Here is a 41,376-nt window from a genome sequence, read left to right as displayed (position 1 = left end):
GAAGAGTTCGTGATGGCGTTCTTCGAGGTCGACGATGTCGAACTGCGCTTCCGCGCCTCGCACTTCCCCTTCACCGAACCGTCGGCCGAGGTCGATATCCGCTGTTCCTGGGACAATGGTCAGCTGAAGATCGGGGGGGGCGACGACTGGATGGAGATTCTGGGCTCGGGCATGGTCCACCCCAAGGTGATCGCGGCCGGTGGGATTGATCCCGAGGTCTATCAGGGCTTTGCGTTCGGCATCGGTATCGACCGTCTGGCGATGCTGAAATATGGCATTCCGGATTTGCGGGCGTTCTTTGATTCCGACCTCCGTTGGCTGCGGCACTATGGGTTTGCGGCATTGGATATGCCGAATTTGCATGGTGGTTTGTCGCGGTAAGTGTATCCGCTGGGCGTATATCTTTCGCGCTACATTGACTGGTGGCATCGCCGTGTGGCGAATGCTCCTTTTCTTTGGTTGATAGGTATCCTCTTAACCACGATATGCATACAGGCTCTAACGGTGAAGTTATTGGAGTCTGCTGTCCTTTGGATTTGGCCTCTATTAGTGGTTATTGCTGTCCCGGGTTTTTGGGCAGCGATGAACACTCTTTCAGAAAGGACAGATCGAAGGAAAGAGGCGGAAGACCGACAAGCGATGGCAAAAAAGTTCATTGATCAATACGCTAAAGAGAAATCAAAATAGCTATTACTCTTTGTGCGAGCGTCTTTTCAGCGCAATTTAGCACAAGCGCTTAGGTATTGCGCGGGGCAAAGGCCGATAGCGCGGCTTTGTGATTTGATCCTTTGTAGGGTGGGGTTTCACCCCACCGTGAGGCGGTTGGTGGGGTGAAACCCCACCCTACACCAATAAGTTACGTGACAGGGCGGCGCATGTCGCTAGGCTCCGGCCTATGATCTATCGACTGCTTTTTCTTCTGCTGACCGCGACCCCGGCCCTTGCGATGGGGCCGTGGAAATCTGACTGCCACGGCGATACCGCCTGTGAGATCGGCGACCGTTCTTACCATGTAATGGAACCTGATGGTTGGGATGGCGAAACGCCTCTGCCGGTGCTGTTGCATTTTCATGGCTGGGCGCGGCAGGGCGATGTGGTGGTGAACCATGAGCGCATCGCCGGGGCGACCAGGCTGCGTGATGTGCTGTTGGTGGCTCCGAATGGGCTGGGCAAAAGTTGGAACTTCTGGACTGCTGATACCGCAGACGTGCCGTTCGCAGATCGCGTGCTTGAGGACGTCGCCAAACGCTATCCCATTGATCCTGAGCGTATCTATGTCTCGGGCTATTCTTATGGCGGCGCAATGGCGTGGCGCTATGTCTGCCAGTCGGGAAACGACATCGCCGCTCTGCTGGCGGTAGCGGGCTCGATCCGTCAGACCGAGGATTGCCCGGAAGCCCCAAGCGAGGTGCGCCATGTGCACGGGCTGGACGATACGGTGATGGATTTCCCCTTTGGGCCGGACGGCGATACGACCTATCCGGTGGCGCTGTGGAAGGCCAAGTTCAACTGCAACGGCGCGACCCCGCGCGGGGATTGGAGCGTGAAGCCCTTCCTGACGCTCAGCCGATTGGAGTGGACCGATTGCGCGCAAGGGCAGGTGACACTGGACACCCATCCCGGCGGGCACTTTATTCCCCACGGCTGGATCGGCTGGCAGCTGGACGAGCTTTTGGGTCGCACCCCTACCTATCCGTGAGCCGCAGCGCTTGCACCTTGGCGCAATCTTTGCCATTGCCTGTGCCGACTGAATGTTTGCCGAAAAAGGCCCGCTGTAATGAAATTCACTCTGTCCTGGCTGAAAGACCACCTCGATACGGATGCGTCGGTTGATGAGATCGCCGAAGCACTGACCGATCTCGGGCTTGAGGTCGAAGAGATCGTCAACCCGGCGGACCGTCTGGCGGGCTTTACGCTGGGCCATGTGAAACATGCCGAGAAGCACCCGGACGCCGATAAGCTGCGCGTTTGCACGGTTGAAACCGACGAGGGCGATCTGCAGATCATTTGCGGCGCGCCCAATGCGCGCGAAGGCATCACCGTGGTGGTTTGTAAACCGGGTATGTATATCCCCGGCCTGGATATCACCATCAGCGTCGGCAAGATCCGTGGCGTCGAGAGCTTTGGCATGATGGCATCCGAGCGCGAGCTTGAGCTATCGGATGAACACGACGGGATTATCGAGCTGCCCTCGGGTGAGGTCGGTGATCGGTTTGTCGATTGGTTGGCTGAGAACGATCCGTCAAAGGTTGATCCGATGATCGAGATCGCGATCACGCCGAACCGCCCGGATGCGCTGGGTGTTGCGGGTATTGCGCGTGATTTGGCCGCGCGCGGGTTGGGCACGCTGAAAGTACGCGATTACACTCCGGTGCCGGGTGATTTCGAAAGCCCGATCAAAGTGTCGATCGACGAGGATACGCTGGACGGCGCGCCGCATTTCACCGGGCGTCTGATCCGTGGCGTAAAGAACGGCCCGAGCCCTCAGTGGCTGCAGGATCAACTGAAAGCGATTGGTCTGCGTCCGATCTCGGCTCTGGTGGATATCACCAATTATATGACCTTCGACCACAACCGTCCGCTGCACGTGTTCGACGCGGACAAGGTGCAGGGCAATTTGCGGGTGCATCGCGCCAAGGGTGGTGAAAAGCTGGTCGCGCTTGATGAAAAAGAATACTCCCTTCAGCCTGGCATGATGGTGATTTCGGACGACAAAGGCCCGGAATCTATCGCGGGTATCATGGGCGGCGAGGAAACCGGTTGTACCGAGGAGACTGTGAACGTCTTCCTTGAAAGCGCGTTCTGGGATCATGTACAGATCGCCCTCACAGGTCGGGCGCTGAAGATAAACTCGGACGCGCGGTATCGATTCGAGCGCGGCGTCGACCCGGAATACACGCGCGAAGGGTTGGAGCATGCGACGCAGATGATCTTGGATATCTGCGGCGGTGAAGCCTCGAATGTGGTCGAGGCGGGCAAAGCGCCGAACCACGCGCGGGCCTACAAACTGGACGCGGCGCGCGTGCAGTCCTTGGTCGGGATGGAGATTCCGGAAAGCGAGCAGCGGCAGACACTGACCCGTTTGGGCTTTCGTCTGGATGGCGAGATGGCGCATGTGCCCAGCTGGCGACCCGATATCATGGGGGAGGCCGATCTGGTGGAAGAGGTTGCGCGGATCGCTTCTCTGACCAAGTTGCAGGGTATTCCGCTGCCGCGTACGACAGCAGGTATCCCCAAACCGGTCATGACACCCACGCAGCGTCGCCAGTCGATGGCGCGCCGGACCTGTGCAGCGCTGGGGTACAATGAATGTGTGTCTTATACCTTCATCGATCAGGCCTCGGCAGCCTTGTTCGGGGGCGGTGACGCAGCAACCATGTTGGAAAACCCGATCTCGTCCGAGATGAGCCATATGCGCCCTGATCTGCTGCCTGGTCTGCTGCAAGCGGCGGCGCGCAATCAGGCGCGGGGTTATGCCGATCTGGCCTTGTTCGAGGTCGGGCCAGTGTTCCACGATGGTGAGCCGGGGGATCAACAGACACAGATTACCGGCCTGTTGGTTGGGCGTAGCGGTCCCAAGGACGTGCATGGTGCTTCCCGTCCCGTTGACCTGTTTGATGCCAAAGCCGACGCAGAGGCGGTGCTTGCCGCCATTGGTGCGCCTGCCAAGGTTCAGATCCTTCGTGGCGGCGATGCCTGGTGGCACCCGGGTCGGCACGGCAAGATTTGTCTGGGCCCCAAAAAGGTTCTGGGCGTTTTTGGTGAATTGCATCCGCGCGTGTTGCAGGCGTTGGATATCAAGGGTCCGGCAATGGCGTTCACCATCTGGCCGGATCAGGTGCCGATGCCACGTAAATCCGGTGCGACCCGTTCTGCCTTGGAATTGCGCGACCTGCAGGCGGTCGAGCGCGATTTCGCCTTTGTTGTAAATGCGGATATCGAAGCTCTGACGTTGGTCAATGCGGCAGCGGGTGCTGATAAGGCTCTGATCGAGGACGTGCGCGTCTTTGACGAATTCATTGGCGGTAGCGTCGGCGAGGGCAAGAAGTCTCTGGCCATTACCGTAAGGCTCCAGCCGTCGGACGCGACCCTGAAGGAAAAGGATATCGAGGCGGTCAGCACCAAGATTGTCGAAAAAGTGACGAAAGCCACTGGCGGCGTCTTGCGGGGATGAGTTGGTTTTCGCCTCCGGCGGGAGTATTTTTGAAATGATAAAGGGGCCATTGCGCCCCTTTTTCACGGGAGGAGAGAAAAATGCTGAAGGTCTATTTGTCCGGTGAGATTCACACGGATTGGCGCGAGCAGATCATTGCGGACGCCGATGGGTTGGATGTTGAGTTCAGTAGCCCGGTCACCGATCACGGTGCTTCGGACGATTGCGGTGTCACGATCTTGGGGGCCGAGCCGAACAAGTACTGGCACGATCACAAGGGTGCCATGGTCAACGCGATCCGGACCCGCAAGGGCATATCAGACGCGGATGTTGTGGTTGTACGCTTTGGGGACAAATACAAGCAGTGGAACGCGGCATTTGACGCGGGCTATGCGGCAGCACTGGGCAAGTCGATCATTGTTCTGCACGGGGCTGATCATCAGCACGCGCTGAAAGAAGTAGATGCAGCAGCACTCGCCGTCGCTGAAGAACCCGCGCAAGTTGTTGAGATCTTGCGCTACGTTCTAACAGGCGCGCTGCCTGGGTAACCCGATGGCCCGTGGCGGCGGATTTGGATCCCGCCGCACAGGCCTTGTGTATCAATCCCGTGAGGGGATGTTCAGTCCTCTTTGCACTGCGGGTCGATCCAGGAACCTATCCAGATAGCGCGTAACGTTGCCATAGCTTTCCCAGCCTATGACATCCTTGACGCCGTAATAATCTAAACCGCGCAGCCAGGGCGCGATTGCGATATCCGCGATCGAGAATTCTCCGGCGATCCAATCTTGGCCGTCCAGTTGCCGGTCGAGAACGTTCAGCAGGCGTTTGGCCTCGGACACGTAGCGTTCGCGCGGGCGGGCGTCTTCGATTTCAGCCCCTGCGAATTTGTGGAAATACCCAAGCTGGCCAAACATTGGTCCGATACCGCCCATCTGAAACATAACCCATTGGGTGACCCGGTGCTTGTCGCTTTTGTTCTGACCCAGCAGCTTACCGCTCTTTTCAGCGAGGTACAGAAGGATTGCACCGCTTTCGAACAAAGCCAACGGAGCATCGTCGGGCCCGTTCGGATCAATGATCGCCGGGATCTTGTTGTTCGGGTTCAGAGAAAGAAACTCCGGGCTTTTGACATCTGCATCGGCCAGTGTGACACGATGTGCCTCGTAAGGCAGGCCGGTTTCTTCCAGCATGATCGACGCCTTTACCCCGTTGGGTGTGGGGAAGGAATAAAGCTGAATCCGCTCGGGGAACTGTGGGGACCATTTATTCATGATCGGGAATTGGATTGTGTCCAGCATGATGGGCTCCTTTTATCGCGCCTGTCTCGGTCAATCTGGTAATTTGTGGCGCTTTTGTAAGGTCCAATTCTGTGCGTGATCGGTCAGTCGATGTTTGCTGGGGAACAGCAGGGGGGAAAACTCGGAAATCCCGCACCTAGACCTGCGCGCAAAATTAGCCCAGACTTTTCAGCGATCCCGCGCCAAAAGGCGCGGGTTTGCTGTCGGCGCAAAGGAGAAGCGTGTGGAAGATGTCGTAACACAGGTGGGCGCATTTGGTCCGCTGATCATGAGCGCGATCAAAGCGTTGATCGTTCTGGTATTGGGTTGGATCGTTGCCGGAGCCATTAGCGGTCTGGTGCGGCGGCGGATCAACGCCACGCCACATATCGACCCGACTTTGGGGAATTTCGTTGCGAGCCTCGTGAAATGGGTGCTGCTGGCGATTGTCTTTGTCGCCGTTCTGGGCATTTTCGGAATCGAGGCGACCAGCATCGTGGCCATACTGGGTGCCGCATCCCTGGCCATCGGTTTGGCGCTGCAGGGAACACTCAGCGATCTGGCCGCGGGCGTGATGCTGGTGGTGTTCCGGCCCTATAAGCTGGGCCAATATGTCGATATTGGTGGCACAGCGGGTACTGTGAAAGACCTGAACCTGTTCACGACCGAGCTGGTGACGCCGGACAACGTGCAGATCATCGTGCCAAACGGTCAGGCTTGGGGTTCGGTGATCACCAACTATTCCGCCCATGACACCCGCCGGGTCGATCTGGTGTTTGGCATCGACTACGGCGATAGCGCGGATGAGGCTATGAACATCATCCTGGATGTGGCCAAAGCTGACGATCGTATCATGGCTGATCCTGAGCCCTGGGTGCGGGTGACAAATCTTGGGGATAGTTCGGTTGATCTGACCGCGCGCCTGTGGTGCGCAGCGGCTGACTATTGGGATGTGAAGTTTGAACTTACCAAAGCGATCAAAGAAGCGTTTGACGCCAAAGGCGTATCCATCCCGTATCCGCATTCTGTGGAGATTCACAAAGAGGCGTAAGCCTCCCGCCCGTCGATCGGGCATTGAAATGCCCTCCTCTGGTTGGGCCGGGCACCGCGCTAAGGCGCGGTGCTTTTTTGTGCGACCCTTGGTCCAGAAAACAACAGCGCCGCGCTATTGGCGCGGCGCTGGGCCCAAGTCTGTAAAGCGTCCTTTGAAAAAGGACGCTTTCAGAGGCGGGAGCGCTCTTAGTTCAACAGAGTTGTTGGATCGACAGAGTCGATGTTGAGGGCGGTGCCCACCGCTTCGTAAGTCAGCTTGCCGGCGTGGACGTTCAAACCTGCCAGCAGGTGTGCGTCGTCCTTACAGGCCTGCTTCCAGCCCTTGCTTGCCAGCGATAACATGAACGGCATGGTTGCGTTGCCCAGTGCGATGGTCGAAGTCCGGGCAACCGCACCGGGCATGTTGGCGACGCAGTAGTGCATGATGCCGTCAACTTCGTAAACCGGATTGGCGTGGGTGGTGGCTTTCGAGGTTTCAAAACAGCCGCCCTGATCGATCGCAACGTCTACCAGAGCCGCGCCGGGCTTCATGGTCGACAGCTGTTCGCGCGAGATCAGTTTGGGAGCAGCTGCGCCCGGGATCAGGACCGCACCGATGACCAGGTCGGCATCCTGGATCAGCTCGGCTGTCGCACCAGCGGTTGAATACTGGTTCTTGAAGGTTCCGCCGAACACATCGTCCAGATAGCGGAGACGCGGCAGCGAACGGTCCAGTACGGTCACATCCGCACCCATGCCTGCGGCAATCTTCGCTGCGTGGGTGCCTACGACGCCTCCGCCGATGACGATCACTTTGGCAGGGCCTACACCCGGTACACCACCCATCAGAACGCCGCGGCCACCGTTGGCCTTCTGCAGAGACCAGGATCCAACTTGCGGAGCCAAGCGACCGGCAACCTCGGACATCGGCGCCAGCAGCGGCAGGCCGCCATTGGAGTCAGTCACGGTCTCATAGGCAATCGCGGTGCAGCCGGATTCCAGCAGATCGTGAGTCTGGTCTGGATCGGGTGCCAGGTGCAGATAGGTGAACAGCAACTGACCTTCGCGCAGCATTTTACGCTCGACCGCCTGAGGCTCCTTGACCTTGACGATCATATCAGCCGTGGCGAACACTTCTTCTGCAGTGTCGACGATGCGGGCACCTGCCGCTACATAAGCATCGTTATCAAAGCCCGAGCCCATCCCGGCACCGGTTTCGATGATGACTTCGTGACCGCGGGCCACAGCTTCGCCAGCAGCGTTCGGGGTCATCCCGACGCGGAATTCCTGAGGTTTGATTTCCTTGGGGCAGCCGATTTTCATGTGAGACTCCATTCATAAACTGCCTAAATTATGGGCATAAATTGGCGCAATTTTTGTGAAACCCCACTTGCTAAACACACAATCTGCGGGAAAATATTCAGCATATAGACAACTTGACGCAATGGATGTGCGCAAATGACGATTGACGCAACAGATAGGAAGATTCTGGCTGCCCTGCAGCGCAAAGGGCGGATGTCAAATTCGGAATTGTCCGAACAGGTGAATCTATCCCCTTCGGCCTGCCACCGGCGCGTGCAGCGACTTGAGGCTGAGGGTTATATCAAGGACTACGTCGCCCTGTTGGACGCACGGAAGTTGAACGTTCCAACCACCGTGTTTGTCGAGATCACGTTGCAGGGTCAGGCGGAAGAAGTGCTGGAGGCGTTTGAAAAAGCCGTAGCACGGATTCCGGATGTGCTGGAATGCCATTTGATGGCGGGCACGGCGGACTACATTCTGAAGGTCGTCGCAGAAAATACCGAGGATTTTGCTCGCATTCATCGGCAATACCTGTCTCGCTTGCCTGGGGTGGCGCAGATGCAAAGCTCATTTGCTTTGCGCACGGTGTTCAAAACCACGGCTTTGCCTGTCTGAAACCAACTATTGGGGGTTAGCCTTGCGTCAATTCTGCCGCTTGTATCTGTCGTGCGGTCGGGCCAAAATCCATGTTTCCGACCTTATGTACGACCTCGGCACTTTGCGCTGACACTCCGTGGTTACACTGGCCGTGTACGGTCCGAACCCGATGAACGATAAGGAGCAGACCTTGGCTTACGAAAACAACAGCACGCCGAAAGGTTGGCTGGAAGCTGAACTGGAAGACACGCTGGACGAAGATTTCGAGATCGAATTCAGCGAACCCATGCTTTCGATGGAAGTGCGCAAGATTTACAAGGACCAGCATCCTGACATGCTGGATCGCAAGGTCTATTTTCGCAACCTTTTGCGGCTGCAGGCTGAACTTATCAAAGTTCAGGATTGGGTGGTCCATACAGGGGCCAAGGTCTGTATTCTATTTGAAGGGCGCGACAGCGCCGGTAAAGGGGGCGTGATCAAGCGGATCACGCAGCGTTTGAACCCTCGTGTAGCGCGTGTGGTCGCCTTGCCTGCACCCAGCCGACGCGAACAAAGCCAGTGGTATTTTCAGCGCTACGTGCCCCATTTGCCTGCGGCCGGTGAGATCGTGTTCTTCGATCGGTCCTGGTACAACCGCGCTGGTGTTGAACGCGTGATGGGATTTGCCAACGAGGATCAGGTCGAACAGTTCTTTCAGGACGTTCCTGAATTCGAACGGATGCTGGTGCGGTCGGGGATTATCCTGCTGAAATACTGGTTCTCGATTACAGACGAAGAACAGCAATTGCGATTCCTGATGCGTATTCACGATCCGATGAAGCAGTGGAAACTGTCACCGATGGATCTGGAATCCCGCATCCGGTGGGAGGCATACACCAAGGCCAAAGAGGATATGTTCTTTCGCACCAACATATCCGAGGCGCCTTGGTATATTGTTGAAGGCAACGACAAGAAACGCGAACGGCTCAATTGTATCGAGCACCTGCTGACCAAGATCCCCTATGAGGATGTGCCGCAGGAAAAGGTCAATCTGCCGGATCGGCGCTATAACCCCGAATACGAACGGCGCATTTTGCCGGATGAGCTACACGTGCCTAAGATATATTGATTTGGCAGGAAAGTGGTGCGGGAAAAGGATCCCCGCACCTGAACGGTTTGATTAACCCCAATCAAATCCGCAGTTCGTTTCGAAAACAAACACGCCGCACATGTCGTCATTCATGTCTTCGACTGTGGCTTCAACGGTTTCGATCATGTCGTCAGCGAAGTCGGTGTCGAACACCAGATCGAAATCATCCATCTCCGGGGTCGTGTCAGCCTGCTGCACCGGAGACCATTCGAACTGGTCAAATTGGGCTTGCAGCGCATGAACAAACGCTTCGATCCCGGCAAGGAAGGCCTGAACGTCAAAGCAGTCCGCGCCCGGTGCACCATTGTCAACGACAACTTCAGGTGTTTCTGGCTCGGGTTCTTCGACCTCGGTGACGTCGGTCTCCGGAGTTTCGGGTTCCTCGACCTCGACGACGTCAGTATCCGGCACATCGGATTCCGGGTCTTCAACTTCAGTCACATCGGTATCAGGCGTTTCCGGCTCTTCAGTTTCGGTCACGTCTGTTTCCGGAGTCTCCTCAACCGGGTCCTCGGTCTCGGTAACGTCAGTTTCTGGCGTTTCGTCTGCCGGTTGCTCGGTTTCCGTCACATCGGTGTCGGGTGTTTCGTCCGATGGTTCTTCGGTGACGTCTTCCTCCGGGGTCTCCTCTGCCGGTTCTTCGGCATCGGGAACTTCCGCTACCGGTGTTTCGTCAACTGGTTCCTCAGTCTCGGTCACATCGGTTTCCGGCACTTCTGGTTCGGTCGGGGTGGTAACCTCTTCCTCCTCTGGCTCAACAACTTCTTCAACCGGAGGCGTCACTGGCGGGGTGGTGCCGCCGTTATCAAGATCGACATCGCCCTGAGTCGCCGCAAAGTTCTGCGTCACCATGACAGCGTCGTACCCCTGCATGTCGCCTTCTTCGATCCCGATGCCGATATATTTGAAATCGGGGTTCAGAATGTTGGCGCGGTGGCCGGGGCTATTCATCAGGTTCTGGTGCAACTGGGCGATATCATCGCTGATACCGGGTGCGCCACGCTCGGATTGCCAGGCGATGTTTTCTCCGGTGCGCCAGCTCCCGGACAGGTCGAACCCTGCGGCTTGCATCCGTTGGGTCGCGGATGAACCACCCTGACCGGTGTGGCTGAACCGGTCGGTATCCAACATCCAGCTGCTGTGGTCCTCGGAAGATTCGTTCAGGTTGCGTTCAAGTTCCAGGGGATCAAGACCGCGGGATGTGCGCTCTTGGTTGATCAGCGCGAGCATTTCGCGCTCGACCGTACTTGCTGTCGACATCAGTGCCTCCGTTTTTGGTTATGTCTGAGTGGACGGCCTCACTTACAGACGATCAAAGAACGCTGAATAGGGCGGGTACGGCGATGGGCGTTTTTCGGCGGCAGAATGCAACCGAACGGCGATTCGCTGCGCTGTAAAATGCCGACTGCGGCGATTGCATCAAAATCGGCAGGTTGCCGCGAGGGTAAAGCCGGGAATTGGCGGGATCATCCGCCCTAAAAACGACAAACCCCCGGGCAGGGCCTCGGGGGTCGTCAAATAGTGTCATCCAAAGCTGGACGAGTCGCAGGAAGCTCTTAGAGCAAACCTTCGCGCTGTGCTTTCTTGCGTGCCAGTTTACGGGCACGGCGGATCGCTTCAGCTTTCTCGCGCGCTTTTTTCTCGGACGGTTTCTCGAAATGTTGCTTCAGCTTCATTTCACGGAACACGCCTTCGCGCTGCAGCTTTTTCTTCAGGGCACGAAGCGCCTGATCGACGTTATTGTCGCGAACACTAACCTGCATGTGGTTGTCACCACCTTTCTAGATAGAGTTGCAAGGAAATTGCAGGAAGTGGCCGTATAGCAAAGCACGCCTAACTTGTCTAGTACTGGACCCGCAGCCTCGGAGACCTGACATGACAGCAACCTATGAAGACACCAAAGAGCAGCTTCTCGATGCGATTCTGAACCATGTGCCGTTCGACGGCTGGTCGGAAACCAGCTTTCGTGCGGCCATCAGCGATTGCGATCTGGAGCCCGCGCTGGCCCGAGCGATCTGTCCGCGTGGTGCCGTCGATCTGGCACTGGCCTTTCATGCGCGAGGGGATGCCGCGATGTTGGAGCGGTTGAAATCCGAAGACCTGAGCGGGCTGAAATTCCGTGAAAAGATCGCCGCTGCCGTCCGTTTCCGCCTGCAGGCGGTCGAAGACAAAGAAGCAGTGCGCCGAGGTATGACTTTGTTCGCGTTGCCGATCCATGCCGCGGATGGGGCCAAGGCGGTCTGGGGCACCTGTGACCAGATCTGGATAGCGCTTGGCGATACTTCGGACGACGTGAACTGGTACACCAAACGTGCCACTCTGTCGGGCGTCTATTCTTCGACACTGTTGTATTGGCTGGGTGATGACAGCCCGGATTATCAGGCGACATGGGAATTCCTGGATCGGCGGATCGAGGGCGTAATGCAGTTTGAAAAGTTCAAGGCGCAGGTGAATGGCAACCCGCTGCTGAAACCGTTTCTGGCCGTCCCCAACTGGCTTGCGGGTCAGGTGAAGGCTCCGACGAAGTTGTCCAACAACCTGCCCGGTTCGCTGTCATCGGGAAAATAGTCGCAGCGTTTCCACTTGCCGCTGGGCCTCTGCGTTTTCGCCTGCTAGGCATTGGGCAAAGGAGATATGCCCATGACCCAGACAATGCGCGCTGTCGAGATCACCGAAGCTGGTGGCCCGGACGTTCTGCAACTGACGGAACGCCCGATGCCGGAACCGGCAGAGGGTCAAGTGGTTCTGAAAGTCGCGTACGCCGGGGTGAACCGTCCTGATGCGCTGCAGCGGGCGGGGGCGTATGATCCACCTCCCGGTGCAAGCGATTTGCCGGGGCTAGAGGCCTCGGGCGAGGTCGTCGCCATCGGCTCGGGTGTCGAAGGTCTGGTTGTTGGCGATCAGGTTTGCGCCCTGTTGCCCGGCGGCGGTTATGCTGAATATGTCGCAACGCCCGCCGCCCATTGCCTGCCTGTGCCTGCGGGTATGGGTTTGAAAGAAGCTGCCTGCCTGCCCGAAACCTTCTTTACTGTTTGGTCCAATGTCTTCACCCGTGGCGGCTTGAAGCCGGGGGAGCGGTTTCTGGTCCATGGCGGTTCCAGCGGGATCGGCACGACGGCCATTCAGCTGGCCAATGCGTTTGGCGCCCGCGTCTTTGCAACCGCCGGGTCGGCTGAGAAATGTGAGGCTTGTATCAAGCTAGGTGCCGAAAAGGCGATCAACTATCGCGACGAAGATTTCGTGGCTGCGATGCGCGCCGAGGGCGGGGCGAACCTGATCCTGGACATGGTCGGTGGTGATTATATCCCGCGCAACATCAAGGCTTTGGCGGAAGACGGGCGGCTGGTTCAGATCGCTTTCCTGCAAGGTCCGGTAGTCGAACTGAATTTTGCGCTGATGATGGTGAAACGCCTCACCCTGACTGGCAGCACCTTGCGCCCACAAAGCGATTTGGCCAAGGCGCGCATCGCGCAAGACTTGCGTGAAGCCGTGTGGCCATTGCTTGAGGCCGGGAAGGTCGCACCGGTGATGGATTCAGAATTCGATCTTTCTGATGCCGCCGTTGCACATGCGCGGATGGAAGCATCGGGCCACATTGGCAAGATCGTTCTGAAGGTCTCTGGTTAAGCTGCTGCCATGTAGTCAGGCGACCGCCCGGCGATACAGGTGCCATGTGGCGTGGCCTAGAACGGGCATGACGACGATCAGCCCCAGCAACATCGGGATCGCGCCCAGTACCAACATCGCGGCCACGATGGCCCCCCAGGTTAAGATCACACCCGGGTTCTGACGCAAGACCCGGACCGAGGTTACGACGGCCACGGGAACGCCCACTTTGCGATCCAGCAACAGCGGAAAGCTGACCACGCTTAGCGCCAATGCGACCAGTGCAAACAGGAAACCGGTGGCGGTGCCGATGATGATCATGCTCCAGCCTGCTCCGGTGGTGAACACTTCTGTCACGAATGCCATGGCCGAGGCCGGAGGTTCTGGCCCTAGGGTTTGCGCGTAGATGCCTTGCGCGACCATCAGCCAGATCATCAATAGCATGACCAGATAGAAGCCCAATGCCAGTATGGCTCCGAAGGAAGGCGAACGGAATACGCCGAACGCGTCCAGCCAATGAACGTCTCCGCCCTGTTCCCTCTTGCGACTGATCTCATAAAGCCCGACGGCGGCGACCGGCCCGATCAGGGCAAAACCCATGACAAGCGGGGCCAGCAGGGGCACCATGTCTTTGTTGAGCCCAATACCGAACATCAGCAGACCTGCGATTGGATAGATCAGAACGACAAAGATCGCATCGGCCCGGGTTTCGAGAAAATCGTTATATCCAGCTTTCAGGCATTCGCGCAGATCCTGCAGGGTCAGCGTATGCACCGTCGGCAGAGCCTGAACATCCGCGCTGCCGATCTCGGTCACGGATTCAGTGACATGATCGCTGGTTGCCCGCAGATTTCGGGCGACCCAGGTGATTGGGTTACCGATTGTCTTGTCCATGTTCATCCCCTTTTCTGGCGTGGGTGCGCCGCGGGATGCATCCGGCGTGGCAATTCGCGTGACCGGATCAGCCGGCAACGTCTGCCCAATTACAACGTCTCGTTGCATTATAGCACATATTGCGAAATTTTGCCCGATCACCCTTGCAGAGCCGGAAGGATTGCTCTGCCGCACAGGCGTGTTAGCTTTGTTTCCACAGGCAAGGGAGGCATTCATGCAGCAGACAGCACGCACAGTCGTCATACACGAATCCGGCGGCCCCGAGGTTCTTCGGATTGAGGATCGCCCGCTTGGCGATCCCGGCCTGGGTGAGGTGCGCATTCGCCATCATGCCTGCGGATTGAATTTCATCGATGTGTACCAGCGTACCGGCCTTTATCCGCTGGAGTTGCCTCATGCGTTGGGAATGGAAGCGGCCGGAGTCGTTGAGGCGGTAGGCGAAGGCGTTACGCATCTTGCCCCCGGCCAACGCGCGGCCTATGCCGCAGGCCCATCGGGAGCATATTCCGAAGCGCGCGTGATGCCTGCAGCACAGGTTTGTCCGCTGCCCGAGAGTATCTCGTTCCGCACCGCAGCGGCCATGATGCTAAAGGGCATGACGGTCGAATACTTGTTTCACCGAACAACGCCGCTGAGGCGCGGAGATACCGTGTTGTTCCACGCGGCTGCCGGAGGTGTGGGACTGATCGCCTGCCAATGGGCGAAATCCGAAGGCATCAAACTGATCGGGACAGCGGGAACGGATGAGAAATGCAGCCTGGCGCAATTCAATGGCGCGTCACATTGCATCAACTACCGGACCGAGAATTTTGTCGAGCGTGTCGCCGAGATCACCGGAGGCAAAGGGGTTGATGTGGTGATGGACTCCATCGGTGCGGACACGTTTGAGGGATCGCTAGATTGCCTGAAACCCTTGGGCATGATGATCTCATTCGGAAACGCTTCGGGGCCAGTGCCGCCTGTCGATCTGGGAATGCTTGCGCAGCGGGGATCTCTGAAGGTGACGCGGCCAACCTTGTTCACGCATATCTCGGATCACGCCACCTGTCAGGCGATGGCGCGACGCTTGTTTGGCAAAGTGGACGGGCGCGAGGTCAAGATCCATGTCGATCAGGAGTTTCCGTTGGATCAAGTTGCTGATGCGCATCGTGCTTTGGAAGCACGACAAACCACCGGCAGCACAGTCTTGGTGCCCTAGCGGCACGGGCCCGGCGCAAATAGCCGGGCCCTACCTTCTCATCAAAACCGATATGCGACGCGCAGTTGAACTGTAGTTGCGTCAACATCGACGCCCGATGAGTTGAAGTCGTCGAACTCATGATACAGAATCTCGCCTCCAACGCTGATATTGGGGGCTACGATCTGCTCATAGCCTGCGCCGATGAACCAGCCATCGTCACTGCCCAGATTATCGGTATCCGCATCGGCATAACCGGCGGTGCCATAAAGCAGGCCCTGCGGGTTCACCTTGTAGCCCGCGCGCGCTTTGAGCCGCCAGACATTCTCGACCGTGGCGGCGCCGGAAAGGTCTACGTCGCTCCAGTCATAGTCGAAGCCACCTCCGACGACCCAATCGCCCAGATCGTAATCATATCCAAGGATGATACCGCCGATCGCACCATCGCCGTCGACGCCTGATACGTTTGTGTCGATGTCCGCATAACCAAACTGTGCACCGCCGTAGAATCCAGTCCAGTTGCCTGAGGATTGCGCCATGGCGGATCCCGCAGCCAATACGGCGACCGAGGTGATCAGTGCCAATCTTCCTGTCATCGTCTCATTCCTTTCGCTCGAAACCTGCTGCCAATCAAATCTAATGGCAGCGTTATGATTGAATCTACGTTCCGGCCCTTAGGCCGGATCAGTGATGTTTTGACTGTCCCGAACAACTTTATTCTGGCCGGTGCCCCGGCGTGGGCCCACTCAGGTTGGGCTCTTTTCTCATATGCTAGATAGGGTGAAACATGATGCCTTCAAACGAAGATCGGCGGCAGATACGATCTGCCGCCGATGCACAAAGGTCTTGTCAGCGAATTATTGCTGTAGTTCAGCCGGGTCTTTGTCGGCGATGTCTTCCCAGTTCGCGCTGGCTTTCTCAACAAAGCCCGGAATGTCGCCTTCCCAACGCTCCTGAATGTCTTGTGACAGGTTCAGATACAGCTTGTTGTCGACGATTTTCCAGTAGTTCGGGTCACCATCGAACTTGAAGCCCATTGCGGTGCCAAATGCGCAATAGCCGCCGTAAGCAGGCAGATAGGCCTCTGGGTTCGCCTCAAAAGCGGCTTTGTTCTCTTCCGATGCAAAACGGTACAGGGCGTCGTTGTGCAGCGTGGTGATTTTGTAATCACCCTTGGTTGCTTCGCCAACGGTGAAATAGGCAACCGGGTCATAGCCCTGCATTGCCAATCCGGTCGAGCTTGCGTTGATTTCGACGCCAGCCGCCATTGCTGAGCTTGCGATCGCAACCGACAGCGCGACTCCGCTGATGATGGATTTGAACGTGTTCATGACTTCACCTTTCGTGAATAGGCTCGCTGAAGAGCACTGTAATTTTGCCCGGGCGAACCGGATTTGATTGTCGCGACGCCTGTAATTGGCCGTCACAAAATCCCAGTTGGGGAATGGCCCGATCACGTTCAAAGCAATCAATTGTGATTGTGCAATCACAAAGACCGGTTGTTCATTCCTGCACGTCAGGCACCAGCGCCAGGACAAAATCGACCACCTTTTCCGCAGGCATTTCGCAGGGGCGAAGCAATGCGCCGCTTTTCTGTGTGAGATAAAGGTTCAGGCTGATGTAATCCAGCCCGCCCAATTGATGAGCCGCCAGTTTGTGAGATTTCCCGCAGGCCATGATCTGATGCGATACCAAATATCGATGCGGCCCAACGGAACCGGTGAACGTGCCGACCGGCAGATCATGAAACGCTTTCAGAAACGCGCTGGGCGCTGTCACGATTTCCCGATTTTCGGTTCTGTCCCCGCCTTGATCCGCGCTAGGTTGGCGCTGTGCCGCCAGTAGAGCAGCAAGGTCAGAGCAATTCCAAGAACGAAGGTACTGCCATCTGTCAGCACCATGATCCAGGTGGTGGATAGGGCGGCGGCGGCCAGCGCACCAACGGATGAAATACGCCAGATCAGCGCCGCGACCAGCCATGTCAAGCAGCAGGCGACACCCACGCGCCAGTCAAGTGCCAGCCAAAGGCCCAGAAAAGTCGCAACGCCTTTGCCGCCTTTGAAGCCCAGCCAGACCGGAAAGCAATGCCCGAGGAACGCGGCCAACGCGGCGATCTGCGCGGCATCTTCACCAGCCAAAGCGCGTGCCAGCAGAACAGCAACGGCACCCTTGGCTGCATCAAACAGCAATGTCAGCGCTGCCGCAGCCTTATTGCCGGTTCGCAGGACGTTGGTTGCGCCGATATTGCCCGACCCGATTTGCCTCAGATTTCCCAGACCCATCACGCGCGCGACGATCATGCCAAAGGGTATGGAGCCTAGCAGGTATCCCAACGCGGCCCACAGGATGAGCTGAGTCATTGTGCTGTCGATCAGGGGCATCAGGCTCTCCGGTACACTTCTTGTCCAGCGACAAAGGTTGCGGTGACCTTACCCTGCATCCGCTGACCGTCAAACGGTGTGTTCTGCGATTTCGATTTCAGCGTAAATCGGTCCAGAACAAAGGGAACATCCGGGTCGAACTGCACCAGATCGGCAGGCGCGCCTAGGGCCAGGCGACCGCTCTCCAACCCCAGCCGTTTGGCCGGATTGAGGGCCATGGCGCGGAACAGGGTTGGCAAGTCCAGCTGTTCGGAATGATATAGCCGAAGCGCAGCAGGCAGCAGTGTTTCCAGCGCCACCGCGCCCGAGGCCGCCTCTTCAAACGGCAGTCGCTTGCTTTCCTCATCCTGCGGCGTGTGCATGGAGCTGATCGTATCGATCAGACCGGTTCGCACCGCTTCGATCACGGCTTGCCGGTCATCTTCGGATCGCAGTGGAGGCTTAATCTTGAAGAAGGTGCGATAATCGGACACGTCCAATTCGTTCAACGTCAGATGGTGGATCGAGGTGCCTGCTGTGATGTCCAGCCCGTTGCGCTTGGCGCGCTCCAGTGCGGGTAGGGCGCGGGCGGTGGTGATCTGATCGGCGTGATAGGCGGCCCCGGTCATTTCAAGCAGGGCGATGTCGCGGTCCAACCCCATACGCTCGGCCATAGGCGATACGGCAGGCAAGCCTCGCAGTGCGGCGAATTTGCCGCTGGTGGCCGCGGCACCGCTGCTCAGGCCCGGCTCTTGCGGGTGGGCAATCACAAGCGCGCCACAGGATTTGGCGTAGGTCAGCGCGCGTGAGAACACCTTGGTATTGGTGATGACATGATCGCAATCGGTGAAGGCCACAGCTCCCGCGTCTTGCAGGAACCCGATCTCGGTCATCTCACGCCCTTCGCGCCCTTTGGTCAGGGCGGCCATCGGCAAGACGTTTACCGGCGCGTCCGCTTGCGCGCGGCGGGTGGCAAACTCCAGCGTTTCGGGTGTATCGACGGCAGGCAGCGTGTCTGGACGGGTGACGATGGTCGTCACTCCCCCGGCGGCAGCGGCCAAACCCGCAGATTTATAACTCTCCTTGTGTCGCTCACCGGGCTCGCAAACCTTAACGCCAATGTCGACGATACCGGGCGCAAGGCATTGCCCACCGCAATCGACCACCTGCGTGTCAGCGTCTGGGGCCGTGCCTTCACCAAGCGCTGCGATCCGACCATCGGCAATCTGCAGCCAGCCGATGCTATCTGTGCCAGCTTCGGGGTCGATCAGGCGAGCGTTAGTAAAAATCAGATTGCTCATGCCATGGCCCTTTCGATTGCAGCTTTGGTGGCGGCGGGGTCCGCCTGATATTTGATCAGGTGCTTGTCGCCGCCTTTTGTGAAGATCTGGACAAAGCTGCCAATGGTATTGACCGCCTGAATTTGGTTCAGCGCCACCTTGCGCGGACCAGGACCAGTGAGAGTGGTGCCCGTCATTTCCCACTTGGCGACCAGTTCTTCCGAAGCCAAATACCAAGCGCGGATGGTGATGGCGGCCAACCCTGCGGGTGCGCCGGTCCAGACGTAAGGATTGCCGATCAACCATAGCACGACCATTGCGGCCGCCATTGCAAAGGCGGCGAGCCATGCGTTGGTGCGGACATAAGCGCCCTTGTCTGAGGAGAAGGTCACAGGATCAGCCACAAGGCACCTCCGACGGCGATCAGAATCAGCAAGGCAATGACGGCTGAACCGATGCGGCTTGGTTTATTATCCACTGGCGGGCTTTGCGCGGCCGAGAACGGTTTTGCGCTTTCGGTCTCAATCGTGCCGCCGGACCAGTTGGTAGCCTCTTCGGTGAACAGGCCAATCAGATGCAGGCGGGGATCGAGGGAAAGGGTTGCAGATCGACCACCCAGCGCCGCACTGCGCAGGACCATCACCCAGCCTTCGATGGCCTCCAATTTCGTGCGGTCCAACTGGTCTTCCGAGACACCGCAGCCTTCGCTGAGATAGCCATAAAGCCCGAGATCTTCGAGGTCGGATACCGGAAAAATGTCGATCTGTTCTGGATCCAGCCCCTCGACACCCAACACCTGATCAACAGCCCCCGGTTCGCGCAGGAATTTCGCTTCTTCCGGGCGCATGTCCAGCGAGAACAGGCGGATCACACCGCGCTCATGGGGGGCGATGATCAGATCGTTCATGCGGCTTCTCGCACGTTGCGCGCCAGCAGGTCCATGGCGGCCATGCGGACGGCAACGCCCATCTCGACCTGTTCCTGAATGACGGATCGGTTGATGTCATCGGCCAGAGTGCCGTCGATCTCGACCCCGCGGTTCATTGGACCGGGGTGCATCACGATGGCGTCTGGCTTGGCCAGCGCCAGCTTTTCAGCGTTCAGACCGTAGCGGTGATAATATTCGCGTTCCGAGGGGATAAAGCCGCCGTCCATCCGTTCCTTCTGAAGGCGCAGCATCATCACAACGTCGACGTCTTTCAGACCCTCATTTATATCATCATAGATCTCGGCCCCGAATTCCGCGAATTGCGACGGCACCAGCGTCGGCGGGCCGATCAGACGGATGCGGTTTTCCATCTTGCCCAGCAGGATCAGGTTCGAACGCGCCACGCGCGAATGCGCCACGTCTCCGCAAATCGCGATGTTCAGCCGGTGTAGGCGGCCTTTGGCACGGCGGATGGTCAGCGCGTCCAGCAGCGCTTGCGTCGGGTGTTCGTGCCGCCCGTCACCTGCGTTCAAAACGGCGCAGTTTACCTTCTGCGCCAGCAGGTCGACCGCGCCAGAATGAGGATGCCGTACCACCAGCAGATCGGGATGCATCGCGTTCAGCGTCATAGCCGTATCAATCAGAGTCTCGCCCTTTTTGATCGAACTGGCCTGCATCGCCATGTTCATCACATCAGCCCCCAACCGCTTGCCCGCCAGTTCAAAACTGGCCTGCGTGCGGGTTGAGTTTTCAAAGAACATGTTGATTTGAGTCAGGCCCGACAGCACGTCCGAATGCTTAGCCGATTGCCGGTTCAGATCGACATAGGTTTCGGCCAGATCAAGGATAGCGGTGATATCGGATTGCGACAGATGCTCGATGCCAAGAAGGTGACGATGGGCGAAACGCATGGGCGGGCTCCTGTCTGACAATCGGACCGCTTATAGGAAGCCATGCAGGCCAAGGCAACCTAAGGTTCCGACCCTTCGGGCAGTTTCTCGCATCCACCTTCGGGCAGGCATTGTTCCCCTGGTTTGCACCACTTGCCATAGCCACAATCAATGGCCTTGATCGGAACACAGCCCTGATAAGCCGAGCATTTAAATCCGGGTCGGCATTGCGAACCGGTTTCTTCACACAGAAACCAGCCGGGGCGCGAACATCCGCCGCCCGGCAAGCAGGATGAACCGGCTCCGCAACTCCTACCATCTGCGCAGGTTGTGGGTGGAGCTGGGACCAAATCCGGTCGGCTGCGCTCGCATTCCCCGCGCCCGTTGCAGAAGCTGCCACCGGGGCAATCCAGGCGCGAGGTGCACTTGTTCGCCCCCGCCGGGGCGCAACGGGTTCCTCCTGCCACGCAGCGCTCGAACGGGCCGCAGGTGCGCCCACCTCCACAATAGGTGTGTCCCGGCGGGATACAGCGGCCATCAAAGCTGCAGCGCTGGCCTGCGGGGCAACAACCGCGCCCGCATTGCAGCTGTCCGGCGCGGCATTGTGTAATCCGATCAAACAGCTGCGCACTCGCCGAACCGCCAGAGGTTGCCAGCAATAGAGCAATCAGAAGGAATCGCAGAAATGACAGCATGACCCTGCCATGGTCGGTGCGACCCTGTGCCATGGCAAGGTCTATTCGCTTTCCCTCGGTCAAAAGCTGGTTAGATTGAGGGTTATGGAATCGGGCTTGGACCATCATACCGCGCGGGCGCTGCTGGAATGGCAGATCGAGCTGGGCGCAACCGAGGCGATCGGCGACGCGCCGGTGGATCGCTATGCGTTGCCGGACAAAGCGGCCAAGGCTAAGAAACCAGCTGCGGTTGAACCTGCGAAAAAACCAGAGCCGGTCGATGCCGCAGCTGTTGCAAAACAGGCGGCGAAAACCGCTGGATCGCTCGTCGATTTGCGTGCGGCGATGGAGGCGTTTGATCTTTGCGACCTCAAACGCGGCGCGCGGCAGTTGGTGTTTGCCGATGGCACCCCCGGTGCACGGGTAATGATCATCGGCGAAGCGCCCGGCCGTGATGAGGATCGCGAAGGTAAGCCCTTTGTCGGGCGCGCTGGGCAATTGCTGGACCGGATGCTGGCCGCGATTGATCTGGATCGGCGCGAGAATGTCTACATTACCAACGTGTTGCCGTGGCGGCCCCCGCAGAATCGCGATCCCAAGCCGGAAGAGATTGGCATGATGAAGCCGTTTCTGGAACGGCATGTGGCGTTGGCCAAGCCCGAGGTGCTGGTGGTGATGGGCAATATTAGCTGTCAGGCCTTGCTGGGCAAACGCGGTATCACGCGGCTGCGCGGGAAATGGGATCAGGCGCTGAACCTACCGGTCATCCCGATGTTCCACCCGGCCTACCTGCTGCGTCAACCGCAGATGAAGCGACAGGCCTGGGCCGATCTGCTGGACCTGCAAGCACGGCTGAGGCGCGCGGGATGAGAGTTCTGGCGTTTTCCGATCTTCATATGGCGCGCAACCGGGCCGCTGATCTGGTGGTCGCCAGCGCCGAGGCTGATCTTGTCATCGGAGCGGGGGATTTTTGCAATGCGCGGCGGGGCCTGAAAGAAGCGATGCAGATGCTGTCGGGCATTGCAGCGCCACTGATCCTGGTGCCGGGCAACGCTGAGAGCGCCGAGGAACTTACAGCCGCTGCGCCCGAAGGCGCGCATGTTCTGCACGGGACGGGCATGACATTGGATGGTCTGCGCCTGTTCGGGCTGGGTTACGGTGTGCCGGTGACGCCTTTCGGAGACTGGTCCTGCGATCTTACTGAAGCTGAAGCATCGGAACTGCTGGACCGGTGCGAGGCTGCGGATGTTCTGATCGCGCACTCTCCGCCAAAAGGATATGGGGATGTGACATCGCAAGATGTGTCGGTCGGCTCGACCGCAGTTCGGGACGCGGTTGAACGCATCCAGCCCGATTTTGTCTTTTGCGGTCATATCCACGACAGTTGGGGATACCGCGGCATGCTCGGGCGGTCTCAGATCGCCAATCTGGGCCCAAAACCACATTGGTTCGAGGTAACAACGTGATCGAGACAGTGACATTGATGGCCTTCGTCCCAGCCGCACTGGTGCTGAATTTCACACCCGGCGCTGACATGATGTTCTGTTTCGGGCAAGGGTTACGGTCCGGGTCACGACCAGCGATGATGGCCAGCCTCGGTGTTTCGACGGGTCTGATGGTGCAAGTTTTGCTGGCGGGGCTTGGACTTGGGGCGTTGGTATCAGCCGTGCCTTGGCTGTTTGACGTTATCCGGTGGATGGGCGTTGCTTATCTGTTGGTTCTTGCATGGGGCGCAATCCGGAAAGGGGCAGTGTCGGACGATGCAGCAGTCAAGCCTGCTCATTTCGCGTTTCGCGAGGGGTTGCTGGTGAACCTGACCAATCCCAAGGTCATTCTGTTTGTTTTGGCCTTTATCCCTCAGTTCGTGGACCCAGCAAACGGCCCGGTTCTGCTGCAATTCCTAACCTTTGGTGCAATCATTACTTTGGGCAGCATTCTAGTGAATGGGATGGTCGGTATCTTTGCGGGCGGAGCAGGGCGCATTTTGATCTCAAACCCACGCGCTTCACGTATCATTGGATGGGTCACGGGCGGGATATTCGCGGCTCTTGCCATCCGGCTTGCCATTATGGAAAGGGCTTGACGACATATGTCGCGCATTGACGAAAGCATTGAGTTCATCCCCGTCCGTATTGCGGTTCTGACCGTGTCGGATACACGCTCACTGGACGACGACCGCTCGGGCCAGACGCTTGTCGACCGGATCGAAACGGCTGGACATTCGGTGGCGGACCGCAAGATCATTCAGGACGAACGCGCCCAGATTGCCGAGCAATTGCGCAGTTGGATTGCGGATCCTGAAATCGACGTCGTGATCTCGACCGGCGGCACAGGTCTGACGGGTCGCGATGTGACAGTCGAGGCACATCGGGATGTTTATGAAAAAGAGATCGAAGCGTTTGGCACCGTTTTCACCATCGTGTCCATGGAAAAGATAGGAACTTCTGCCGTGCAGTCCCGCGCCACAGGCGGAGTTGCAGGCGGAACCTATCTGTTTGCGTTGCCGGGCAGCCCGGGTGCCTGCAAAGACGCTTGGGATGCGATTCTGGAGAAGCAGTTCGATTATCGCCACCGGCCCTGTAATTTCGTTGAAATAATGCCCAGATTGGACGAACACCTGCGACGGAAGTAGACTGGTTCTGCGTTTAATGGATCATAACCGCTTTGTGGCTTGGCATTTTTTGCGACCCGGCTACCTATGCGGAAGGCAGCATGTGCGACCAAAGGTGAGTGACCGATGCGATTTCTGCGGCAAAGCCTTGTTGGGGTCTTCCTGGCGTTTCTGACGCTGGGCCTGCTGATCGTTGCCGCACAGATGATCTCGGGCGCGGTTCAGGATGTGCTGACGCGGGACAATCAGGCACCTGAGGCGCGGGAACGCATATTCGCCGTTACCGTGCGAACCGCCGAGCCGGAAACCGTCACTCCTTATCTGGAAGCGTTTGGCCAGATTCAAAGCCGCCGCCGGTTAGAGCTGCGCGCGGCCTTGGGTGGGCGCGTTGTATCACTGGCCGAAGATTTTGAAGATGGCGGTACCGTAACGGCGGGAGAATTGCTGGTCGAACTGGACCCAGCCGATATGCAATCGGCTCTGGACCGTGCCAAATCCGATCTTCTCGATGCCCAGTTTGAAGAGCGGGACGCCGAACGCTCGCTGCTGTTGGCGCAGGATGAGTTGAAATCAGCCGAGGCACAGGCCGAACTTCGCGACCGGGCGCTGCAGCGCCAGCAGGACCTGCAGACGCGAGGTGTCGGGGCTGCTGCAAGCGTCGAAGAAGCGGAACTGGCCGCAACATCGGCTCATCAGGCAGTTCTCGCGCGCAGGATCGCTTTGGCGCAGGCCGAATCTCGTGTGGATCAGGCAACAACCTTGTTTGCGCGGGCTCGTATCGCGTTGGAAGGGGCCGAGCGTGACCTGGAGGATATGACGATCCATGCCGGGTTTGATGGGACGCTGACCGAGGTCACTTTGGTTGAAGGCCGCTTGGTCGCGGCCAACGAAAAGCTGGCCGAACTCGTCGACCCCAATGCGCTTGAGGTCGCGTTTCGGGTTTCCACCGCGCAATTCGTGCGGTTGCTGGACGCGCAAGGTGATCTGATCTCAGCCCCGGTGACTGTATCGCTTGAGGTCACGGGGACCGATCTCACTGCCACCGGCCTGATCAGTCGCGATAGCGGCGCGGCGGGTGAAGGGCAAACCGGGCGTCTGATCTATGCGCGTCTCGACGACGCGCCGGGATTCAAGCCGGGGGATTTTGTCACCGTTTCGATTGAAGAACAGCCCCTCGATAATGTGGTCCGTCTGCCATCCTCGGTTCTGGACGCCACGGGCAACGTGCTTGTTCTCGGCCCCGATGACCGGCTGGAACCGTTGGCTGTGCAATTGATCCGTCGTCAGGGCGATGAGGTGCTTTTGCGTGGTGAAGGCCTGGAAGGCCGCGAGGTTGTGATTGGCCGGACGCCTCTGCTGGGTTCGGGTGTACGTGTGCGGCCCCTACGGATTGAGGCGAACGCTGAAACTGATCCGGGCATGGTCGAGCTTTCGGACGAAAAGCGCGCTCAGCTTGTGGCTCAGGTCGAGGCCAGTGATGCGATGTCTCAGGAAGACAAAGCCCAAGTATTGGGCCAGTTGAGCGAGGCCAAAGTGCCCGCCACCCTAATACGCCGTCTTGATGACAATCGGGCCGGGGGCTAAGCGCGATGATCCGCGACATTCCCAACGCGGCGGGCGGTATCCTCAGCTATTTCACCCGGCACCGGACTGCGGCCAATCTGTTGCTGCTGATCATGCTGGTGCTGGGGGCCGCCGCGATCCCTAACATGCGGGCACAGTTCTTTCCTGATGTGATTCTCGAACGCGTCGATGTGAACGTTCAATGGGACGGCGCAGGCCCCGAGGATGTCGACAATGGCATCGTCCAATTGCTGGAACCTGCGTTACTGGCGGTTGAGGGTGTTGCCAGTACTGAATCGACCTCACGTGAGGGAACTGCGCAGGTCCGGCTGGAGTTTGAGCCGAACTGGGACATGTCTCGCGCGGTTGAGGAGGTCCGGACCGCCGTCGATAGCGTCACCAACCTGCCCGAAGACGCCGAGGAACCAACCATCAGGCGCGGCGCTTGGCGGGATCGTGTCACGGATGTGGTCATCACGGGGCCCATCGAAGCTGAACAACTGGCCAAATTCACCGATGAATTGATAAGCCGCCTGTTTGCGGTTGGTGTCACGCGGACAACGATCCGGGGACTGGCCGCGCCGCGTGTGGTGGTCGAAGTCCCCACCGCACAGTTGATCGCCAATGATATCTCGCTTTCGGATATTGCCGAGGCCATTGCGGCAGAAGTCACCGCGAACCCCGCGGGCGATGTCACAGGTGCCAATGCGCGTATTCGGACAGGTGTTGAGAAACGCACCCCGGAAGAGATCGAAGGCATCGCCCTGCGCAACTTTGCCGATGGCTCAAAGCTGGTTGTGGGCGATGTGGCTGAAATTCGGGTCGAAGGGGTCACGCGCAACCGCAGCTATTTCGTCGGTGACAATCCGGCGATGTCGATCCGCGTCGACCGGTCCAATTTGGGCGATGCCATCGGAATTCAGCGCGATGTCGAGGACGTCGTGGCCGAGATGCAGGCCAGCCTGCCCGAAGGTATCACGGTTGAGCTGATCCGCACCCGCGCACAAGCGATCACCGACCGACTGGATATTCTGGTCGACAATGGGCTGGTCGGGCTTGGGCTGGTGGTTTGTCTACTCTTCCTGTTTCTGAACGCCCGCATCGCTTTCTGGGTGGCTGCCGGTATTCCGGTGGCAATGTCTGCGGCGATTGCGCTGATGTATCTGGGCGGGTTGTCGCTGAACATGGTGTCTCTGTTCGGTTTGATTATTACCTTGGGCATCGTGGTTGATGACGCCATCGTCGTGGGAGAGCACGCCGATTTCCGTGCCCGCCGTTTGGGCGAAGCGCCAATCGTAGCTGCAGAACGCGCTGCCCGCCGTATGGCGATGCCGGTGTTTGCTGCAACAGTGACCACGGTCATCGCCTTCTTTGGTCTCACCGCCATCGGTGGCCGCTTCGGAGAGCTGATCCGAGACATCCCGTTCACCGTTATCGCTGTCCTGATTGCCTCACTGATCGAATGCTTCCTGATCCTGCCGAACCATATGGCCCATGCCATCGCGCATTCGGCTAAGGAGCATTGGTATGACTGGCCCAACCGGGTTGTGAACAAGGGCTTCCGCTGGGTGCGCGACCACCTGTTCCGCCCGCTGGTCGCTTGGGTGGTCTGGGCACGGTATGTGGTTGTTGCACTGATGGTGGTGATACTGGCCAGCCAGATTGCTCTGTTCATTCGGGGCGATGTGAATTGGCGGTTCTTCAACGCACCGGAACGCGGCTCGGTCACTGGCAATTTCATCATGGTCGAAGGGGCGACGCGCGCTGAGACGCTGGAAATGATGCGCATGGTCCAGAAAGCCACGGAAGAACTGGGTCAGGTTTACGAAGAACGCCATGGCCGCAATCCAATCGAATACGTTCTAGCCGAGGTTGGCGGTTCGGCCGGATGGGGGCTGCGCGCGGCGGATGGCAAGGATGACGATCTACTGGGCGGCATCTCGATCGAGCTGATTGATGCCGACTTGCGCCCCTATTCCAGCTTTGAATTTGTGGGCGAGCTGCAGGATTTCGTGCCGCGCCACCCGAAGGTTGAGCTGCTTAGCTTCCGTGGCTGGCGTTCAGGGCCCGGTGGCGATGCGATTGACGTGCAGTTCTACGGTGCGGATGTGAACACATTGAAATCTGCATCCGAGGACCTCCAGGCGGAACTCGCGAAATACCCTGAAGTTTCAGCGCTCGAGGATAACCTCGCCTATGACAAGGAAGAGTTCATTCTGGACCTCACCGCGCAGGGTCAGGCGCTGGGTTTCCGCATCGAAACACTGGGCCGAGTGTTGCGAAACCGGCTGAACGGGATTGAGGCCGCGACCTTCCCGGATGGTCCGCGTAGCACCGAGATTCGGATCGAACTGCCCGAGGGCGAACTGACTGCAGATTTCCTCGAACGCACATTGATGCGGACTCCGGATGGCGTTTATGTCCCGCTCGCCGATATCGTCTCGGTCGAGCGTAAATCGGGTTTCTCGACCGTCCGGCGCGAAAATGGTCTGCGGGTCATCTCGGTGAATGGTGATATTTCCGAGGACGACCCGGCGCAGGCTGCCGAAATCGCCCGCGCCATGCGCGAAGAGATATTGCCAAACATCGCCGCCGAACGGCAGGTCGAATGGCGCATGGCTGGCCTGAGTGAGCAGGAGGATGAATTCCTGTCCGAGGCCCGCACAGGCCTGATCCTGTGTCTGACCGGAATTTATCTGGTATTGGCTTGGGTCTTTGCCAGTTGGACAAGGCCCTTGGTGGTCATGGCGATCATTCCCTTTGGCCTCGTGGGCGCGATCTGGGGGCATTACCTGTGGGGCGTGCCGTTAAGCATGTTCACCGTCGTCGGCCTGTTGGGCATGACCGGGATCATCATCAACGACTCGATTGTTCTGGTGACCACAATCGACGGATACCGGAAAGAGCGCGGGTTGGTGCCGTCAATCGTAGAAGGTACGGCAGATCGTTTGCGGCCTGTGATGCTGACCACGCTGACCACGGTACTGGGGCTGACGCCCTTGATGTACGAAAGTTCGCAGCAGGCGCAGTTTTTGAAACCGACGGTGATCACACTGGTCTATGGGCTGGGCTTTGGCATGGCCCTGATCCTGCTGCTAGTGCCTGCGTTGCTGGCCATCCTGAACGACATCTCACGCCCGATGACATCGATGAGACGGGCCTTGCGCGCGCCGGACAGGGTGGTACGCAATGCCGTGCGCGCAACGGGCGCAGCGTTGGCGATCTGGCTGGGTGCCTCGATGATCTGGCCCGTAGTGACAGGTGCGCCGTTGGTGCTGCTCTCGGGTCTCTACCCCGCCGCCGAAGGTCCAAGTGTGCTGCAAATGGGCTTTGGCGTTTTCGTAGCGGGTGCGACCGTGATCCTGCTGGTGGGTGTCGTGCTGTCCAGCTTGCTTTATGCACGCTTGTCGGATCGGGTTGAGGCTTGATCCATCTCTAAAGCACGCCGCAAAAGATCGGGAACGCGGTCGCTCATTGGCAGGTCGCCGCTGGTGATCTGGTCCACCGGAAACCACTGAGCGTCCTGCGCGTCGTCTGCAGCGACAGGCGTGCCGGTTACATAGCGACACGCAACTCCGACCAGCAGGTAGTGCGCCCGGGTCTGCCCGCTATCATCGCGCAGCAAAAGGTCGAGATTGTCGAGATAGACCAAAGGCTCAGCAATCACACCGGTCTCTTCCCGCAGCTCGCGGGTGGCGGCGTCCAGAACCGTTTCACCCCATTCCACATGGCCGCCTGGAAAGCCCCACAACCCCTGATCGGGTTGCTTGCTGCGTTGCACCAAAAGTACCTGGCCATCGTTCAGCACGACAGCCAAGGCACCGATCTTTGGGGTCTGGCTCATCCGGTCAGCCTGCGCTGCATCCTTGGATATCGACAGCGTGGTTTGCCCCCAGAACCGTGATGCGCACTTCGGACCGATCCAGCGCAAATGGCCCGCCGGAGGCACCGATAATCTCCGAGCTTGCGATCAGGGTGTTGCCCTGACGGCGTGTATCGGGCTGCGATGCCCAGAGTGCCGGGTTTCCTGGTTCAATGACGGCGAATTCGGACCCGCCCGCTGAAGGCATGGTGATACGCGCCTCGATCCGCATTCCGTCTGCAGTGGGAGTCAATTGGCACGTCGCATCCGCCACGCCTGCTTCGCGTTCGGAAAACGGGCGCTGGGCGAGGGCTGCGGCGATGGCCGGATTGCGTGCAGCGTCGGCATCCATTGTGTGATCGAATTGCAACCGACCCGGCACGCAGACATCCTTACACACGCCCAAGTCCATCTCGCCGCGCAAACGCACGGGTTTGGCAGGGTTCTTAGGCGTGATTTCGACGGGCAGTACAAGTTGATCCTCATACCCGACCGAGCGCAGCCCGTTCTGATCAAACACATGCGGCGCGGGCCATGTGAAGGCTATGTCTGCAATATTGCGAGAGCCTTTCCAATCAAACTGCGGCGGAATGCCCGCATCGCCGGGTGCGCGCCAATAGGTCTTCCACCCGTCCTTGAGCTTTAGACGCAAGGCCCCCTGATAGTTACCTTCGGCGGTTTTGCCGCCGTCCAACACCTCAAGCTGAACCAGATTATCAACCCCCTGCGCAGTGGCGGGGGCACCAAAACAAAGGCTGACGGCCAACACGGCTGCAGCAGATTTGCAAAGCGCTTTCATATGCAGAACATGCGCATTCCGGTCGTGATTGCCAAGTCACGTTCCGGTCACTTCTGTGAAATGCACGGAAATCCCGGCTGATCCCTTGCCATTCCCCGGTTCACAGGGTCATTCTAGGGATATCCTATGGCGCAAGAGATATCTGCTGATGGACCTTACGGGAAAACTGTTGATTGCGATGCCCGGAATGGGCGACCCGCGATTCGAGCATTCGGTCGTCTATATCTGCAGCCATGGTGATGACGGCGCGATGGGATTGATCGTGAATAAGCCTTCGGACTTGCGGATCAAGACCTTGCTGGAACAGCTCAACATCCCGTGTCGGATACCCGTAATTGGCGAACGGCTGGTGCAGTTTGGCGGCCCGGTCGAGATGTCGCGTGGCTTTGTCCTGCATAGCGCAGATTATGAGGCGAATCTGCATTCAATGCAGATTTCCGAAGATTTCAGCATGACCGCAACGCTGGATGTGCTCGAGGATCTGGCCTCGGGCAAGGGGCCGCTGAATTCGATGCTGACTTTAGGTTATTCCGGCTGGGGGCCGGGTCAGTTGGAAGATGAGATCGCGATGAATGGTTGGTTAACGACTGATGCGTCGTCGAAACTGGTCTTTGATGTCCCCGATGACGAGAAATGGGAGGCGGCTTTGGCCACGCTTGGTGTTGATCCGCTGACCCTTTCAGCCAGCGCAGGCCGCGCCTAATCGCGAGGGGCTGCTGCGCGGCGTAGACGGTCGTTGATGGCCGCACCTAATCCGTGATGGGGAATTGGTGATACGGCGATTGGCCGACCGGTATCGTTAAGTTTGTGAAGGGCGGCAAACAGGTTGGCGGCGGCCTCGGGCAGGTTGCCGGTGCTGGAGAGGTTCAGATCACAATCAACGGAGCCAAAACCCAGCAGCACCTCGTCCCCCTGCCGTGACCGGGCGTTCAGCCGCACCGGCGCGTCCGGCGCGTAATGGGATTGCAACTGGCCCGGCGCAGTAAGCAGATCGCCGGGTTGGTGGTGATGCAGTTCTGCCTTTAGAACCTCTTCGATTTGTTCCAATGCGACACCACCTGGACGCAACAGGGCAGGGGTGCCGGCCAGACCCACAATAGTGGACTCAAGCCCGACACCGCACGGCCCATCGTCCAGAACTGCGGCTATGCGTCCCTCCAGCCCCGCTCGGACATGGGCCGCCGTCGTTGGGCTGATCTGACCAGAGGGGTTGGCCGATGGCGCTGCCACAGGACCGTCAAAAGCGGCCAGTAAAGCCTGCGCTGTGGGATGCGCAGGCACCCGAACGGCCAGAGTATCCAAGCCAGCTGTGACCAGCGACGAAATCCCGTGATCGGGGCGCAGAGGAAGAACCAGAGTTAACGGTCCGGGCCAGAAGGCATCAGCCAACAAATCAGCCTGATCGGTCCATTCGACGAAGCGTTTCGCGGTCTCGGTTGAGGCGACATGGGCGATCAGTGGGTTAAAACTGGGTCGCCCCTTGGCTTCATAGATCGCGGCCACAGCCTCGCCGTTCCGTGCATCGCCACCCAGTCCATAGACGGTCTCGGTCGGGAAAGCGACCAGCAGCCCCTGTCGCAACAGGTCAGCGGCCTTGGCGAGCCCGTCGGCGTTTGCTGGTAAGTCTTGAGTACCGAGAAGGGTCATGGATCGTGACGCCGCGTTTTGGTTGCTTGCAGTTCAGGTAACGGTAGGTAATCGTGCCAGCCCAGATGAATACCGGCGTGGGGCCGGGATTCCAACCCCACGCTGACAACTTGCCAGAACCAGAGGGAAACCATGCCCTATCGTGCCCCGATCTCAGACTATGAATTCCTGTTCCGCAACGTGATCGGTTTTGACCAGATCGCCGCGACCGAGAAGTTCTCGGACGCCAGCGAGGACGTGGTTAGCGCCATTCTGACCGAGGCCGGAAAGCTGTGCGAAGAGGTCATGGCCCCGCTGCAACGCCCCGGCGATCTGGAACCCGCGCGGCTGGAGAATGGCGTATTGCGCACCTCTCCGGGCTATGCCGAGGGCTGGAAGGCGATTGCCGAGGGCGGCTGGATCGGGATGAGCGGCGATCCCGAATATGGTGGTATGGGTCTGCCCATGACCATGACCACTGCCGTGAATGAGATGATGAGCGCGGCCTGCCTGTCCCTGCAGCTCGCTCCGTTGATGACCCAAGGCCAGATCGAGGCGCTGGAGCATCACGCAAGCGATGCGTTGAAGGCGCTCTATCTGCCCAAGATGATGGCGGGTGAATGGTCAGGCACCATGAACCTGACCGAACCGCAGGCCGGATCGGATGTGGGCGCGCTGACCTCGAAAGCCGAAGACAATGGCGACGGCACCTATTCGGTGACCGGGCAGAAGATCTATATCTCTTGGGGCGACAACGACTTTGCCGAGAATGTCTGCCATCTTGTTCTGGCCCGCCTGCCAGACGGTGTTCCGGGAACCAAAGGGATTTCGCTGTTTCTGGTGCCGAAATACATCCCCGACGAGAACGGCAACCCCGGCGTGGCCAATGACCTCAAGGTGGTTTCGCTGGAACACAAGATGGGCCTGCACGGCTCGCCGACCTGCGTGATGCAATATGACGGGGCCAGAGGCTGGCTGGTCGGCAAGGAACATGGCGGGATGGCCGCGATGTTCACCATGATGAACAACGCGCGTTTGGGCGTTGGTGGCGAAGGTGTGGGCGTCGCCGAGGGCGCTTATCAACACGCGTTGGCCTATGCGTTGGAGCGTAAGCAGGGCAAGACGCCCTCGGGCACGATCATCGACCATGCGGATGTGCGGCGGATGCTGATGTCGATGCGCGCGGATGTGTTTGCGGCGCGGGCGATCATGCTGGCCAATGCAGCTGCAATCGACATGGCGCAGGCCACGGGTGAGGCCGATTGGGCGGCACGTGCGGCGCTGCTGACGCCGATCTGCAAGGCTTTTGGCACCGAGACCGGCATGCGCGTTTCCGAGACCGGCGTTCAAGTGCATGGTGGCATGGGCTTCATCGAAGAAACTGGTGCTGCACAATATTATCGCGATGTCCGTGTGACCGCGATCTACGAGGGCACCAATGGTATTCAGGCCATGGACCTCGTAGCGCGCAAGATGATGGATGGGGGTGAGGCGGCCTCGAACCTTCTGGATGAGATCGAGGATCAAGCTGAGAAGGCGCGCGCCACGATGCCTGAACTTGCTGGTCCTGTTTGGGAAGCTTCCGAGTCGCTGCGGGAAGCGACGGAGTGGCTCGTTGCTCAATCGGATATGAACAACCGGTTTGCTGGCGCGGCTTCGTATCTAAAAGCGTTCGCGCGGGTTCTGGGCGGGCATTACCATTTGTCAGCGGCGCTAGCCGATCCCGATGGACCGCGCGCCAAGTTGGCACGTTATTATATCAATGTGCTGCTGCCTGAACATACGGGCTTGCTTGCGCAGGCGCAGAACGGGGCGGATGACCTCTATGCCCTCAGCCCAGAGGAACTGGCGGTTTAATGGATGACGAGGCTCCGCAAGTGATGCGATATCCGTGGGAGGAACCACCCGCTCCTTGCGAATGGGTCGAAGTTGCAGAAGGAGTTCTGTGGATCAGGCTGCCTTTGCCGATGGCGCTGGATCATGTGAATGTCTATGCACTTGATGATGGCGACGGCTGGACCATCGTCGACACAGGGCTTTCTTCAAAGAAAACACGGGGAATCTGGCAGGCCCTGATGGAAGGGCCATTGGCTGGCAAACCCGTCCGTCGCGTTGTCGTGACTCATCACCATCCTGACCATGTCGGCAATGCGGGCTGGTTCCAGTCCGAGCATGGTGCAGAACTGGTCACCAGTCGTACCGCATGGTTGTTCGCGCGTATGCTGACGCTGGATGTGCAAGAGAATTGGCCGAAGGAAACGTTGGATTATTACCGCAGCGCGGGGATGGATCCGGACGTGCTGGCCGGTCGGATGGCCGAGCGTCCGTTCAACTTTGCAGACGCCGTGTACCCTATGCCGCTGGGATTTACCCGTGTCAAACAGGGCGACGTGATCCGCATGGGTGGCCGCGACTGGGATGTTCACATGGGCAACGGCCATGCGCCTGAGCATTGCACCTTCTGGAGCCGCGAGGGCAATCTGGTGCTGACCGGCGATCAGATCCTCAGTTCGATCAGTTCCAACTTGGGCGTCTATGCCACCGAGCCGATGGCCGATCCGGTGGCCGACTGGTTGGAGGCTTGCGAACGCCTGCAACCGCTGGCCCGGCCCGATCATTTGGTTTTGGGCGGGCACAAACTGCCGTTCACCGGGTTGCCGATCCGCATGCGGCAGTTGATCGATAACCACCACGGCGCGCTGGAGCGTCTGCTGAACGATCTCGATCAACCCAAAACCGCCGCCGAGTGCTTTGCCCCGCTGTTCAAGCGCCAGATCAGGGGCGGGGAATACGGTCTCGCGCTGGTCGAGGCGGTTGCACATATGAACCATCTCTACCACATTGGAGCTGTCGCCCGGACGCGGCGCGCGGACGGAGCTTGGGAATATCAGCGCAAAGGGTAGAGCAATGGACAAGATCGAAACCTCAGCCGAGGCAGCGGAATCTGCGGCGTTGCCGCGGTGCTATGAGGTGCACGCCAACCCTGAAGCGGCATCGGGGAACAAGGATTTGCCCAAGCCATTGCAAAAGCCGGTCGAAAGCAAAAGCCCTGCTCAATGGGCCTATGAGCGGCTGATCATGTATATTCAGAATTTCGAGAAGACTCTGGATGGCGATCACGAGGTTGCCATGGGATTTACCGGTGGTGATGCCGGTGTAATGCGGATCGAGGGCATGGGCTATTTCGATCCGGATGTGATTACCTTTTATGGCTCGGACGGAGGCGGCGCCAAAACGCAGCTCGTCCAGCATGTCAGCCAGTTGAATGTGATGCTACGTGCCTTGCCGAAATCGATCGAGGATAAACCAGCCAACCGCATTGGTTTCCGGCTGGCGGCTGATCTGGAAGAAAGCTGACGCCCACTCTTGCAATTCACACTTACGCAGCCTTGAATGGATAGACCATTCAGGAGGCAACCGCGTGACCAATTTCTCAGCCGTTACAACTGCCTACCGGGGCGCATGGGCGCGGCGGCGCGTGTTTGTGCCTGTTTATGTCGCCGTCCGGTTGCTGCTGGTTGCACTGATCGCTCCGGGCGTTGCCATCGCCGTCAATCTTGCTGTCTCATTGTCTGATCAATCGGCGCTGACGGATCAGGACATTGCGATGTTCCTGCTGTCACCAGCAGGCTTCATCGCGGCGGTTGTAGTTCTCAGCCTGTTCTTACTGGCCGAGGTCTTTGTCTTCTCGGTCATGGCCGGATCATTGCGGATGGGTGAGCGTGACCCTTGGCGCGCGGGCAGTGCTTCCATCCGGTTGATCCTGACGCGTTTACCTGCGCTTTTCGGCTTTGCCGCACGGTTCATTTTGCGTGTGCTGGTACTTGCGCTGCCTTTTGTCGCCGTGGCTGGCCTGATCGCCTGGTGGATGCTGACTGAATACGACATCAACTATTACCTCACCTTCCACCCGCCTTCATTCTGGGTGGCGGTAGTGCTGATCGGATTTGTGGTGCTGTGTCTGGCTTGGGTTCTGATCCGCAGGCTCTCGGCCTGGGCGCTGTCGCTGCATCTTGTATTATTTGAGGGCTGCAAACCCGCCGAGGCCTTCTCCGCCAGCACGGATCGAATGGAAGGCAAACGCGGTCGCCTCAAGATCGAGCTTGGCCTTTGGCTTGCGATGCGTCTCGTGATCGCCGCACTGATTGCCTTTGTGGCCGGACTGTTGTTCGATCTGGTGCCGTTGCAGGAAAGCACGAATCTGCGCTTTGCGCTGATCTTCAGTATGATCGTAGCGGGCCTCTGGTCGCTGGCTGGGCTTGTGCTTGCAGCCGTCGCTCTGGGAGCATTGGCGGTTCTGCTGGATGGGTTCTTCGACACACAGGGCCGAGAGGTCCCTCATCCCGAACCAGGCAACCTGCGCGCGCCGCTTTACGCTGTGGTCGGTGGCGCGGCAATCGCCCTGCTGATCGGGCTCTGGTCCGGGCAGGAGTTGCTAGTCCGCATTCAGGCCCCCGATCATGCGGATGTCATTGGCCATCGAGGCGCGGCGGCGATAAGGCCGGAAAATACCATGGCGGCGGTGTTGAAGGCTATCGAAGATGGCGCCGATTGGGTTGAGATCGACGTTCAGGAGACTGCGGATGGTGTGGTCATCATCGCGCATGACAGTGATTTCATGAAATTGGCGGGTGTGCCGCTCAAGGTCTGGGACGCGACCATGGAGGATATAGCCGAGATCGATATCGGCAGCTGGTTCGGCCCTGAATATGCTTCGGAACGGACGCCCACGCTGCGGGATGTTCTGGAAGCTGCGAAGGGCAAGTCCAAGGTCATCATCGAGCTGAAATACTATGGCCATGACGTCGACCTGGAAAACCAAGTTGCCACGATTGTCGAGGAGCTGGATATGCAGGATGACATCGCCACCATGTCATTGAAATATCCGGCCGTGCAGAAGATGAAAGCGCTGCGCCCCGATTGGCGGGCAGGCGTTCTGGCCGCGACCGCCATCGGCAATCTGTCGGGGCTTGAGGGCGATTTTGTGGCCGTAAACGCAGCAACGGTGTCACCGGGTCTGATCCGCTCGGTCCATGAGGCGGGCAAGGACATCTATGTCTGGACGGTGAATGACCCGTTGCAGATGTCGGCGATGGCATCGATGGGGGTCGACGGGCTGATCACCGATCGTCCTGCCATGGCCCGCGAAGTGCTGCGTGTTCGTGCCGAGATGGGACCGGGCGAACGCCTGATGCTTTGGTTGGCGACGACATTCGGATTGTCCATTGATACTGCCGAGATGCGTGATGCGGAACCATAGACTGGCCGCCCTTCTGGTCTGTTGCGCGCTGCCTGCAGCTGCGCAGGACCTGATGCGTAGCGTGGAAATGCCCGCTCACCGGGCGTTGGCCGACACGATAGAAGGCGCTGAACTGACCCCGTTTGAAACGGATGGCTGTTCGGGCGGATTATCTTCCAGCTGGCGTATGGTTGCCGAGACCTTTCCGAAGTTCAGTCTGCTTTATGAAGAACACCCGCCATGGGAGTACTGCTGCGTTACTCACGATCGCGCCTATTACAACGCAGGCGGCGCATCGCAGGCCGAGGCCAGCTTTGACGCCCGGCTCGCTGCCGATGACGCGCTGCGCACCTGTGTCAAAACCCACGGCGAAAGCCATGCTGATGAATATGCCGAACGCTATGATATGACGCCGGATCAAATCCGCTCGGTTCATTCGATCACCTCCGAGGCGATGTTTCTGGCCGTGCGTTTTGGGGGTGGTCCCTGCAGCGGGTTGCCCTGGCGCTGGGGGTTTGGTTATCCAGGCTGCACGATTTTTGGACCAACTGCGCGCGAATGACGTCGTGACAGGCCCTGAGTTTTGCATTATCCAACATTTCAAATACGCGAATTGGGATTCTAATAAACATGGCTGATCACAAGCACGGCGAGATGGACATCACCGTTCAAACAAAAACCTTTGACGGTTTCATCAAATTCACCACGTGGTGCGTGGTGGCAATTGTACTCCTTTGCCTGTTCCTGGCGGTCTTTGCGGCCTAAACGGTACACGAGGCGCATCTCTTGTTCAGGATTCTGATTGCCTGCCTGCTGGCAGTGACAGTTGCGGGTTGCGCGGGATCGCAGCGCCCGCAGGCTGATCCCTCGGAAATCGTGGCCCGGTCCTATCGTGATCCGGGGCCATCGACACTGACGCTCTATACGATGATCAGCACGCGCACCGGGTCGGGGGCACACACGTCGCTGATGATCAGCGGCAGCGAGCGGGTCATATTTGACCCTGCCGGATCGTTCCGGGCGGATGTGGTGCCGATCAAGAATGATGTCCTTTATGGCATCACGCCAAATGTCGAACGCGCTTATCGTAGCAGTCATGCGCGCGAGACGCATTATGCCCGTATTCAGACGATCGAAGTGACGCCACAGCAGGCCGAGATCGCGCTGCAATTGGCCAAGCAGATGGGCCCGGTTTCGCAGGCTTTTTGTGCAAATTCGACCTCGCAATTGCTGCAACAGGTCCCGGGGTTCGAGCAAATCAAAACAACATTCTACCCGGTGAAGCTATCCGATCAGTTTGGTCAGATTCCAGGCGTTGTCAGCACGGACTATCGTGAGAATGACTCGGCTGATCTTCAGCAGGGGCTGGCGGAAAACAATGCGCGCCTCAATCAGCTTGAAGCGGTCTCAACCAACTAGGTACAGCAGACCGTAAAGCGTGGCGGCCCCTGAAAAGATGGCCGCTATGACGTTCTTCGTCACAATTCCCACCGTCAACGCAACTGCCGCAGCCGCCATGCGCGGCATACCCGGTTGTCCTTCGGTGGCCGTGGGCCAGACTACCAAAGGTGCGATCAGGGCAGGCAGAATCGCCACTGCTGTGTACCTCAGGTGCCGCAGAAGCCAGGGCGGCATCGGGCGGTCGCCAACCAGCCCGATAAAGGTAAAGCGCAGAAGGTAGCTGCCTATCGCCAGACCTACGATGATGATCCACATGGTTGTCGGGTCGATCTGCGTCATGACTTTTTCCGCTCTAACATCAATTCAGCCCGTGCACCTGCCATCATCCCGGCTATCCCTGCGATCAACAGTCCAAGATTGAACGGCACTGCCACGCACAGCAGGGCGACAACAATCGCCACCAGCGCGGCTACAACATGCGCCATAGTGCGCATCATCGGTCCGATCATGGACAAGAACGTGATCGGCAGCGCAAAATCCAGAGCCCAGCTTTCCGGAATCTGCGCCCCCAGAACAGCACCCAGATAAGTGGCGAGTATCCAAAGCGGCGTGATCGGCGTGACCGAGCCGACAAAATACGCCATGCGCTGAGGCACGGACATATCCGGTTCTTTCTCGAATCGGACAATCGAACAGGCGTAAGACTGATCAACAATAAGATAGGCTCCAAGGGCCCGTTGCCACAGCGGAGCCGCCCCCAGATAAGGGGTCAGTGAAGCCGAATACATGGCCACCCGCAGGTTCACAGCCAGGGCCGAGATCAGAACGATAACCGTTGGTGTATTGTCCTGCAGCAATTGCAATGCGGTGAACTGAGCAGCGCCGGCAAACACCGTGGCGGAAAAGGCCATCGTCTGGATGATATCCAGCCCTGCTTCTGTGGCAAAAACACCAAACAGAAGGCCAAAGGGCATGGCGACGAAGATAAACGGCGTCCCGTCGCGAAAACCTTTCCAGAAGTATGACTTGGATGTGGCAGAGGCCATGGCTAAATCCTATGGTGACGCGAGCAGCAGTAGCCGTCTTGGGAAGGGGTTGCAATTGGCCACGGAGATCGACCTGTCAGACTACCTCATTGCGCCCGATCCGGGGGCTGCCCGCCTGACGCGCGGTGTCGAGGGTGTGGACCAGAATGGTGAGATAAGTCAGATCTCGGTGGTCGAGGAACGCCCGCTGACCATTTTCCTCAACTCACAGGAAATCGTGACGGCAATGACCATCGGCGACTATCCCGAATACCTTGCGCTCGGGTTTCTGCGTAATCAGGGGATGCTGCTTGCAGATGATGAAATTACTCGGGTCGACCATGACGACGATCTGGAAACCGTGGTCGTGCGTACGGCGCGTGAGACCTCATACGAGGACAAGCTGAAGAAGAAGACCCGTACCAGCGGTTGCGCAGTAGGCACTGTGTTCGGAGACATGATGGAGGGGCTAGAGGACGTGCGCCTGCCACAGGTCTCGGTGCGCACCTCGTGGCTGTATGAGTTGGCGTCCAAGATCAACCGCACCCCGTCTCTGTACCTTGAGGCGGGTGCCATCCATGGCACGGTGCTTTGCCATGAAAACCGGCCGTTGGTCTATATGGAAGACGTGGGCCGCCATAACGCGGTCGACAAGATCGCAGGCTGGATGCTCTCCGAGGGTGCGAGCGCGTCTGACAAGATCCTCTATACGACCGGTCGTTTGACCTCGGAAATGGTGATCAAAACGGCGATGATGGGCATCCCGGTTCTCGCTTCGCGATCTGGATTCACCGCCTGGGGTGTCGAGATCGCGCGCGAGGTCGGTTTGACTCTGATCGGCCGGATGCGCGGGCAGCGGTTCGTGTGTTTGTCGGGCGAAGACCGATTGGTGCGCGATGTTGATCCGTCGAGCGTGGCGATTGAGGACAAAAAACATCGCAGGAAAAGTGCCGATGGCTGAACAGTCGCAAAAACCGCTGGGGGTTATTCTGGCAGGCGGCCTCGCAACGCGGATGGGAGGCGGCGATAAAGGGCTGTTGCAGATCGGCGGGCAGAGCCTGCTGGATCGGGTGATAGACAGGCTGCGCCCTCAGGTCGGCGGGCTGGCTTTGAACGCCAACGGCGATGCCGAACGGTTTGCCCGCTTGAACTTGCCGGTTGTTTCGGACTCGATCGAGGGCTTTGCAGGGCCGCTGGCCGGTGTTTTGGCCGGGCTTGATTGGGCCGCTGAACAGGGAGCTCAATCTATCGTGACGGTTGCGGCGGATACTCCGTTCTTTCCGCATGATCTTGTGGCGCAACTGGTGCACGCATCCGAAGGTCAGAAATACCCCCTTGTCCTGGCAACCACCCCGCGCACGGGTGACGAGGCTTTGAAATCCGGCGGCGGCAAGCGGGTCAATCGGCACCCGACCTTTGGGCTCTGGCCGGTGGCATTGCGCGATGATCTGAGGGAGGCGTTGAACGCTGGATTGCGCAAGGTTGTCCTGTGGACTGACCAGCATGATGGGCGAGAGGCGCTGTTTTCGGCCCTGCCGTTTGATCCGTTCTTCAACGTCAACACTCCCGATGATCTGGCCCGCGCTGAAACCTTGTTGGAGCAGGAATGAGGGTCTACGGCGTCACCGGTTGGAAAAACGCGGGCAAAACCGGCCTAGTGGAACGGCTGGTGGCTGAAGTCACCGGACGTGGGTATACCGTTTCCACCGTTAAACATGCGCATCATTCCGTCGACGTCGACCAGCCGGGTACCGACAGCCAGCGGCATCGTGCGGCGGGTGCGTCCGAAGTGCTGTTGGCATCCGGCCAGCGGATCGCACTGATGCAGGAGTTGCGCGGTGCGCCCGAGCCGAGGCTGGACACCTTGCTGTCGCGTTTGTCTCCGGTCGATCTGGTGTTGATCGAAGGCTTCAAGCGCGAGCGTCACCCCAAGATCGAAGCGTTTCGCGCA

Annotated in this window: 45 protein-coding genes (1 of these 45 only partly in view); 27 read left to right on the top strand and 18 right to left on the bottom strand. The window is 58.7% G+C overall.

Annotated features, from left to right (window positions below):
* The 4 genes from ACRZ9U_RS12405 to ACRZ9U_RS12390 all read left to right on the top strand — a co-directional run.
* On the top strand, window positions 1–381 hold a 381-nt coding region (locus ACRZ9U_RS12405; RefSeq protein ID WP_480901956.1), incomplete at its 5' end, for a tRNA ligase subunit PheS family protein.
* Between the two features lie 514 nt (window positions 382–895).
* Window positions 896–1,699 carry a prolyl oligopeptidase family serine peptidase gene (locus ACRZ9U_RS12400; RefSeq protein ID WP_170408402.1) on the top strand — a complete coding sequence of 268 codons (804 nt, stop codon included), beginning with the start codon at window positions 896–898 and terminating at the stop codon, window positions 1,697–1,699.
* A 78-nt stretch (window positions 1,700–1,777) separates the two neighbouring features.
* The gene (pheT, locus tag ACRZ9U_RS12395; RefSeq protein WP_170408401.1) at window positions 1,778–4,174 is read left to right on the top strand and encodes a phenylalanine--tRNA ligase subunit beta; all 2,397 of its coding nucleotides are present in this window, start codon (window positions 1,778–1,780) and stop codon (window positions 4,172–4,174) included.
* Between the two features lie 80 nt (window positions 4,175–4,254).
* Window positions 4,255–4,701 carry a YtoQ family protein gene (locus ACRZ9U_RS12390; RefSeq protein ID WP_170408400.1) on the top strand — a complete coding sequence of 149 codons (447 nt, stop codon included), beginning with the start codon at window positions 4,255–4,257 and terminating at the stop codon, window positions 4,699–4,701.
* Window positions 4,702–4,752: 51 nt separating this feature from the next.
* Here ACRZ9U_RS12390 and ACRZ9U_RS12385 read toward each other — a convergent pair whose 3' ends face one another.
* Window positions 4,753–5,451, bottom strand: a complete 699-nt coding sequence (locus ACRZ9U_RS12385) for a glutathione S-transferase family protein (protein WP_480901952.1) — start codon at window positions 5,449–5,451, stop codon at window positions 4,753–4,755.
* 223 nt (window positions 5,452–5,674) lie between these two features.
* On the opposite strand from ACRZ9U_RS12385, the gene ACRZ9U_RS12380 reads away from it, so the two are divergent.
* On the top strand, window positions 5,675–6,481 hold the full coding sequence (locus ACRZ9U_RS12380) for a mechanosensitive ion channel family protein (protein ID WP_170423629.1): 807 nt from the start codon (window positions 5,675–5,677) through the stop codon (window positions 6,479–6,481).
* 188 nt (window positions 6,482–6,669) lie between these two features.
* Here the strand turns inward: ACRZ9U_RS12380 and ald are convergent, their stop codons facing one another.
* Window positions 6,670–7,785, bottom strand: a complete 1,116-nt coding sequence (ald, locus tag ACRZ9U_RS12375; RefSeq protein ID WP_170408397.1) for an alanine dehydrogenase — start codon at window positions 7,783–7,785, stop codon at window positions 6,670–6,672.
* Window positions 7,786–7,920: 135 nt separating this feature from the next.
* Between ald and ACRZ9U_RS12370 the strand changes: the two genes are divergently transcribed.
* Window positions 7,921–8,379: an Lrp/AsnC family transcriptional regulator gene (locus ACRZ9U_RS12370; protein WP_170408396.1), complete on the top strand. Its 459-nt coding sequence runs from the start codon at window positions 7,921–7,923 to the stop codon at window positions 8,377–8,379.
* A 151-nt stretch (window positions 8,380–8,530) separates the two neighbouring features.
* Complete coding sequence (ppk2, locus tag ACRZ9U_RS12365) at window positions 8,531–9,469, top strand: polyphosphate kinase 2 (protein ID WP_480901961.1); 939 nt, start codon at window positions 8,531–8,533, stop codon at window positions 9,467–9,469.
* 51 nt (window positions 9,470–9,520) lie between these two features.
* On the opposite strand, the gene ACRZ9U_RS12360 is transcribed toward ppk2, so the two are convergent.
* A complete protein-coding gene (locus ACRZ9U_RS12360) occupies window positions 9,521–10,750 on the bottom strand; it encodes a CAP domain-containing protein (protein ID WP_170408395.1) in 1,230 nt (409 codons plus the stop codon).
* Window positions 10,751–11,046: 296 nt separating this feature from the next.
* Window positions 11,047–11,253, bottom strand: a complete 207-nt coding sequence (gene rpsU, locus ACRZ9U_RS12355) for a 30S ribosomal protein S21 (protein ID WP_005614280.1) — start codon at window positions 11,251–11,253, stop codon at window positions 11,047–11,049.
* Window positions 11,254–11,365: 112 nt separating this feature from the next.
* On the opposite strand from rpsU, the gene ACRZ9U_RS12350 reads away from it, so the two are divergent.
* Both ACRZ9U_RS12350 and ACRZ9U_RS12345 read left to right on the top strand, forming a co-directional pair.
* On the top strand, window positions 11,366–12,058 hold the full coding sequence (locus tag ACRZ9U_RS12350; RefSeq protein ID WP_170408394.1) for a COQ9 family protein: 693 nt from the start codon (window positions 11,366–11,368) through the stop codon (window positions 12,056–12,058).
* Window positions 12,059–12,130: 72 nt separating this feature from the next.
* Entirely contained in the window at window positions 12,131–13,117 is a 987-nt protein-coding gene (locus ACRZ9U_RS12345) for an NAD(P)H-quinone oxidoreductase (RefSeq protein WP_170408393.1), read from the top strand.
* 15 nt (window positions 13,118–13,132) lie between these two features.
* On the opposite strand, the gene ACRZ9U_RS12340 is transcribed toward ACRZ9U_RS12345, so the two are convergent.
* Window positions 13,133–13,990, bottom strand: coding sequence for a DUF2189 domain-containing protein (locus ACRZ9U_RS12340; protein WP_170408392.1), 858 nt, complete (start codon window positions 13,988–13,990; stop codon window positions 13,133–13,135).
* Between the two features lie 214 nt (window positions 13,991–14,204).
* Between ACRZ9U_RS12340 and ACRZ9U_RS12335 the strand changes: the two genes are divergently transcribed.
* Window positions 14,205–15,188: a quinone oxidoreductase family protein gene (locus ACRZ9U_RS12335; RefSeq protein WP_170408390.1), complete on the top strand. Its 984-nt coding sequence runs from the start codon at window positions 14,205–14,207 to the stop codon at window positions 15,186–15,188.
* Window positions 15,189–15,229: 41 nt separating this feature from the next.
* Here ACRZ9U_RS12335 and ACRZ9U_RS12330 read toward each other — a convergent pair whose 3' ends face one another.
* From ACRZ9U_RS12330 to ACRZ9U_RS12295, 8 genes are all read right to left on the bottom strand, one after another.
* Entirely contained in the window at window positions 15,230–15,763 is a 534-nt protein-coding gene (locus tag ACRZ9U_RS12330) for a porin family protein (RefSeq protein ID WP_170395659.1), read from the bottom strand.
* A gap of 261 nt (window positions 15,764–16,024) precedes the next feature.
* Window positions 16,025–16,498: a YHS domain-containing (seleno)protein gene (locus tag ACRZ9U_RS12325; protein ID WP_170395661.1), complete on the bottom strand. Its 474-nt coding sequence runs from the start codon at window positions 16,496–16,498 to the stop codon at window positions 16,025–16,027.
* Window positions 16,499–16,670: 172 nt separating this feature from the next.
* Window positions 16,671–16,946, bottom strand: coding sequence for a hypothetical protein (locus ACRZ9U_RS12320; RefSeq protein ID WP_480901945.1), 276 nt, complete (start codon window positions 16,944–16,946; stop codon window positions 16,671–16,673).
* A complete protein-coding gene (plsY, locus tag ACRZ9U_RS12315) occupies window positions 16,943–17,548 on the bottom strand; it encodes a glycerol-3-phosphate 1-O-acyltransferase PlsY (protein ID WP_170395665.1) in 606 nt (201 codons plus the stop codon). Before plsY ends, ACRZ9U_RS12320 begins: the two co-directional genes overlap by 4 nt.
* A complete protein-coding gene (gene pyrC / locus ACRZ9U_RS12310; protein WP_170408387.1) occupies window positions 17,548–18,828 on the bottom strand; it encodes a dihydroorotase in 1,281 nt (426 codons plus the stop codon). The genes plsY and pyrC overlap by 1 nt, the downstream gene beginning before the upstream one ends.
* Entirely contained in the window at window positions 18,825–19,211 is a 387-nt protein-coding gene (locus ACRZ9U_RS12305) for a hypothetical protein (protein WP_170408386.1), read from the bottom strand. The genes pyrC and ACRZ9U_RS12305 overlap by 4 nt, the downstream gene beginning before the upstream one ends.
* A complete protein-coding gene (locus tag ACRZ9U_RS12300) occupies window positions 19,196–19,714 on the bottom strand; it encodes a hypothetical protein (protein ID WP_170408385.1) in 519 nt (172 codons plus the stop codon). Before ACRZ9U_RS12300 ends, ACRZ9U_RS12305 begins: the two co-directional genes overlap by 16 nt.
* Complete coding sequence (locus tag ACRZ9U_RS12295) at window positions 19,711–20,646, bottom strand: aspartate carbamoyltransferase catalytic subunit (RefSeq protein ID WP_170408384.1); 936 nt, start codon at window positions 20,644–20,646, stop codon at window positions 19,711–19,713. The genes ACRZ9U_RS12300 and ACRZ9U_RS12295 overlap by 4 nt, the downstream gene beginning before the upstream one ends.
* 758 nt (window positions 20,647–21,404) lie before the next feature.
* Here ACRZ9U_RS12295 and ACRZ9U_RS12290 point away from each other — a divergent pair.
* The 6 genes from ACRZ9U_RS12290 (at window position 21,405) to ACRZ9U_RS12265 (ending at window position 28,901) form a co-directional block, all read left to right on the top strand.
* Complete coding sequence (locus tag ACRZ9U_RS12290) at window positions 21,405–22,169, top strand: uracil-DNA glycosylase (RefSeq protein WP_480901938.1); 765 nt, start codon at window positions 21,405–21,407, stop codon at window positions 22,167–22,169.
* The gene (locus ACRZ9U_RS12285) at window positions 22,166–22,765 is read left to right on the top strand and encodes a metallophosphoesterase family protein (protein ID WP_170395679.1); all 600 of its coding nucleotides are present in this window, start codon (window positions 22,166–22,168) and stop codon (window positions 22,763–22,765) included. The genes ACRZ9U_RS12290 and ACRZ9U_RS12285 overlap by 4 nt, the downstream gene beginning before the upstream one ends.
* Window positions 22,762–23,382 (top strand): LysE family translocator, encoded by a 621-nt coding sequence (locus ACRZ9U_RS12280; protein ID WP_170408383.1) that lies wholly within the window; start codon window positions 22,762–22,764, stop codon window positions 23,380–23,382. The genes ACRZ9U_RS12285 and ACRZ9U_RS12280 overlap by 4 nt, the downstream gene beginning before the upstream one ends.
* A gap of 6 nt (window positions 23,383–23,388) precedes the next feature.
* Window positions 23,389–23,931 carry a molybdenum cofactor biosynthesis protein B gene (gene moaB, locus ACRZ9U_RS12275; RefSeq protein WP_170408382.1) on the top strand — a complete coding sequence of 181 codons (543 nt, stop codon included), beginning with the start codon at window positions 23,389–23,391 and terminating at the stop codon, window positions 23,929–23,931.
* 105 nt (window positions 23,932–24,036) lie between these two features.
* Window positions 24,037–25,494 carry an RND family efflux transporter gene (locus tag ACRZ9U_RS12270; RefSeq protein ID WP_170408381.1) on the top strand — a complete coding sequence of 486 codons (1,458 nt, stop codon included), beginning with the start codon at window positions 24,037–24,039 and terminating at the stop codon, window positions 25,492–25,494.
* 5 nt (window positions 25,495–25,499) lie between these two features.
* Window positions 25,500–28,901 (top strand): efflux RND transporter permease subunit, encoded by a 3,402-nt coding sequence (locus ACRZ9U_RS12265; protein ID WP_170408380.1) that lies wholly within the window; start codon window positions 25,500–25,502, stop codon window positions 28,899–28,901.
* Here the strand turns inward: ACRZ9U_RS12265 and ACRZ9U_RS12260 are convergent.
* On the bottom strand, window positions 28,868–29,317 hold the full coding sequence (locus ACRZ9U_RS12260; RefSeq protein WP_170408379.1) for an NUDIX hydrolase: 450 nt from the start codon (window positions 29,315–29,317) through the stop codon (window positions 28,868–28,870). The two genes, ACRZ9U_RS12265 and ACRZ9U_RS12260, sit on opposite strands and share 34 nt — an antisense overlap.
* 4 nt (window positions 29,318–29,321) lie before the next feature.
* Complete coding sequence (locus tag ACRZ9U_RS12255; protein WP_170408378.1) at window positions 29,322–30,134, bottom strand: protein-disulfide reductase DsbD domain-containing protein; 813 nt, start codon at window positions 30,132–30,134, stop codon at window positions 29,322–29,324.
* A gap of 148 nt (window positions 30,135–30,282) precedes the next feature.
* Here ACRZ9U_RS12255 and ACRZ9U_RS12250 point away from each other — a divergent pair, with 148 nt between their 5' ends.
* Entirely contained in the window at window positions 30,283–30,837 is a 555-nt protein-coding gene (locus ACRZ9U_RS12250; protein WP_170395693.1) for a YqgE/AlgH family protein, read from the top strand.
* On the opposite strand, the gene ACRZ9U_RS12245 is transcribed toward ACRZ9U_RS12250, so the two are convergent.
* Window positions 30,834–31,781, bottom strand: coding sequence for an L-threonylcarbamoyladenylate synthase (locus tag ACRZ9U_RS12245; protein WP_170408377.1), 948 nt, complete (start codon window positions 31,779–31,781; stop codon window positions 30,834–30,836). The two genes, ACRZ9U_RS12250 and ACRZ9U_RS12245, sit on opposite strands and share 4 nt — an antisense overlap.
* A 132-nt stretch (window positions 31,782–31,913) precedes the next feature.
* On the opposite strand from ACRZ9U_RS12245, the gene ACRZ9U_RS12240 reads away from it, so the two are divergent.
* The 7 genes from ACRZ9U_RS12240 to ACRZ9U_RS12210 all read left to right on the top strand — a co-directional run bounded on the left by ACRZ9U_RS12240 (window position 31,914) and on the right by ACRZ9U_RS12210 (window position 38,418).
* Entirely contained in the window at window positions 31,914–33,617 is a 1,704-nt protein-coding gene (locus ACRZ9U_RS12240) for an acyl-CoA dehydrogenase family protein (protein ID WP_170408376.1), read from the top strand.
* Window positions 33,617–34,663, top strand: a complete 1,047-nt coding sequence (locus ACRZ9U_RS12235; protein ID WP_170408375.1) for an MBL fold metallo-hydrolase — start codon at window positions 33,617–33,619, stop codon at window positions 34,661–34,663. The genes ACRZ9U_RS12240 and ACRZ9U_RS12235 overlap by 1 nt, the downstream gene beginning before the upstream one ends.
* A gap of 4 nt (window positions 34,664–34,667) precedes the next feature.
* The gene (locus tag ACRZ9U_RS12230) at window positions 34,668–35,117 is read left to right on the top strand and encodes a DUF6173 family protein (protein ID WP_170395701.1); all 450 of its coding nucleotides are present in this window, start codon (window positions 34,668–34,670) and stop codon (window positions 35,115–35,117) included.
* Between the two features lie 64 nt (window positions 35,118–35,181).
* On the top strand, window positions 35,182–37,020 hold the full coding sequence (locus tag ACRZ9U_RS12225) for a glycerophosphodiester phosphodiesterase (RefSeq protein ID WP_170408374.1): 1,839 nt from the start codon (window positions 35,182–35,184) through the stop codon (window positions 37,018–37,020).
* Window positions 37,007–37,561: a hypothetical protein gene (locus ACRZ9U_RS12220; protein ID WP_170408373.1), complete on the top strand. Its 555-nt coding sequence runs from the start codon at window positions 37,007–37,009 to the stop codon at window positions 37,559–37,561. The genes ACRZ9U_RS12225 and ACRZ9U_RS12220 overlap by 14 nt, the downstream gene beginning before the upstream one ends.
* Window positions 37,562–37,629: 68 nt before the next feature.
* Window positions 37,630–37,764, top strand: a complete 135-nt coding sequence (locus ACRZ9U_RS12215; RefSeq protein WP_170395707.1) for an aa3-type cytochrome c oxidase subunit IV — start codon at window positions 37,630–37,632, stop codon at window positions 37,762–37,764.
* 21 nt (window positions 37,765–37,785) lie between these two features.
* Window positions 37,786–38,418, top strand: coding sequence for a hypothetical protein (locus tag ACRZ9U_RS12210; RefSeq protein ID WP_170408372.1), 633 nt, complete (start codon window positions 37,786–37,788; stop codon window positions 38,416–38,418).
* Here the strand turns inward: ACRZ9U_RS12210 and ACRZ9U_RS12205 are convergent.
* A complete protein-coding gene (locus tag ACRZ9U_RS12205) occupies window positions 38,407–38,739 on the bottom strand; it encodes an AzlD domain-containing protein (RefSeq protein ID WP_170408371.1) in 333 nt (110 codons plus the stop codon). The two genes, ACRZ9U_RS12210 and ACRZ9U_RS12205, sit on opposite strands and share 12 nt — an antisense overlap.
* Window positions 38,736–39,446: an AzlC family ABC transporter permease gene (locus ACRZ9U_RS12200; RefSeq protein WP_170408370.1), complete on the bottom strand. Its 711-nt coding sequence runs from the start codon at window positions 39,444–39,446 to the stop codon at window positions 38,736–38,738. Before ACRZ9U_RS12200 ends, ACRZ9U_RS12205 begins: the two co-directional genes overlap by 4 nt.
* Here ACRZ9U_RS12200 and ACRZ9U_RS12195 point away from each other — a divergent pair.
* The 3 genes in view from ACRZ9U_RS12195 to mobB are tightly spaced (each overlapping or abutting the next) and all read left to right on the top strand, a layout consistent with a single transcriptional unit that may run on beyond the window.
* Window positions 39,445–40,386: a formate dehydrogenase accessory sulfurtransferase FdhD gene (locus ACRZ9U_RS12195; protein WP_480878857.1), complete on the top strand. Its 942-nt coding sequence runs from the start codon at window positions 39,445–39,447 to the stop codon at window positions 40,384–40,386. The two genes, ACRZ9U_RS12200 and ACRZ9U_RS12195, sit on opposite strands and share 2 nt — an antisense overlap.
* Complete coding sequence (gene mobA, locus ACRZ9U_RS12190; RefSeq protein ID WP_480562797.1) at window positions 40,379–41,035, top strand: molybdenum cofactor guanylyltransferase MobA; 657 nt, start codon at window positions 40,379–40,381, stop codon at window positions 41,033–41,035. The genes ACRZ9U_RS12195 and mobA overlap by 8 nt, the downstream gene beginning before the upstream one ends.
* Window positions 41,032–41,376: the 5' portion of a molybdopterin-guanine dinucleotide biosynthesis protein B gene (gene mobB, locus ACRZ9U_RS12185; RefSeq protein WP_170566241.1), read on the top strand. 147 nt of this gene lie beyond the right edge of the window; only the first 345 of its 492 coding nucleotides appear in the window; it begins with the start codon at window positions 41,032–41,034; the stop codon falls past the right edge of the window. The genes mobA and mobB overlap by 4 nt, the downstream gene beginning before the upstream one ends.

Source organism: Ruegeria sp. D7 (genome assembly GCF_056534355.1).
Note: the sequence above shows the minus strand (reverse complement) of the source record. Positions and strands in the feature narration are given on the sequence as shown.

Excerpts from the sequence above, each read along its gene's own strand:
- ppk2 (WP_480901961.1), top strand. The coding sequence starts at position 8,531 with ATGAACGATAAGGAGCAGACCTTGGCTTACGAAAACAACAGCACGCCG.
- ACRZ9U_RS12390 (WP_170408400.1), top strand. The coding sequence starts at position 4,255 with ATGCTGAAGGTCTATTTGTCCGGTGAGATTCACACGGATTGGCGCGAG.
- ACRZ9U_RS12290 (WP_480901938.1), top strand. The coding sequence starts at position 21,405 with ATGGAATCGGGCTTGGACCATCATACCGCGCGGGCGCTGCTGGAATGG.
- ACRZ9U_RS12350 (WP_170408394.1), top strand. The coding sequence starts at position 11,366 with ATGACAGCAACCTATGAAGACACCAAAGAGCAGCTTCTCGATGCGATT.
- ACRZ9U_RS12325 (WP_170395661.1), bottom strand. The coding sequence starts at position 16,498 with ATGAACACGTTCAAATCCATCATCAGCGGAGTCGCGCTGTCGGTTGCG.
- rpsU (WP_005614280.1), bottom strand. The coding sequence starts at position 11,253 with ATGCAGGTTAGTGTTCGCGACAATAACGTCGATCAGGCGCTTCGTGCC.
- ACRZ9U_RS12400 (WP_170408402.1), top strand. The coding sequence starts at position 896 with ATGATCTATCGACTGCTTTTTCTTCTGCTGACCGCGACCCCGGCCCTT.
- ACRZ9U_RS12265 (WP_170408380.1), top strand. The coding sequence starts at position 25,500 with ATGATCCGCGACATTCCCAACGCGGCGGGCGGTATCCTCAGCTATTTC.
- ACRZ9U_RS12230 (WP_170395701.1), top strand. The coding sequence starts at position 34,668 with ATGGACAAGATCGAAACCTCAGCCGAGGCAGCGGAATCTGCGGCGTTG.
- ACRZ9U_RS12240 (WP_170408376.1), top strand. The coding sequence starts at position 31,914 with ATGCCCTATCGTGCCCCGATCTCAGACTATGAATTCCTGTTCCGCAAC.
- moaB (WP_170408382.1), top strand. The coding sequence starts at position 23,389 with ATGTCGCGCATTGACGAAAGCATTGAGTTCATCCCCGTCCGTATTGCG.
- ACRZ9U_RS12245 (WP_170408377.1), bottom strand. The coding sequence starts at position 31,781 with ATGACCCTTCTCGGTACTCAAGACTTACCAGCAAACGCCGACGGGCTC.
- ACRZ9U_RS12345 (WP_170408393.1), top strand. The coding sequence starts at position 12,131 with ATGACCCAGACAATGCGCGCTGTCGAGATCACCGAAGCTGGTGGCCCG.
- ACRZ9U_RS12270 (WP_170408381.1), top strand. The coding sequence starts at position 24,037 with ATGCGATTTCTGCGGCAAAGCCTTGTTGGGGTCTTCCTGGCGTTTCTG.
- pheT (WP_170408401.1), top strand. The coding sequence starts at position 1,778 with ATGAAATTCACTCTGTCCTGGCTGAAAGACCACCTCGATACGGATGCG.
- ACRZ9U_RS12235 (WP_170408375.1), top strand. The coding sequence starts at position 33,617 with ATGGATGACGAGGCTCCGCAAGTGATGCGATATCCGTGGGAGGAACCA.
- ACRZ9U_RS12335 (WP_170408390.1), top strand. The coding sequence starts at position 14,205 with ATGCAGCAGACAGCACGCACAGTCGTCATACACGAATCCGGCGGCCCC.
- ACRZ9U_RS12205 (WP_170408371.1), bottom strand. The coding sequence starts at position 38,739 with ATGACGCAGATCGACCCGACAACCATGTGGATCATCATCGTAGGTCTG.
- ACRZ9U_RS12330 (WP_170395659.1), bottom strand. The coding sequence starts at position 15,763 with ATGACAGGAAGATTGGCACTGATCACCTCGGTCGCCGTATTGGCTGCG.
- ACRZ9U_RS12255 (WP_170408378.1), bottom strand. The coding sequence starts at position 30,134 with ATGAAAGCGCTTTGCAAATCTGCTGCAGCCGTGTTGGCCGTCAGCCTT.
- ACRZ9U_RS12295 (WP_170408384.1), bottom strand. The coding sequence starts at position 20,646 with ATGCGTTTCGCCCATCGTCACCTTCTTGGCATCGAGCATCTGTCGCAA.
- ACRZ9U_RS12200 (WP_170408370.1), bottom strand. The coding sequence starts at position 39,446 with ATGGCCTCTGCCACATCCAAGTCATACTTCTGGAAAGGTTTTCGCGAC.
- ACRZ9U_RS12370 (WP_170408396.1), top strand. The coding sequence starts at position 7,921 with ATGACGATTGACGCAACAGATAGGAAGATTCTGGCTGCCCTGCAGCGC.
- ACRZ9U_RS12300 (WP_170408385.1), bottom strand. The coding sequence starts at position 19,714 with ATGAACGATCTGATCATCGCCCCCCATGAGCGCGGTGTGATCCGCCTG.
- ACRZ9U_RS12360 (WP_170408395.1), bottom strand. The coding sequence starts at position 10,750 with ATGTCGACAGCAAGTACGGTCGAGCGCGAAATGCTCGCGCTGATCAAC.
- mobA (WP_480562797.1), top strand. The coding sequence starts at position 40,379 with ATGGCTGAACAGTCGCAAAAACCGCTGGGGGTTATTCTGGCAGGCGGC.
- ACRZ9U_RS12215 (WP_170395707.1), top strand. The coding sequence starts at position 37,630 with ATGGCTGATCACAAGCACGGCGAGATGGACATCACCGTTCAAACAAAA.
- ald (WP_170408397.1), bottom strand. The coding sequence starts at position 7,785 with ATGAAAATCGGCTGCCCCAAGGAAATCAAACCTCAGGAATTCCGCGTC.
- pyrC (WP_170408387.1), bottom strand. The coding sequence starts at position 18,828 with ATGAGCAATCTGATTTTTACTAACGCTCGCCTGATCGACCCCGAAGCT.
- ACRZ9U_RS12220 (WP_170408373.1), top strand. The coding sequence starts at position 37,007 with ATGCGGAACCATAGACTGGCCGCCCTTCTGGTCTGTTGCGCGCTGCCT.
- ACRZ9U_RS12340 (WP_170408392.1), bottom strand. The coding sequence starts at position 13,990 with ATGGACAAGACAATCGGTAACCCAATCACCTGGGTCGCCCGAAATCTG.
- plsY (WP_170395665.1), bottom strand. The coding sequence starts at position 17,548 with ATGCCCCTGATCGACAGCACAATGACTCAGCTCATCCTGTGGGCCGCG.
- ACRZ9U_RS12195 (WP_480878857.1), top strand. The coding sequence starts at position 39,445 with ATGGCTAAATCCTATGGTGACGCGAGCAGCAGTAGCCGTCTTGGGAAG.
- ACRZ9U_RS12285 (WP_170395679.1), top strand. The coding sequence starts at position 22,166 with ATGAGAGTTCTGGCGTTTTCCGATCTTCATATGGCGCGCAACCGGGCC.
- ACRZ9U_RS12260 (WP_170408379.1), bottom strand. The coding sequence starts at position 29,317 with ATGAGCCAGACCCCAAAGATCGGTGCCTTGGCTGTCGTGCTGAACGAT.
- ACRZ9U_RS12250 (WP_170395693.1), top strand. The coding sequence starts at position 30,283 with ATGGACCTTACGGGAAAACTGTTGATTGCGATGCCCGGAATGGGCGAC.
- ACRZ9U_RS12385 (WP_480901952.1), bottom strand. The coding sequence starts at position 5,451 with ATGCTGGACACAATCCAATTCCCGATCATGAATAAATGGTCCCCACAG.